This window comes from Paenibacillus guangzhouensis (genome assembly GCF_009363075.1).
In the GTDB taxonomy this organism is placed as follows: domain Bacteria; phylum Bacillota; class Bacilli; order Paenibacillales; family Paenibacillaceae; genus Paenibacillus_K; species Paenibacillus_K guangzhouensis.
Map to the genome: position 1 here is coordinate 115,343 of NZ_CP045293.1, position 57,671 is coordinate 173,013.

57 protein-coding genes and 1 other annotated feature (2 of these 58 running past the window's edge) are annotated in these 57,671 nt (G+C 48.2%); of the genes, 49 read left to right on the forward strand and 8 right to left on the reverse strand.

All coding sequences use genetic code 11. From position 1 onward, the window contains the following. Both GCU39_RS00515 and murC read left to right on the forward strand, forming a co-directional pair. A protein-coding gene (locus GCU39_RS00515; RefSeq protein WP_152391706.1) for a bifunctional folylpolyglutamate synthase/dihydrofolate synthase crosses the window boundary here: on the forward strand, nt 1-1,148 show its 3' portion. The gene continues 232 nt to the left of window position 1, outside the view; the window shows 1,148 of its 1,380 coding nt (coding positions 233-1,380); its start codon lies beyond the left edge, outside the window; the stop codon is at nt 1,146-1,148. Nucleotides 1,149-1,155: 7 nt separating this feature from the next. Further along, on the forward strand, nt 1,156-2,535 hold the full coding sequence (murC, locus tag GCU39_RS00520; RefSeq protein WP_152391707.1) for a UDP-N-acetylmuramate--L-alanine ligase: 1,380 nt from the start codon (nt 1,156-1,158) through the stop codon (nt 2,533-2,535). Nucleotides 2,536-2,611: 76 nt separating this feature from the next. Here murC and GCU39_RS00525 read toward each other — a convergent pair whose 3' ends face one another. The 4 genes from GCU39_RS00525 to GCU39_RS00540 all read right to left on the reverse strand — a co-directional run bounded on the left by GCU39_RS00525 (nt 2,612) and on the right by GCU39_RS00540 (nt 5,853). Further along, nucleotides 2,612-3,232, reverse strand: a complete 621-nt coding sequence (locus GCU39_RS00525; protein ID WP_152397025.1) for a YitT family protein — start codon at nt 3,230-3,232, stop codon at nt 2,612-2,614. Between the two features lie 213 nt (nt 3,233-3,445). Next, entirely contained in the window at nt 3,446-4,465 is a 1,020-nt protein-coding gene (gene spoVAD, locus GCU39_RS00530) for a stage V sporulation protein AD (RefSeq protein ID WP_152391708.1), read from the reverse strand. After that, nucleotides 4,465-4,953 carry a stage V sporulation protein AC gene (gene spoVAC / locus GCU39_RS00535; RefSeq protein WP_227793396.1) on the reverse strand — a complete coding sequence of 163 codons (489 nt, stop codon included), beginning with the start codon at nt 4,951-4,953 and terminating at the stop codon, nt 4,465-4,467. The genes spoVAD and spoVAC overlap by 1 nt, the downstream gene beginning before the upstream one ends. Before the next feature lie 39 nt (nt 4,954-4,992). Further along, nucleotides 4,993-5,853: a DUF421 domain-containing protein gene (locus tag GCU39_RS00540; protein WP_152391710.1), complete on the reverse strand. Its 861-nt coding sequence runs from the start codon at nt 5,851-5,853 to the stop codon at nt 4,993-4,995. A gap of 143 nt (nt 5,854-5,996) precedes the next feature. Between GCU39_RS00540 and GCU39_RS00545 the strand changes: the two genes are divergently transcribed. From GCU39_RS00545 to yajC, 32 genes are all read left to right on the forward strand, one after another. Beyond that, nucleotides 5,997-6,203, forward strand: coding sequence for a DUF1657 domain-containing protein (locus GCU39_RS00545; protein ID WP_152391711.1), 207 nt, complete (start codon nt 5,997-5,999; stop codon nt 6,201-6,203). A 246-nt stretch (nt 6,204-6,449) separates the two neighbouring features. After that, nucleotides 6,450-7,703: an SPOR domain-containing protein gene (locus GCU39_RS00550; RefSeq protein WP_193726712.1), complete on the forward strand. Its 1,254-nt coding sequence runs from the start codon at nt 6,450-6,452 to the stop codon at nt 7,701-7,703. Between the two features lie 122 nt (nt 7,704-7,825). After that, the gene (locus GCU39_RS00555; protein ID WP_152391713.1) at nt 7,826-8,425 is read left to right on the forward strand and encodes a Maf family protein; all 600 of its coding nucleotides are present in this window, start codon (nt 7,826-7,828) and stop codon (nt 8,423-8,425) included. Nucleotides 8,426-8,473: 48 nt separating this feature from the next. Next, entirely contained in the window at nt 8,474-9,163 is a 690-nt protein-coding gene (radC, locus tag GCU39_RS00560) for a RadC family protein (RefSeq protein ID WP_018757030.1), read from the forward strand. Between the two features lie 73 nt (nt 9,164-9,236). After that, nucleotides 9,237-10,271, forward strand: a complete 1,035-nt coding sequence (locus GCU39_RS00565; RefSeq protein ID WP_018757031.1) for a rod shape-determining protein — start codon at nt 9,237-9,239, stop codon at nt 10,269-10,271. Between the two features lie 60 nt (nt 10,272-10,331). Further along, nucleotides 10,332-11,138, forward strand: coding sequence for a rod shape-determining protein MreC (gene mreC / locus GCU39_RS00570; protein ID WP_265333425.1), 807 nt, complete (start codon nt 10,332-10,334; stop codon nt 11,136-11,138). 18 nt (nt 11,139-11,156) lie between these two features. After that, complete coding sequence (mreD, locus tag GCU39_RS00575) at nt 11,157-11,675, forward strand: rod shape-determining protein MreD (RefSeq protein WP_152391715.1); 519 nt, start codon at nt 11,157-11,159, stop codon at nt 11,673-11,675. Nucleotides 11,676-11,736: 61 nt separating this feature from the next. Next, a complete protein-coding gene (gene minC / locus GCU39_RS00580; RefSeq protein ID WP_152391716.1) occupies nt 11,737-12,402 on the forward strand; it encodes a septum site-determining protein MinC in 666 nt (221 codons plus the stop codon). A gap of 5 nt (nt 12,403-12,407) precedes the next feature. Further along, nucleotides 12,408-13,202, forward strand: a complete 795-nt coding sequence (minD, locus tag GCU39_RS00585) for a septum site-determining protein MinD (protein WP_152391717.1) — start codon at nt 12,408-12,410, stop codon at nt 13,200-13,202. 5 nt (nt 13,203-13,207) lie between these two features. After that, nucleotides 13,208-14,356 carry an FtsW/RodA/SpoVE family cell cycle protein gene (locus GCU39_RS00590; protein WP_152391718.1) on the forward strand — a complete coding sequence of 383 codons (1,149 nt, stop codon included), beginning with the start codon at nt 13,208-13,210 and terminating at the stop codon, nt 14,354-14,356. Nucleotides 14,357-14,498: 142 nt separating this feature from the next. Further along, on the forward strand, nt 14,499-15,398 hold the full coding sequence (locus tag GCU39_RS00595) for a M23 family metallopeptidase (protein ID WP_152391719.1): 900 nt from the start codon (nt 14,499-14,501) through the stop codon (nt 15,396-15,398). Beyond that, on the forward strand, nt 15,391-16,245 hold the full coding sequence (locus GCU39_RS00600; protein ID WP_152391720.1) for a M50 family metallopeptidase: 855 nt from the start codon (nt 15,391-15,393) through the stop codon (nt 16,243-16,245). Before GCU39_RS00595 ends, GCU39_RS00600 begins: the two co-directional genes overlap by 8 nt. Before the next feature lie 34 nt (nt 16,246-16,279). Beyond that, on the forward strand, nt 16,280-17,518 hold the full coding sequence (locus tag GCU39_RS00605; protein WP_227793397.1) for an Rne/Rng family ribonuclease: 1,239 nt from the start codon (nt 16,280-16,282) through the stop codon (nt 17,516-17,518). Nucleotides 17,519-17,605: 87 nt separating this feature from the next. Continuing rightward, nucleotides 17,606-17,702: a sequence feature (ribosomal protein L21 leader region), on the forward strand. A 13-nt stretch (nt 17,703-17,715) separates the two neighbouring features. Next, complete coding sequence (gene rplU / locus GCU39_RS00610) at nt 17,716-18,027, forward strand: 50S ribosomal protein L21 (protein ID WP_018757040.1); 312 nt, start codon at nt 17,716-17,718, stop codon at nt 18,025-18,027. Between the two features lie 11 nt (nt 18,028-18,038). Beyond that, a complete protein-coding gene (locus GCU39_RS00615; protein ID WP_152391721.1) occupies nt 18,039-18,368 on the forward strand; it encodes a ribosomal-processing cysteine protease Prp in 330 nt (109 codons plus the stop codon). A 20-nt stretch (nt 18,369-18,388) separates the two neighbouring features. After that, a complete protein-coding gene (gene rpmA / locus GCU39_RS00620) occupies nt 18,389-18,700 on the forward strand; it encodes a 50S ribosomal protein L27 (protein WP_152391722.1) in 312 nt (103 codons plus the stop codon). Between the two features lie 149 nt (nt 18,701-18,849). Further along, complete coding sequence (locus tag GCU39_RS00625; protein ID WP_193726713.1) at nt 18,850-19,575, forward strand: Spo0B domain-containing protein; 726 nt, start codon at nt 18,850-18,852, stop codon at nt 19,573-19,575. A 12-nt stretch (nt 19,576-19,587) separates the two neighbouring features. Further along, a complete protein-coding gene (obgE, locus tag GCU39_RS00630; RefSeq protein WP_152391724.1) occupies nt 19,588-20,901 on the forward strand; it encodes a GTPase ObgE in 1,314 nt (437 codons plus the stop codon). 242 nt (nt 20,902-21,143) lie between these two features. Beyond that, nucleotides 21,144-21,581 carry an ACT domain-containing protein gene (locus GCU39_RS00635; RefSeq protein ID WP_152391725.1) on the forward strand — a complete coding sequence of 146 codons (438 nt, stop codon included), beginning with the start codon at nt 21,144-21,146 and terminating at the stop codon, nt 21,579-21,581. A gap of 27 nt (nt 21,582-21,608) precedes the next feature. Further along, nucleotides 21,609-22,895 (forward strand): homoserine dehydrogenase, encoded by a 1,287-nt coding sequence (locus GCU39_RS00640; RefSeq protein WP_152391726.1) that lies wholly within the window; start codon nt 21,609-21,611, stop codon nt 22,893-22,895. A gap of 36 nt (nt 22,896-22,931) precedes the next feature. Continuing rightward, nucleotides 22,932-23,894: a homoserine kinase gene (gene thrB / locus GCU39_RS00645; RefSeq protein WP_152391727.1), complete on the forward strand. Its 963-nt coding sequence runs from the start codon at nt 22,932-22,934 to the stop codon at nt 23,892-23,894. Between the two features lie 2 nt (nt 23,895-23,896). Then, nucleotides 23,897-24,778 (forward strand): prephenate dehydratase, encoded by an 882-nt coding sequence (gene pheA / locus GCU39_RS00650; protein ID WP_152391728.1) that lies wholly within the window; start codon nt 23,897-23,899, stop codon nt 24,776-24,778. Nucleotides 24,779-25,186: 408 nt separating this feature from the next. Continuing rightward, a complete protein-coding gene (locus GCU39_RS31705) occupies nt 25,187-26,455 on the forward strand; it encodes a LysM peptidoglycan-binding domain-containing protein (RefSeq protein ID WP_227793398.1) in 1,269 nt (422 codons plus the stop codon). A gap of 133 nt (nt 26,456-26,588) precedes the next feature. Beyond that, nucleotides 26,589-27,191 carry a BofC C-terminal domain-containing protein gene (locus GCU39_RS00660; RefSeq protein ID WP_152397027.1) on the forward strand — a complete coding sequence of 201 codons (603 nt, stop codon included), beginning with the start codon at nt 26,589-26,591 and terminating at the stop codon, nt 27,189-27,191. A 110-nt stretch (nt 27,192-27,301) separates the two neighbouring features. Beyond that, nucleotides 27,302-28,441, forward strand: coding sequence for a cation:proton antiporter (locus GCU39_RS00665; protein ID WP_152391729.1), 1,140 nt, complete (start codon nt 27,302-27,304; stop codon nt 28,439-28,441). Between the two features lie 118 nt (nt 28,442-28,559). Continuing rightward, nucleotides 28,560-29,066, forward strand: coding sequence for a crossover junction endodeoxyribonuclease RuvC (gene ruvC, locus GCU39_RS00670; RefSeq protein WP_152391730.1), 507 nt, complete (start codon nt 28,560-28,562; stop codon nt 29,064-29,066). Beyond that, entirely contained in the window at nt 29,059-29,682 is a 624-nt protein-coding gene (ruvA, locus tag GCU39_RS00675) for a Holliday junction branch migration protein RuvA (protein ID WP_152391731.1), read from the forward strand. Before ruvC ends, ruvA begins: the two co-directional genes overlap by 8 nt. Before the next feature lie 77 nt (nt 29,683-29,759). After that, nucleotides 29,760-30,770: a Holliday junction branch migration DNA helicase RuvB gene (gene ruvB / locus GCU39_RS00680; RefSeq protein ID WP_152391732.1), complete on the forward strand. Its 1,011-nt coding sequence runs from the start codon at nt 29,760-29,762 to the stop codon at nt 30,768-30,770. A gap of 54 nt (nt 30,771-30,824) precedes the next feature. Continuing rightward, nucleotides 30,825-32,918 (forward strand): SpoIID/LytB domain-containing protein, encoded by a 2,094-nt coding sequence (locus tag GCU39_RS00685; RefSeq protein ID WP_193726714.1) that lies wholly within the window; start codon nt 30,825-30,827, stop codon nt 32,916-32,918. A gap of 10 nt (nt 32,919-32,928) precedes the next feature. Next, nucleotides 32,929-33,957: a tRNA preQ1(34) S-adenosylmethionine ribosyltransferase-isomerase QueA gene (queA, locus tag GCU39_RS00690; protein WP_152391734.1), complete on the forward strand. Its 1,029-nt coding sequence runs from the start codon at nt 32,929-32,931 to the stop codon at nt 33,955-33,957. Nucleotides 33,958-33,981: 24 nt separating this feature from the next. After that, nucleotides 33,982-35,121 (forward strand): tRNA guanosine(34) transglycosylase Tgt, encoded by a 1,140-nt coding sequence (gene tgt / locus GCU39_RS00695; RefSeq protein ID WP_193726948.1) that lies wholly within the window; start codon nt 33,982-33,984, stop codon nt 35,119-35,121. A gap of 48 nt (nt 35,122-35,169) precedes the next feature. Further along, on the forward strand, nt 35,170-35,487 hold the full coding sequence (gene yajC / locus GCU39_RS00700; protein ID WP_152391736.1) for a preprotein translocase subunit YajC: 318 nt from the start codon (nt 35,170-35,172) through the stop codon (nt 35,485-35,487). A 67-nt stretch (nt 35,488-35,554) separates the two neighbouring features. Here yajC and GCU39_RS00705 read toward each other — a convergent pair whose 3' ends face one another. Further along, nucleotides 35,555-36,394, reverse strand: a complete 840-nt coding sequence (locus GCU39_RS00705) for a phosphatase PAP2 family protein (protein WP_152391737.1) — start codon at nt 36,392-36,394, stop codon at nt 35,555-35,557. 74 nt (nt 36,395-36,468) lie between these two features. Then, nucleotides 36,469-36,861 (reverse strand): TIGR04086 family membrane protein, encoded by a 393-nt coding sequence (locus tag GCU39_RS00710; protein WP_152391738.1) that lies wholly within the window; start codon nt 36,859-36,861, stop codon nt 36,469-36,471. Nucleotides 36,862-37,089: 228 nt separating this feature from the next. On the opposite strand from GCU39_RS00710, the gene GCU39_RS00715 reads away from it, so the two are divergent. Further along, a complete protein-coding gene (locus tag GCU39_RS00715; protein ID WP_152391739.1) occupies nt 37,090-37,824 on the forward strand; it encodes a YetF domain-containing protein in 735 nt (244 codons plus the stop codon). Between the two features lie 10 nt (nt 37,825-37,834). Here GCU39_RS00715 and spoVB read toward each other — a convergent pair whose 3' ends face one another. Further along, nucleotides 37,835-39,421: a stage V sporulation protein B gene (gene spoVB, locus GCU39_RS00720; protein WP_152391740.1), complete on the reverse strand. Its 1,587-nt coding sequence runs from the start codon at nt 39,419-39,421 to the stop codon at nt 37,835-37,837. Between the two features lie 226 nt (nt 39,422-39,647). Here spoVB and GCU39_RS00725 point away from each other — a divergent pair, with 226 nt between their 5' ends. From GCU39_RS00725 to GCU39_RS00750, 6 genes are all read left to right on the forward strand, one after another. Beyond that, entirely contained in the window at nt 39,648-39,905 is a 258-nt protein-coding gene (locus GCU39_RS00725; protein WP_152391741.1) for a post-transcriptional regulator, read from the forward strand. Nucleotides 39,906-40,051: 146 nt separating this feature from the next. Next, nucleotides 40,052-41,317, forward strand: a complete 1,266-nt coding sequence (gene secD, locus GCU39_RS00730; RefSeq protein WP_152391742.1) for a protein translocase subunit SecD — start codon at nt 40,052-40,054, stop codon at nt 41,315-41,317. After that, nucleotides 41,307-42,251, forward strand: a complete 945-nt coding sequence (secF, locus tag GCU39_RS00735; protein ID WP_152391743.1) for a protein translocase subunit SecF — start codon at nt 41,307-41,309, stop codon at nt 42,249-42,251. The genes secD and secF overlap by 11 nt, the downstream gene beginning before the upstream one ends. Nucleotides 42,252-42,345: 94 nt before the next feature. Further along, on the forward strand, nt 42,346-43,299 hold the full coding sequence (locus tag GCU39_RS00740; protein ID WP_152391744.1) for a cation diffusion facilitator family transporter: 954 nt from the start codon (nt 42,346-42,348) through the stop codon (nt 43,297-43,299). 37 nt (nt 43,300-43,336) lie between these two features. Continuing rightward, on the forward strand, nt 43,337-45,772 hold the full coding sequence (gene recJ / locus GCU39_RS00745) for a single-stranded-DNA-specific exonuclease RecJ (protein ID WP_152391745.1): 2,436 nt from the start codon (nt 43,337-43,339) through the stop codon (nt 45,770-45,772). Between the two features lie 27 nt (nt 45,773-45,799). Continuing rightward, nucleotides 45,800-46,312, forward strand: coding sequence for an adenine phosphoribosyltransferase (locus tag GCU39_RS00750; RefSeq protein WP_152391746.1), 513 nt, complete (start codon nt 45,800-45,802; stop codon nt 46,310-46,312). Nucleotides 46,313-46,394: 82 nt separating this feature from the next. Here GCU39_RS00750 and uraA read toward each other — a convergent pair whose 3' ends face one another. Beyond that, nucleotides 46,395-47,666, reverse strand: a complete 1,272-nt coding sequence (gene uraA, locus GCU39_RS00755) for a uracil permease (RefSeq protein ID WP_152391747.1) — start codon at nt 47,664-47,666, stop codon at nt 46,395-46,397. A gap of 313 nt (nt 47,667-47,979) precedes the next feature. Between uraA and GCU39_RS00760 the strand changes: the two genes are divergently transcribed. The 8 genes from GCU39_RS00760 to GCU39_RS00790 all read left to right on the forward strand — a co-directional run. After that, entirely contained in the window at nt 47,980-50,163 is a 2,184-nt protein-coding gene (locus tag GCU39_RS00760) for a RelA/SpoT family protein (protein ID WP_152391748.1), read from the forward strand. 16 nt (nt 50,164-50,179) lie between these two features. Continuing rightward, complete coding sequence (gene dtd / locus GCU39_RS00765) at nt 50,180-50,626, forward strand: D-aminoacyl-tRNA deacylase (protein ID WP_152391749.1); 447 nt, start codon at nt 50,180-50,182, stop codon at nt 50,624-50,626. An 87-nt stretch (nt 50,627-50,713) separates the two neighbouring features. Further along, a complete protein-coding gene (locus GCU39_RS31290) occupies nt 50,714-50,866 on the forward strand; it encodes a hypothetical protein (protein ID WP_193726715.1) in 153 nt (50 codons plus the stop codon). Nucleotides 50,867-51,443: 577 nt separating this feature from the next. After that, nucleotides 51,444-52,688 (forward strand): histidine--tRNA ligase, encoded by a 1,245-nt coding sequence (gene hisS, locus GCU39_RS00770; protein WP_152391750.1) that lies wholly within the window; start codon nt 51,444-51,446, stop codon nt 52,686-52,688. Between the two features lie 64 nt (nt 52,689-52,752). Then, on the forward strand, nt 52,753-54,534 hold the full coding sequence (gene aspS, locus GCU39_RS00775; protein ID WP_152397028.1) for an aspartate--tRNA ligase: 1,782 nt from the start codon (nt 52,753-52,755) through the stop codon (nt 54,532-54,534). Between the two features lie 17 nt (nt 54,535-54,551). Further along, nucleotides 54,552-55,307 (forward strand): tRNA threonylcarbamoyladenosine dehydratase, encoded by a 756-nt coding sequence (locus tag GCU39_RS00780; protein ID WP_152391751.1) that lies wholly within the window; start codon nt 54,552-54,554, stop codon nt 55,305-55,307. A 243-nt stretch (nt 55,308-55,550) separates the two neighbouring features. Beyond that, nucleotides 55,551-56,567: a ketoacyl-ACP synthase III gene (locus tag GCU39_RS00785; protein ID WP_152391752.1), complete on the forward strand. Its 1,017-nt coding sequence runs from the start codon at nt 55,551-55,553 to the stop codon at nt 56,565-56,567. 121 nt (nt 56,568-56,688) lie between these two features. After that, nucleotides 56,689-57,671, forward strand: partial view of a replication-associated recombination protein A gene (locus GCU39_RS00790; protein WP_152397029.1) — the 5' portion only. It continues 331 nt past the right edge of the window; the window shows 983 of its 1,314 coding nt (coding positions 1-983); its start codon is at nt 56,689-56,691; its stop codon lies beyond the right edge, outside the window.

Here is a 57,671-nt window from a genome sequence, read left to right on the forward strand (position 1 = left end):
GTTATGATGTTGGAACGTTCACATCACCGTATATTACGAAGTTCACAGATCGTTTCCAGTATAATGGCACGAACATCCCAGAGGAGACTTTGCTGGCGATCACGAATACGTTGCGGCCTCTCGTGAAAGAGATAGCTGCGTCTGAATTGGGATCACCAACAATGTTCGAGGTCTCGACGACGATTGCGATTATGTATTATGCGAAGTACGTATTCCCTGACTTTGTCGTCTGGGAGACAGGGCTTGGCGGCCGTATGGATGTGACGAATATCGTGACGCCGATCATCTCGATCATTACGAATGTCGGTCACGATCATATGGATATTCTCGGCGATTCGCTCGAAGCTATTGCTCGGGAAAAGGCAGGGATTATTAAACCTGGCGTACCTGTTGTGAGCTCGGTGGAACAACTGGAAGTGATTGAGGTGCTCCGCAATACGGCGAAAGAGCAGAAATCAACCTTGTATTTAATGAATGATCAATATCATTTGACGACGTTATCGAGTGAAGAGAATCAGCAAGTGTTCGCATTCCAAGGACCTTTCCGTACGCTGGATCAGCTGTCGATTCAGCTGAATGGTGCGCATCAGATCAAAAATGCTGGTGTAACCGTGATGGCGCTGGAAGTGCTGAAGCAGTATTATGCCCTCTTGATTGATGACGAGGATTTATTGGAAGGATTGCGCACAGCGGCATGGGCTGGACGGCTTGAGATGATCTCAGAACAGCCGCGCCTACTAATTGATGGAGCCCATAACCCGGAAGGTGCTGCAACCCTTGCAGAAGCATTACGAGAGACTTATACGTACGAGCGTGTACATTTGATGATGGGAATGTTATCAACGAAGAATCATACAGACTATTTACGGCATATACTACCAATAGTGGATACGCTCATTTTGACCGAGCCTGATTTCCGTAAAAAAATGAATGCGGAGGATCTCTACGCCATCGTACAGCATGTATTGGCAGAATCACCGCGTCCTGATCTTCAAATCATCATCGAACCGAACTGGAAGGCGGCGCTTGCGAAGCTAGCGTCAATGGCAGCTCCTGCAGATCTAACCGTTGTCTCCGGTACTTTGTATTTAATCGCAGATGTACGATCTTATATTTTGTATCAAACCGATTCTGAAAAAGGTTGGTGAGGATTTCTTGAATACGACAGAACATGTTCATTTTATCGGTATTGGCGGCTACGGGATGAGCGCGATTGCACGCGTCATGCTAGAGATGGGGTACACCGTAACGGGCTCCGATGTCGCTGCACAGGAATTAACAGAGAAGCTAGCGAAGAAAGGCGCCAAAATATATATTGGCCATACAGCGGATAATGTTGAAGGAGCTGACCTCGTCGTCTATTCAACAGCTTTATCCAGAGACAATGTGGAACGCGTAAGGGCGGAAACGCTCAATATTCCGGTTCTGCATCGCGCACAGATGTTGGCACGCTTACTGAATACCCGTAAAGGGGTAGCTGTAGCGGGTGCGCATGGCAAGACAACAACCTCGTCGATGATTGCGCTCGTAATGGAGCAATGCGGTACAGACCCGACTTATATTATCGGTGGCGAGATTATGAATATGGGGACCAATGCAAAGGCGGGTAAAGGCGATTATGTCGTCGCGGAAGCCGATGAGAGCGATGGCTCCTTCTTGCAGTACCATCCACAGCTTGCGATTGTGACGAATATCGAAGCGGATCATCTGGAGAATTATGACGGGGATTATGCGAAGTTGAAACAAGCTTATGTGCGATTCCTTAACCAAGTGAAGCCAGGTGGCAAAGCCATCGTGAGCGCCGATGATGAGATTCTGCAAGCCATGATTCCAAATCTGCAGTGTGATGTGCTTACATACGGCATCGACTCGCCGGCGGATTATCGTGCGACAGATATCGTCCTGGGTGATCGCAAGAGCTCGTTCACATTTACGTATCAAGATGTTCCGCTCGGCAGAGTTGAAATGTCTGTACCTGGGCGCCATAACATTTCAAATGCAATGGCAACGATTATTACGTGTATGCAAGCGGACATTCCATTCTATGCGATTGCTGAATCGATCAAGGAATTCCGTGGTGCGAAGCGCCGGTTCCAAGTGCTCGGTGAAGTGAATGATATTCTTGTGATTGATGACTATGCGCATCATCCGACTGAGATTCAAGCGACGATCCAAGCGGCAAAGTCCACAGGTAAACGGATTATCGCTGTTTTCCAGCCGCAGCGCTACACGCGGACGTATTTCCTGCTGGAACAGTTCAGTCAAGCGTTTGGTGATGCGGATGAAGTCATTATTACGGATATCTATTCACCTGCAGGTGAGAAGCAGATCGAAGGCATTTCTTCGTCTAGACTTGTTGAGATGATCATACAGAACAGCAATCCGAACACGAAGTATATTCCAACGAAGGAAGAAGTATTAGCACAATTGAGCGATTATGTCAGACCTGGCGATCTCGTCATTACGATGGGTGCAGGCGACATTTGGAAGGCGGCAGACGGACTGGCCAAGACACTGCGTGCCCGTGCCGAATAGATTTTTGATGAATACAGAAACGTCCAACCCTACCGGGTTGGACGTTTTTTGGCTTAGCCATGCTTTTGGCATCACATTATGTCTTCCAGGGGAGAGTAACTTCACGCGGGGGTTTCCGATAACAGCAAATCCCTGTAGAGACGCCTCCGATCGTAATGGTCAGGATGGATAGGAAAAATGTCCGAGGTGAGAATAAGAGACCGCCAAGCGTAATGATGAGCCCGTCGAGAATGAAAATTGTGAATCCGACATTGACGGATAATTTGTCCGCGATATATTTGGCGAGTAAATCGGTTCCGCCCGTGCTAATGTTGTTCCGCAGCATGATGCCGAACCCGACACCCATGAAGATTCCGCCAATGATAGAGCTGATGATCGGATGGATCTGAAGCGGAGCAAAGCTCATGTGACTTATACGTGAGAAGATGTCAATGAAAAAGGAGGAGATGAGCATGCCTGGAAAGCTGCTGAAGAAGAAATGACGATATTTGAACCAGGCGAGCAGAAGGATCGGTAAACTGCACACAATAAAGGTGATGCCCACATTCGCCTCCCACAAGTAATTAAGGATTAAAGCGATGCCGATAACACCCCCATCGAGCACATTGAAGGGAATAAGGAAGAGGTTGATTCCGATCGCGAGCAGCATGCTCCCCGCGATCGTAGCAACGATTCTTTTGAACAACTGCACTTTCATCAGCTCCACTTTTAACAACCGAATAAAATCCTATCTGTGAGAGTTCAAAAGTTGGCATTTCAGCATGGCATCGTGATGTATAAACCTTTATCGAAGTAAATCCTCGATGAGCGACCGCGATCCTGATGTAGGTTTAGACGCCAATCAGAAAGAACATCACTTTCTGATGCGGACAAATGATGATTTTTGAACAACCACTATCTGATGTATATGCTAGTTTGTCCCGTCGTATTCAATGGATACGGCATGGGCAATACAAGGAATGCTCTCTCCTTGTTGATAAGAAATTGGAGATAGAAGCGCACCAGTAGCGACGACGAGGATCCGTCTCCACTTCCCAGCCCGAAGCTGCTTGAGCAGATGCCCATACGTCACGGTTGCAGAGCAACCGCATCCGCTAGCTCCTGCCTGGACCGATTGCTTTTCGTAGTCGTAGATCATCATGCCGCAATCACGGAAATCCGTCTGGTTCATAGGGATGTGATGCTTCTTCAGCAATTCACTTGCAATCTCATATCCGACTTTCGCTAAATCACCTGTAACGATTAGATCATAGTGACCAGGTTCAATACGCAGATCTCGGAAATGCGCTTGAATCGTATCCACAGCTGCAGGGGCCATGGCAGCGCCCATATTGAAAGGGTCTGTAATGCCCATATCTACGACGCGTCCAATGGTTGCAGAGGTGATTAGAGGTCCGTCGCCATGCTTCGAGACGACAGCAGCGCCAGCGCCCGTGACCGTAAATTGAGCGGTTGGCGGTTTCTGAGATCCATATTCCGTCGGATACCGGAATTGCTTCTCGGCCGTAGCATTGTGGCTCCCCGTCACCGCTAAGGCATAGTGAGCGGACCCGGAGTTTACGATCATCGAGGCGAGTGCCAGGCTCTCCATCGACGTGGAGCATGCGCCAAATACCCCTAGATATGGGATACCAAGCGTTCTAGCGGCGAAGCTTGTGCTAATAATTTGATTGAGCAAATCGCCGCCGACATAGAATTGGACTTGCTCTTTCGTTAATCCGGAGCTTTCGATTGCGATTTTGGCTGCTTCCTCAATGAGCTTGTTCTCTGCTTTTTCCCAAGTGCTCTGACCTAACATTAAGTCGCCATGAATGATATCGAAGTCGTTGGCGAGCGGACCTTGTCCTTCAAAAGGACCTACAACCGTTGCACTGCTGAATATGCGAGGTTTGTTCTCGAATATCCAAGATTGATGTCCCCGAAGTGTCATTAGGACGCCCCCGTTCCATTGAACTGAAATATCATATGCACGATCCCGACAATGAAGGCTGCGACCGTACCGAATACGATAACCGGTCCAGCCACTTTGAACATTTGGCCGCCTACACCAAGTACAAGGCCTTCACTGCGATGTTCTATCGCTGCGGATGCCATGGAGTTCGCAAATCCTGTAACGGGAACGGCAGTGCCAGCGCCAGCCCATTGCGCAATTTTATCGTAGACCCCAAAGCTCGTTAAGATCACCGATAAGAGCACCATAATCGCAACAGTAGGGTTTCCGACCGTTTTCTCAGTAAACCCGCCCCATGTAATAAAGGCTTTCGAGACACATTCGCCAATAAGACAAATGAAGCCCCCGGAGAGAAATGCGCACACACAATTTTTAAACGTTGTTCGTTTCGGTTCGATTCGCTTCGCAAGCGCTTGATATTCTTGCTGTACGGGCGTTAATTTCTGTTTCTTCTGTTTTTCTGACAACCCCATAACCTCCTTCAAAATTCATAAATTTCCATGGCTTTAGCGGGTAAGTAACGGCCTCATATCGCTGATGACTTGATCCATCTGGTCGACACACTGGGTATAGACTGCCTTGGCCGTCTCATTTTCTGACGATAATGCGTACATTTCTAAATCTGCCTCGCATTTCTTCAGTGTTGCGAACAATGTTGCTTTCTTCTGCGGTTCGGGTACTTGAATCTGATCGTCATAGAGGTCGACATAGAGCTGCCCATAGGAATCGACTTGTCCCAAGTAGACGTTCTCGATGGCCACGCCGATCGTCTCTAGCTCGCGATTCAGCCAGTTTCGGTTGTAACCGAACGCAGCCAATCCTTCATCGAGCAGTTTCCCATCCATAATGACGGCTTCCGGTGCTTTGTCCGGCGAGACTTTGATGCCAAGATGCTTTGGCGTGAGCGGTTGATTCTCGCGTTTAAGCAGGACATTGAATTCCCCGTTGGATTCCATGATGGCGAATTCCACATCCGCGGCATTGAACACATTTCTTTTGCGCAGCTGGGCTAGCAATTCGTCGGAGGTCACGCGTACCTTTTTTAAGTTATCTTCAAGAATTTTGCCGTCCTTAATGAGGACTTGAGATTTGCTATCAATAAAATCCCGAAGTTTTTTGGTCTTCAACTGCACCATTTCAATGATAAAGGATACACCAACCCACACGGCGAGCGAGATAATACCAAGCCCCCAGTGCTTCTCTAAATCCATGGAGATATATGCAGCAAGGCTGCCGATCGTAATCCCCGTAATGTACTCGAACAAGGATAGCTGCGCGACCTGCCGTTTCCCTAATACTTTGGTGAAAAAAAACAGAACCAAAACAGCCACCAGCGTACGAATGGCAGCTTCCAACCATTCAGGCATCGTTTTTTTCGACTCCTTCCCCTTTAATGTTTTGTCAAAAGTTGTGAACAGGATTCATATGAAATGTTCCCTCAACGCGAGAAGAATATTCTGCTGACATTCGGACACATTAGAGGGGTATTTGTAAAAAGGAGGTGTGAGAAATGACCGTTGGATCCCAAGTGAAAACTACTTTGGCAAGTTTGAAAAGTGCTCAAGCAAGTCTAGAGTCCTTCGCGCTTGAAACACAAAATCAAGAAGCGAAAAAAATGTTCGAGTCTGCTGCGCAGACGACGCAAACCGTTGTACAGCAAGTTGAATCTCGTGTACAGCAGCTCGAAAATGAGGAGCCTCAATTTAAAGGGTTCTAGACATTTCGATAAGATTGACAGGGGTGGGAAATCTCGATTCTTTGCGAGAGCAGAGGATCGGGATTTTTTCAAAATAAGTGTTTATATGATTCACGGAAAAACTGTTCTTATATTTCTCGAAGATACGCTTATCGTCCGATAAAGGGCGACGAAGTGTTTCTTCTTGTTTCATCAATAAGCGGTTATAAATCTCTTAACTCTATCATAGGAATGATAATAGAAGATTGGACAAGGGAGAGGGTAAGCATGAGTAAGGCCAAAATGACGTTTCGATTCGATGATCCGCCGCGTAAATCAACAACTACGGAGATCATTCCTCATAATGAACCTGTTGAAGGGACAATCGAGCCATCTACGATGGGTCAGGTTGTTCCAATCCAGACGTATAGCTCTGATTATGGTGCATGGGACCCATCGTTTGATGAGGAGACGAACCGGATCGAGAAGCTGATTCGTGGTGAAACCTCTTCCCTACAGCCAGAGATCATCCCGCCAAAGCCTCAGCCGAGGATCGTAGATATCATGCAGGATGCAGAGGAACGTGGAGAGCTATCCGACTCTGAATTACAATCGGATCAGGAAGAAGGACATCACATTCAATGGACAGAACTGTCTGCTGGTGGATATTATCGTAAAACAAGAAATCCTTCATGGGTCAAAGTTGTTGCCTCGGTTGCAGGCGCAATTGTGACGGGGGCTGTTTTTGGTTTTGTGGTGTTATCGTTATTCCAAGGGGAAGTGAGTCTACCAGGGGTTAAGTCGAGTGTTCTTAAGGATGATGTGCGTACGAGCGGCAGTGTTCAGACATCGGGGAAAGTCGTGGATTCCAGTACCAATCAAACGAATCTTCCATCAGGTGAGGCCGTTAGCGTGACGATTCAACGCGATGCAAAGACGTATTATATGCTGCAGTATGGTGTCTTTAAAGATCAAGCCGGCGTGAACGCCGCGCAGCAAGAATTGACAGATCGAGGCTTAGCTGCCTTCGGCGACACCTCGGATCAGAATCGGGTGTATGCGGGGATGGCGGCATCGCGGGAAGAGGCTCAGTTGATGAAAGCAGAGCTTGCGCTGCAAGGGATTGAACTCTATATTCGAGATATGCAGATGCCAGAGACAACGCAGCTCATGTATGCGGGTGACGCAGCTCAAATGGAGCAATTCTTCAAGCAGAGTGATCAGGTTGTACAAATTCTATTACAAATGTCTACGGCTCAGCTGGAGCGTAAAGATCCTACTGCCTATACACAGGCAGAGCTGTTGGCAATTAAGGATGCGCATCAGAAATGGACGGAGCTTGGGGCAGCCGCAGCCAAAGGTCTTCCAACATCATCCAAAGAAGCTTGGGGGAAAATGACCCAGTCGATGAACACGGCAATCTTATCGTTAAATGAATACGGCAAACAGTTGTCGACCTCTCATCTCTGGAGCATTCAAGCGGCATTGATGGCTTTCGTGAAGAGCGAACAAAATCTAATCGCATCGATGCAAGCTGCATGAACGACCTATATCTAACCGATAGGACCTCATTTCCAGGTTCCTGTCGGTTTTTGGTTTGTGTTACACCGCAAATATAAGTATAATGTGTAAAGGTGTAAAAAAATGGTGAAGGGGAGTCAAATATGCTGAATAGGGATCAACGTCGCCTCATCTTAGCTTCTGCATCACCACGAAGACAAGAGCTTATTCGCGTTCTGAATATCCCGTTCGAAATTCGTGTGAGTGATGTCGATGAGACAACTCCGACGTATTGGTCGCCAGCGCAGGTCGCAGAGCAATTAGCGCTTCGCAAGGCAGAGGCAGTGCATCAGATGCTGCAGGAGGGCGAACAGGGCATAATCATTGGTGCGGACACCATTGTTGTGCTTGATTATCGCGTTCTTGGCAAGCCAAAGGATGCAGAAGATGCCGTATCCATGTTGAATTTACTGCAAGGCAAGACCCATCAAGTGTATAGCGGTGTCGCCTGCATTGATGCGGAGACAGGGGAGACCCACGTATCGCATCGTGTTACGTATGTCCAAATGAAACATTTAACAGATCAGCAAGTACAGAGGTATGTCGCAAGCGGAGAACCAATGGATAAGGCGGGCTCCTACGCGATCCAAGGATTAGGTTCAACGATTGTGGAGTCGATCGATGGGTGTTATTTCAACGTCGTCGGTTTACCATTATCCTTACTCACCGATATGCTCTCCAAATACGGCATAGAAGTTCTGTAAGGTAATCGACTTATTTAACGCTTATTTATCAATGAAAGAGGGGAATTCATGGATTCGCAAGGGCTTGTTCTGCGCGATATCCCCCATGAAGAACGTCCAAGAGAACGCATGATACAGAATGGGGCAAGCGCACTTAGTCACGCTGAATTGCTAGCAATTCTTCTTCGCACAGGAACACAGCGAGAATCCGCTGTCCGCGTCGCTGAACGGCTGCTTAAGCAAGTAGGCAACATTCGCCATTTGGTTGATATGACCGTCGAGGAAATGACACAAATTAAAGGCATCGGACCTGCGAAGGCCATCCAATTAAAGGCAGGAATTGAACTTGGCCGTCGCTTATCCAGAGCGACAATGAATGAAAAGATTACCATTCGCAAGCCATCCGATGCAGCAGATTTGCTCATGGAACAAATGCGCTATTTGCAGAAGGAACATTTCGTATGTCTGTTCCTCAATACCAAAAATCATGTGCTCCAACAAGAGACACTGTCGATGGGAAGCTTGAACGCTTCAATCGTACATCCCCGAGAAATTTTCAGAGCTGCCATTAAGTGCAGCAGCGCATCGGTAATATGCGCTCACAACCATCCAAGCGGCGATCCAACGCCCAGTCCAGAAGACATTCAGCTTACACAGCGCCTCGTTGAGGCCGGCAATATTATTGGCATTGAGGTGCTTGATCACCTCGTTATTGGTGACCAGCGTTACATAAGTTTGAAGGAACAAGGACTTATGTAATATAATATTTAAATTATAAGCACGATATAAGATAAACGATGAAGAGTTACAGGAAAGAAAGGGAGATTACAGCATGTTTGGAAGCTTCACGAAAGATTTAGGAATTGATTTAGGAACGGCAAATACACTTGTTTATGTTCGAGGAAAAGGGATCGTTGTTCGCGAACCATCCGTTGTGGCGATCCGTACAGATACAAAAAAGATTGAAGCTGTTGGGGAATCCGCAAAGAAGATGATCGGTCGTACGCCAGGGAACATTCGCGCGATCCGTCCAATGAAAGACGGCGTCATCGCGGATTTCGATACAACAGCAACGATGATCAAATATTTTATTAGACAAGCCCAGAAGCAGCGCTCTGTATTTCCGCGCCATCCGAACGTCATGGTATGTGTACCTTCCGGCATTACAGCTGTAGAACAACGTGCTGTTGAAGATGCGACGAAGCAAGCAGGTGCGCGTGAAGCTTATACGATTGAAGAGCCATTTGCTGCGGCAATTGGTGCTGATCTACCGGTTTGGGAGCCGACAGGCAGCATGGTTGTTGATATTGGCGGCGGGACGACAGAAGTTGCGGTTATTTCGCTTGGCGGTATCGTAACAAGCCGTTCAGTGCGCGTGGCAGGCGATGAGATGGATGATGCTGTCATTCAATATATCAAACGCATTTATAATCTTATGATTGGTGAACGTACAGCTGAGCAGATCAAAGTCGATATTGCTTCCGCATTGCCGCTTGATCAAGTTGAGACGGTTGAAATTCGCGGACGTGACCTCGTGTCTGGACTTCCGAAGACGCTCACGATTACATCCGACGAGATTACAGAAGCTTTGCAAGATACAGTGAACTCTATCGTTGATGCGGTGAAGGTAACGCTTGAGAAATGTCCTCCAGAGCTTGCAGCTGACATTATGGACCGCGGTATTGTATTGACAGGTGGCGGCGCGTTGCTGCGCAACCTGGACAAATTGCTAGCGCGTGAGACAGGCATGCCGGTCATCGTTGCGGAAGATCCTCTTGATTGTGTAGCGAAAGGTACCGGCCGAGCGCTAGAGAACATCCACTTATTTAAATCCAAAAGCAGTACGGCGGTTCGCTCGAAACGATAAGAGGTGTTTAAACTGTTTAAATTATTGGGGAATAAACGATTGTTCATATTGTTGCTCGGCATGATTATATTCATCTCGCTGCTCGGCTTTACGCTGAGCAACAAGCGAGAGAACTTAACTTGGCCTGAGAAGATGATTAACGATACGTTTGGGTTCGCTCAAAGTTTATTTTACAAGCCCGCTGGCTTCATAGCGGGCTTGTTTGAAGATATTCGCGACTTAAACCATATCTATGAAGAGAATGAGCAGCTGAAAATCGCAGTCTCGCACTATATTCGTGACAAAGCTAATTATAACTTTATCGCAGCGGAGAATGAGAGATTACAGAAGCAACTGAATTTTACAGAAGCACAAAAGAAATTGTATAAATATGATTACCGCATTGCTCAGGTCGTGTCGGTGAATCAAGATCCGTACAATAAGAACATCACGATCAATATCGGTGAGAAGAACGGTGTGAAGCCGAATATGGCTGTCATTTCCGTCGATGGCATGGTCGGCACAATTAGTCATGTGTCGCCGCTGACCAGTACGGTGAAGCTGCTGACGGATCTGAACGAGAAGAATCCGAATTCCAATGCGATTGCGGCAACGGCCACCGGTAAAGAGAACCAGTCGTTTGGTCTTATTGAGAGCTACGATGCACAGACAGGCACTTATCTGATGACGAAAATCGATGAGAAGGACCCGCTTGCCGTTGGTGACACCATCGTCTCATCGGGGATCGGTGAAGCTTTTCCACGCGGACTCATTATTGGAACAGTTATTTCCAGACAAGTCGGGGACTTCGGCTTAACGCATACAGCGACGATCAAACCAGCAGCGAATTTCGATAATTGGAAAGAACTGTTCGTCGTGGTACCTTAACGTGGAGGAATAGTTCGGATGAATCGTAAATGGATGATTGTCGTTATGATCTTGTTATTAATCATTGAGAGTACGGTAATGCCGTGGATTATCCCCGCCGAATGGAGAATGCGGATTATCCCTCATTTTGTCTTCGTTATTGTGTTATTTTATGCAGTGTATACGACGCGATATCTCGCACTCGTGATGGGCTTAATCTTCGGACTCCTGCATGATGTGATCCATTATGGGAACATGATTGGTGTGTATTCGTTCAGTATGGGGATCTGCGGGTATTTGATTGGTAAAGTGTTCGGAGAGAAGCGGCTTGGCATTGGATGGATGATCGTCGTTACCATCTTAGGCAGCTGGATGTTCGATTCGATCATTTATTTGATTTACACGATGTTTAAGGTGAACCATATGTCCTACGATTGGGCATTAGCTTACCAAATTATTCCAAGCTCTTTCCTGCAACTGTTATTTGCTCTTATCGTATATGTTCCGGTTCGCAAAGTGCTCGACCAAGAATTTCGGCCTAAGCTGGAAGAAGATTAAGGCTTAAGCAGGAACTTTCTTACCCTAGGACGAATTGATTAGGGAGGAGGGACAGGCAAATATGGGAACGACCAAACAACATCATGTTACAATCAAAGGGATGAAAGACGGCCTTGTGTTCCTGCTGGACGATACGTGTGAATTCACAGCATTGATACAAGATTTGCAATATAAATTAGAGCATACGCATCAGAATATTTTGACAGGACCGATTATGCATGTCGATGTGAAGCTCGGCGCTAGAGCAGTATCGGATGCAGAGAAGGAAGAAATCCTGAATATTCTGAAGCAAAAGGGGAATTTGTTGATTCGTTCGATAGAATCGGATGAGCCAGTGACCACATCTGTGAGTGAGAATGATATGAAGATCATGACCGGGGTGGTGCGGTCAGGGCAAGTGCTGCATCATGTCGGCAATCTTCTGTTTCTTGGTGACATAAATCCAGGGGGAACGGTGAATTGTACAGGGGACATCTATGTGATGGGCGCACTGCGGGGAATGGCCCATGCAGGATTTGAAGGGAATGTTGATGCGATCATTGCTGCTTCCTATTTCTCACCAACCCAGCTAAGAATTGCCGATGTGATCAGCAGACCTCCGGATGAATGGGAAATCAAAGAGTCGAATATGGAATTTGCATACCTTCAAGAAGGTCACATGCAAATTGATAAAATACAAAACATTGCGCGGTTGCGCAAAGATACCCATATATTTAAAGGAGTGTAGTCCGCATGGGAGAGGCTATCGTCGTCACATCAGGAAAAGGCGGAGTAGGCAAGACAACAACATCCGCGAATTTAGGTACGGCTCTCGCGTTACTCGGTCGCAAAGTATGTATGGTCGATACCGATATTGGCCTTCGTAACTTGGATGTCGTCATGGGTCTGGAGAATCGGATCATTTATGATCTATGCGACGTAGCAGATGGCCGCTGCCGTCTGAACCAAGCGCTTGTGAAGGACAAGCGATTCGAAGAGCTCTATATGCTCCCGGCTGCACAGACGAAAGATAAGAATGCTGTATCGCCGGAGCAGGTCAGAGATATTGTCTTGGAACTGAAGAAAGAATTCGAATATGTCATTATCGATTGCCCGGCAGGGATTGAACAAGGGTTCAAGAATGCGATTGCCGGGGCAGATCAGGCGATTGTTGTGACAACGCCGGAGAATGCCGCTGTGCGCGACGCGGATCGTATTATCGGTCTGCTCGAGAATTCGCATATCGAATCACCGAAGCTCGTCATTAACCGAATCCGTCAGAACATGGTGAAATCCGGTGAGATGCTCGACATTGATGAGATTATCCAAGTTCTGGCGATTGACTTAATCGGCATTGTGCCGGATGATGAGCATGTCATCAAAGCTGCGAATAGCGGCGAACCAACCGTGATGAATCCGGATTCGAGAGCTGCGATTGCCTACCGGAATATTGCTCGTCGTATTGTTGGGGACACTGTCCCGCTCATGCTGCTTGACGGCAAACCAGGGATGTTCAAGCGTATGAAGAAGTTTTTTGGAATGGGCTGATGTAATTGCTAAATAAATTCAAAAAATTAGACTGGCCGATCATCATCATCTTAGGCATTTTTATGGTCATCAGCATATTCGTCATCAAGAGTGCAACGTTCAGCGATCCTAAATTCGTCGGGTCTCATTTCAAAATGATGTACTTCTACATTGGTGGATTTGCGATTATGCTGGGTGTATCCCTTGTTGATTATCGATTATTGCTCAAAGGCTGGATCTACTTTTACGGTCTAGGGGTTGCCCTTCTGATCGCCGTATTTTTTCTAGGAGCCAAAATTAACGGGGCTGTCGGTTGGTTCAAATTACCAGGCGGTCTACAGTTCCAGCCGGCGGAACTTATGAAGCTCGCGATTATTGTGATGGTCGCTTATCTGATGGGACGCAGAACGGGTGATCCGTTGCGATTCCGGGGCGATGTCATTCCGATCGGCTTCCTAACCTTTATTCCGTTCCTACTTGTATTGATTCAACCGGATTTAGGGAATGCGATTATTTATGTCGTCATCCTGCTCGGTATGTTCTGGATCGGCAACGTCCGCTATACGCATGTTGTCATTGGTCTTGGCGCCGTTCTGGCTGCGATGTTCCTATTCGTCTTCTTGTTTAATACCTTTAATCAAGATATTAAGGATTACCTGCAGGCCAAAGATAAGATTCACTGGTATCAGCGGATTAATACCTTCATGAATCCAGATTCAGCGACAGAAGATGAGAAGCATCAATCCAATAATGCGATGATTGCGATTGGATCAGGCGGATTAACGGGTGAAGGCTACATGCAATCGGAATCGATTAAGAAGAAATTCGTGCCTTATCCTTATTCCGATTCGATCTTCGTCGTTATCGGGGAAGAGTTCGGGTTCCAAGGCGCTTCGGTGCTGCTGCTATTATACTTCTTATTGATCTATAGGATGATCTTGATTGCCTTCCAGTGTTATGACCAGCGAGGAGCATATATCATCATCGGGATCGTCTCGATGTTCGTGTTCCAGATCTTCGAGAACATCGGTATGATGATTGGGATTATGCCGATCACTGGGATCACGCTGCCATTCATAAGTTATGGCGGTACCTCGCTGCTGCTCAACATGCTATGTATTGGTATTGTGCTGAGTGTTAAGATTTATCAAGAAAAATATGCGCTTGAAGATTAAGCTATCGCACCTCGCGATGGCTTTTTTTATGTGATGGAAATATTAAGCGATCGAACGACGAAGTCGGTTCCTGGCATTCATAATCATGAAGTGCTTGTCATATTTATGATACTAAGACAACCTCTAAGAAGGGGGACTAGGAATGGAGATCAAAGATAACGTTCGAAGACGAAGACAAGCCCGGATGAAGGCCTTAATCGATGAGAGCTTACAGCCTATTCAGGCTCAAGAAGCACCGAATTCAATCTTGCCGCATGCACAACAATCTGCCGTTAAGCATCCGACGACGGTGCCTTATATTTCAGCGGATGCCCATGCAGATCCTGAAATCGCATGGAAGGAGCAGCATCGGCTGTGGCGATCGCAACTCGCTGAGGGGACCGCACCCGTGAATGGCTCGGACCCACCGGTGAATCGCCCCACGAGCAACTGGGTACAATCGCTGCAGATCAAATTTATGCTCTCAGCTTTGCTATTTGCTGGGGTATGGACCATGTTCCAGGTCAATCTGCCGTGGACTGCGAAAGCGAAGAGTTTTGTTGTGAACGCACTGAGCGAAGAGATGAATTTTGGGGCGATTGCGGTGTGGTACGAAGAGACATTTCATGGTGCGCCGTCTTTCATTCCAATCTTCGGTACGGTGGAAGATGATGCGACCAAAGTGAACACATCGACTGTCCTATATGCGCCGCTTCAAGGGAAGATTACGAGCTCTTATACCGAAGCTCTAAAAGGTGTTGAAATTGAAGCCACAGCTGTGGAACCTGGAAACCCGATCATTGTAAAATCAATGGATGCAGGTCAGGTGGTTGATGTGACAGCAAATGATAACAATACGTACCGCGTAGTCGTCCAGCATGCGAACGAACTCCGTTCGGTTTACGGCGGCCTGCAGGATGCTGGCGTCCGGGTCAATGATTGGATTCAGGGCGGACAGCCTCTAGGAACGTTATCCGCGGATGAGCAGGGGAATCGATTGTTTTTTGCGGTTGAAAAGAGCGACCGGTTTATCGATCCGACGGATGTGATCTCCTTTGATTAAATGGCGTGGCACCTCATTCTCCGTGCATCCTCTCTTCATCATGATCATGCTCGCCTCAGTGCTGACAGGACATGTCATGGAGATGATGACATTGTTCGGGATCGTCTTGATCCATGAGCTGGGGCATGCAGCGGCAGCAGCTATCTTCGGGTGGAAGGTGCTGGAGATTAAACTCCTGCCGTTCGGCGGTGTAGCCTTAACGGATGAAGGAGGCTCAGCTCCTTGCCACGAGGAGGTTATCGTCGCACTCGCGGGTCCGCTTCAGAACCTGTTGATGATCAGCGCTGCTTATGGATTTCAGGCGATGGGGTTCTGGAGTGAGGCGTGGACAGCCTATTTCGTGCAAGCGAATCTTATGATCGCCTTGTTCAATATGCTGCCGGTGCTTCCACTCGATGGAGGGCGAATTGTACAAGCGCTATGCAGTTTGATCGTGCCCTACCACCGCACGTTGATTTGGTGCGGGCGGATTAGTATTCTTTTTAGTCTATGCATGATTGGTTTTGCGCTGATGCCCTTGTATCACGCCGAACCGATTCAATTGAATTTGCTCATGATTGGCGTTTTCCTGATCTATGCAAATTGGACGGACTATCGAAATGTTCCGTATCGCTTCGTCCGATTTATGACCCATCGGGACCGATTATCGCTCCTGCGCGTGCAACAGGGAACAATTGCATATCCAATTGTCGTCGGTTCAGAGCAACCTTTGGGCGGTGTTGTGCGTCTATTTATGAAGAGTAAATACCATCTGATTTACGTGTTGAATGATCGGGGGAAGATCGTCGCTGTCTTGCCGGAACAACGGCTTGTTGATTCTTATTTCGCGAATTTCATGGTAAAATAGATGGAAAAAAGGTCTAAAGTCAGGGGTGATCCATGTGAAAAGGATCATTGTTCATTGCGAACAAGAGATCACACAAATGGCATTGATGGAACATGGACAACTCGTTGAGTTTACAATTGAGAATTCGCAAGGCAGGCAATTGGTGGGGAATTTGTATAAAGGCCGTGTGGTAAATGTGCTTCCAGGCATGCAGGCGGCTTTTGTAGATATCGGATTAAAGAAAAATGCATTCTTGTACATTGATGATGTGCTGCATCCGCACCTGGAGAAGCAGCCGAAAGTTAAGCCATCCATCTCACAATTGTTGCAGGCCGGGCAGGAGATCGTTGTCCAAGTCATGAAAGAGCCGCTAGGCGGCAAAGGAGCACGAGTTACCACGCATTATTCGCTGCCAGGCAGGTGGCTCGTCTATATGCCGCATGCGGACTATATTGGTGTGTCGAAGAAAATTGAACTTGATGCCGAGCGGAATCGTCTGAAGCAGATCGGCGATCACGTACGTCTGTCAGGCGAAGGATTGATCTTACGTACGGTTGCAGAAGGGGAGAGCAAGGAAGCGATTGAGTCGGACATTCAGCTTCTGCGTGCGCTCTGGATTCAGATTGAGGAACGTGCGGCTGCGGTGTCAGCGCCGGCGCAGCTTCACCAAGATTTGAGCATTATTGAGCGGTTGGTTCGGGATATGTTCACACCGCAGACCGAACGGGTTATTATTGATGACCTGGTGCAGAAGGAAGAGATCGCTTCCTTCCTCTCGCGCGTTCTGCCGGACTGGGCCAACCGAGTCGAGGTCTACAAAGGCAGTGAGCCCATACTAACGCATTATGGCGTAAAGGAGCAGCTCGATCGGGCTTTCGAACATAAAGTATGGCTCCGCAATGGCGGTTACCTCGTCGTCGACTATACCGAAGCCTTGACCGTCATTGATGTCAATACCGGCAAGTTTATCGGATCGAATACGCTGGAAGATACCGTCTATGAGACGAATATGCAAGCGGCTGAAGAGATTGCTAGATTGCTGCGCCTTCGCGATATTGGCGGCATTATACTTATTGATTTTATTGATATGGATATGGAACGGCATCGGCAGGATATTTGGGACAAGCTGGAACTACTCATGCGCAGTGATCGAACGAAGCATTTAATTCTGGGCTGGACGAAGCTCGGACTGCTCGAGATGACCCGCAAGAAAGTTCGCGATCATGCGTTGAACCCATTTACGGAACCCTGTTCCGTATGTAAGGGGACGGGGAGAACTAACAGCACTCTCTAAAAATATGATGATCTGCTAGGGATAACCGTTGATTTATGCTGACGAGTATGGTAATATGCTTAGGTATGTGTTTCGTAATTATTGCGACACATGCTGTAACCGCACTGGATGGGTTCACAAGTACTGTTCATGGATCTTCGGATGCATGGCGGTCACCCTAGATCGGGCGAGTCTGAGACATGAGGAGGTGCACGAATATGTACGCAATTATCGAAACAGGTGGTAAACAATACAAAGTGCAAGAAGGCGATGTATTGTTCATTGAGAAATTGAATGCCGGTGAAGGTGAGAACGTAACTTTTGACCGCGTGTTGGCCGTATCGAAAGGTGAGGGCTTGGTAACAGGAGCTCCTGTCGTTGCTGGTGCAACTGTAACTGCGAAAGTAGAATCGCACGTTAAAGGTAAAAAGATCACTGTTTTCAAATACAAACCGAAAAAGAACTACCACAAAAAACAAGGTCATCGTCAACCTTACACGAAAGTAACAATCGAAAAAATCCAAGCATAAGAAGGTGCGTTATGATACGCGTCAAGATTATGCGCAAGGCGGACCGCTCCATTGAGAGTTTCTCGATTAGCGGACACGCGAACTACGCGAAACATGGCGAAGATATTGTCTGTGCAGGCGTATCGGCCGTGACCGTAGGGACGGTCAATTCGATTGAAGCTTTGACGGGCGTTGTGCTCGATAGCAAGATGAAGGACGGTTTTCTTAGCGGGAGATTAGCTTCTGTTGATTCCGAAGAAACATCTGCGAAGGTGCAATTGCTGTTAGAGTCGATGGTGGTCATGTTGAATACGATCGCAGGATCATACGGAACGTATATTGAAATACAGGACAAAAAATAACGAAGAAGGAGGTAGACAACATGTTACAGTTGAATCTTCAATTATTCGCATCGAAGAAGGGTGTAGGTTCCACAAAGAACGGACGTGATTCCGAATCCAAACGCCTTGGCACAAAACGTGCTGACGGTCAATTCGTTACTGGAGGAAGCATCTTGGTTCGCCAACGCGGAACAAAAATTCACCCAGGCAACAACGTTGGTATTGGTAAAGACGATACGCTTTTCGCGAAAGTGGAAGGTGTCGTGAAATTCGAACGTTGGGGTCGCGATCGCAAAAAAGTGAGCGTCTACCCAGTTGACGCAGCTCCAGTAGCAGCAGCACTTGAAGTATAATTCGGTATAAGAGCCCTCGGCGCAAGCCGGGGGCTTTTTTGAGTAAATCGAAGTGATTCGCCACGATGTGGGGTTACTTTAGGTATGATGAACATGCTATACTGTATAGGATTTCGTTTGTCAATTCATGGAAGAGGAATGTGGAGACGGTGAATTATTGGAGAACGATGCGAATGACGGCGATGGTGTCTTTAGTCATCCCTTTATTCATCGTAGTCATCATCCAGCAATGGCTTGTATGGAGCGTCTTGTTATTGATCTTATGGCTGATCATCACAGGCTTCATCATCGAATGGTCCGTACGTAAGGAGCATGCAGATCGCATACGTGCTGAACAAGTGAAATCGATCCGTACGATGAATCATCATCGTCACGATTGGATGAATGATTTGCAGATTATTTCGGGGTATATCCAGCTGAAGAAGCATGATAAATTAGTTCGAAGCGTGGAAAGAATAAGAGACCGGATGCACGCGGAGAGTAAAGTCGCGAAGCTTGGCATACCGACCTTGGTATTGTTCTTTCAATCCTTTCGGACGGTATGCAATGAAATTCAGCTTGAGATAGATATTGTGGACGAGCTCAATTTGGCGGACATCCCTCTGAACGTGCCTCAGGAGACGTTGTCGAGAACGGTGCAAGAAATTGTATGGGCCGTGCAGCATTGCGCTGTACCGACGATCGGGGAGCCTCAAATTTTATATATCCTTTTTGAGAAGAATAACAATGAATGTTGCATCAGTTTCCGATATCATGGTGAGTTAAGGCAAGATCGCGACTGGGGCAGCAAAGTGAAATTGGTTATTCAAGGCAGCACGATGCGAGTGGAGCAAGATCAGGCGACCTTGCATTTATTTGTGCCTTGTGAATCCTAATGAGGTGAAACGATGTTTGTAGATAAAGCAAGAATTTTCGTTAAGGGCGGCGACGGTGGCGATGGGATCGTCTCATTTCGCCGGGAGAAGTATGTTCCAGAGGGTGGACCGGCAGGCGGTGACGGCGGACGCGGCGGCGACGTTATTTTCCGTGTCGATGAAGGTCTGCGTACATTGATGGATTTCCGTTATCAGCGTCATTTCAAGGGCGAGCGCGGTGTAAAAGGACGCAACAAGAGCATGCACGGTGCTAATGCTGAGCATACGATTGTTCGAATCCCGCCAGGGACCGTTATTATTGATGAAGACACCGAGGAAGTTATCGGCGATATGACGCGTCACGGGCAGCAGGTTGTCGTTGCGCGTGGTGGACGCGGTGGGCGAGGGAATACACGGTTCGCGACCGTGAATAACCCGGCCCCGGAAATTGCGGAGAATGGCGAAGAGGGTCAAGAGCGTTACATCGTGCTTGAGCTGAAGGTTATGGCGGATGTAGGGCTTGTTGGATTCCCGAGCGTTGGCAAATCGACGCTGCTATCGGTCGTATCCGGTGCGAAGCCTAAAATCGGCGCTTACCACTTCACGACGATTACACCGAACCTCGGCGTGGTGGATGTCGGTGACGGACGCAGCTTTGTGATGGCCGATTTGCCTGGACTGATTGAAGGTGCGCATGAAGGTGTGGGTCTTGGTCACGAATTCTTACGTCACGTGGAGCGGACACGAGTCATTATCCACGTGGTGGATATGGCGGGCTCAGAAGGCCGTGATCCATTCGAGGATTGGGTTAAGATTAATGAAGAGCTGGATCTTTATAATGCGAAGCTGTCAGAGCGTCCACAGATTGTGGCTGCGAACAAGATGGATATGCCGGAATCAGCGGATAACTTGGAAGAATTCCGAAAGAAGGTCGCAGAGGTGCGTCCGGATATCGAGATTCTGCCGATCTCTTCGCTAACCCGTCAAGGGATACAGGAACTCTTGTACCGCGCAGCAGCGATTCTGGATGAGATTCCAGAGGCGCCGCTCGTAGAAGAAGTTGCCGAGGTGGAAGAACGTAAAGTATACCGCTACGAGAAGAAAGAAGAAGCACAGTTTACGATTCGCCGTGAGAATGAGATCTTCGTGGTGGAGAGCGAAGCTGTGGAACGGATGATGAAACGAATGCAGATGAACTCGCATGATGCGATTCTCCGATTCGCGCGGACCCTGCGGAAGATGGGCATTGATGATGAACTCCGTAAACGCGGTGCTGTGGATGGTACGATTATCCGCATTGGTGATTTTGAGTTCGAGTTTGTTGAAGGCAGTAGTTACTATTATTAAGATCGAAGCCTCTTCGGTGATGAGCCGAAGGGGCTTTTTTGTTGTTTTTATCGCAGGTATGATTTTCGGGTCCTGTTACGTGCCTGAGTTAGCTCCGAAGCCTTGTCCCATTTTGTGGGACTATTTCGTGTACGAGCTGAGTTGTTTTTTTGTATAATGGATTTAACTATTGCTCGGATCATCGTAATTCGTTATAATGTCCACTATATATGAACAAAAGTCTTCGATAGGAGGACATTGTAGTGAGCGAACGCTTTTTTTTGGTCCGTGAAGATATATTACCTGATGCACTTGTCAAAACCGTGCTGGCCAAACAGCTGTTGGCCGAAGGGTCTGCCCATACGGTGAATGAAGCAGCGGAGCAAGTGGGTCTGAGCCGCAGTGCTTTTTACAAGTATAAAGATGGAATATTCATGATGAATCAGTTGGATCGCGAGCGGATTGTGACGATATCGGTTGATCTAGAGCATCGTTCTGGCGTTTTGTCCAAAGTGCTCGGACTTGTGGCTGGATTCGAAGGGAACGTACTAACCATTCACCAGACGATTCCGCTGCAAGGGATGGCGAATGTTGTGATCTCTGTGGAGACATCGCGCATGGGAGATCATTTAACGGCACTGCTCGAATCATTTCGATCACAAGAAGGTGTGAAGCGAGCCACGATCATAGGGCAAGGGTAATCGAACGAATAGACAGGAGGAATAGACATGAAACCAATCAGAGTAGGATTATTGGGGCTAGGAACTGTTGGAACAGGTGTAGTTCGTATTGTAGAAGGGCATCAGAGCGATTTGCAAAGTCAAGTTGGATCTGAGGTTGTTATTGAGAAAGTATTGGTTAAGAACGTAGATAAATCCCGCAGCATCTCGATTCCTCATCATAAAATTACAGATAATGCATGGGACATTATTCGCGATCCGGATATTGATATCATTGTTGAAGTGATGGGCGGCATCGATACGACAAAAGAATATCTATTAGAGGCTCTCGAACGCGGCAAGCATGTCGTCACAGCGAACAAAGACCTCATGGCATTGCATGGACCAGAGATCTTAGCAAAGGCCAAGGAACATCAATGCGATGTGTTCTATGAAGCAAGCGTCGCGGGCGGCATTCCGATTATCCGGACATTATCGGAAGGCTTCTCTTCGGATCGTATTCTCAAAATTATGGGGATTGTGAATGGAACAACGAACTATATCCTTACGAAAATGAGTCAAGAAGGCGCATCGTATGCAGATGTGTTAAAAGAAGCGCAAGATCTTGGGTATGCGGAAGCGGATCCGACTTCGGATGTCGAAGGTCTGGACGCGGCGCGTAAAATGGCGATCTTAGGAACGCTGGGCTTCCGTGCCGATGTTGCGCTAGAAGATGTGTCCGTACGCGGTATTTCGAGCGTCTCCAAAGAGGACATCCTTTACGCGAAACGGTTAGGATATGAAGTGAAGCTGCTCGGAATTGCTGAGCGCCAAGATGAGCATATCAGCTTAAGCGTTCAACCGACGATGATTCGTAAATCGCATCCAATCGCGTCCGTGAACGGTGTCTTCAATGCGGTCTATGTGCATGGTGAAGCTGTAGGCGAGACGATGTTCTATGGTGCTGGGGCAGGGGAAATGCCGACCGCTACATCCGTCGTGGCAGATCTTGTCGCGGTCATCAAGAACTTGAAGCTCGGCGTGAATGGGCAGCAAGGTATGGTTACGTACAAAGAGAAGAAGCTCAAGACGGATGAGCAGATCGCATACAAGAACTTCATTCTATTGCATGTACAGGACAAAGCAGGCGTTCTCGCACGCATTACGCAAGTATTCGCGGAATATGAAGTTAGCCTGGCTTCGGTATTGCAGCAGCCAAACCCTGAGAATCCGGAAGCGGAGATCATCATCATTACCCATGATGCGAGCAAGGCAAGCATGGACAAAGTATTGAAGCACTTCGAGGAGCTTGAAGTGATCCGCAAAATTAAGAGTGTATACCGCGTTGAAGGATAATGAAGAAATTGCAAGCATGCTAGAAGGAGAAAGAACATGAACGTTGTCGAACGTGTAATTGTCAAAGTGCCAGCCAGCACAGCGAACTTGGGACCCGGGTTCGACACACTGGGGATGGCGTTACAGCTATATGCCTATATCGAAATGTCTGCAGCTGAAGAGACTTCGGTTTCCTTATATGGCGAAGAGCTCGGAGGGATTCCGACAGACAAACGAAATCTAATCTATAAAGTCGCTCAAATGGTATTCGAAGATGCGGGGGTCTCCGTTCCTGAGCTGCGGATCTCCATGTACAGCGATATTCCGTTAACGCGGGGACTCGGAAGCAGCGCGTCCGCCATTATCGGCGGCATGTATGCTGCGAATGCGTTGATCGGGTACGCGCTGCCGCAGGAGAGAATCTTCGCGCTCGCTACGGCGCTGGAGAAGCATCCGGATAATGTCGGAGCATCATTGTACGGTGGGATTATTGCAGCAACTTGGGACGGTACGCGGGCACATCATATTCGTCTTGCGCCAAGTCCGCATCTCACGACACTTGTTGCCATTCCTCACTTCCAACTGGCGACGGAGAAAGCCCGGAACATTCTCCCGCAGCAGTTCTCGATGAGCGATGCGATCTTTAATGTGAGTCATTCATCGCTGCTTGTCGCTGCACTCGCGACGGAGAACTTCGAAATGATCCGCCATGCGATGAAGGACCGGATACACCAGCCGTACCGTGCATCGCTCATTCCAGGTATGACCGAGATCCTGGATAAGGCTGCTGACTATGGCGCGCTTGGTGTAGCGCTTAGCGGCGCTGGACCGACATTGATTGCGCTCGTGGATGAACGCGAGGCTCGGGGGGAACAATTGGAGCAATTTTTGAAGGATACATTGCATCGTGAACAGATTACCGCTTCGACCATGTGGTTGAAACCCTGTGCTGAAGGCGCTGTTGCGCTAGCAAATATCGAGGGACGAACATTCATGGATGTTGTCAAAGGAGAAATGTAAGTATGGTTCGTATTGCACTGTTACCCCAGGGATCTGTCTCTCATGAAGCTGCGGCTTACATCTTTCGGGGAGAGCCTGTGGAGATGCAACATCACCGATTGATCTCGGATGTATTCCTATCGACGGTGGAAGGTAAAACCGATTATAGCGTCATTCCGATTGAGAATACGATAGAGGGTTCCGTGAGTCTACACATGGACTGGCTCGTACACGAAGTCGATCTGCCGATTCAAGCGGAATGGGTCTATCCTTCGATTCAGAATTTGATCGGAAGACAAGATGAACTGGAGCGTCATGCAGATGGATCGCTGAACTTCAGTCGCATCCGCAAAGTGATGTCACATCCGGTAGCCATCGCACAGTGCCGGAACTTCCTGCGTGAACATCTGCCTCATGCAGAGCTTGAGCATTTGAGCAGCACGGCGGAAGCTGTCAAGCAGGTGAAGGAACATCCGGGCGAAGGCTTGGCGGCCATCGGTACAACGCTCGGCGCGGCTAGCCAAGGTCTCGATATATTGGCTCCGCAGGTGACGGATCATCAGAATAATTTTACCCGTTTCGTGCTTGTAGGTCCGAAGGCAGCACCGATCGCACCTTCCGATCAGGTGAAGACCAGTATTCAGATTACCCCGCCGCAAGACTATTCCGGTGCGCTGCATCAGATCTTATCTGCATTTGCATGGCGTCGAATTAACTTATCGCGTATCGAATCGCGACCAACGAAGAAGCAGTTAGGCAATTATTATTTCTATATTGATGTGCTGGCGTCGATGGATTCGGTTCTGCTGCCTGCAGCAATTGCTGAGATCGAGGCGATTGGATCGCAAGTTCGGGTGCTTGGCTGTTATCCGAGTTATTCTTTTGACTCCGCGCATACATCATAATTAGACACTTTTCACCCATACAAGAACGTGTTCAAAAAGTCAGCTTTTCAGCACCGAGAAGGTTGCGAGAACCTGAAGAAGGAGGAACGGAGTTTAGGCAAAACCTAAATGAGTACCGGACTTCGAGGGTGAGCGCAAGATTCGATGTCGATTCCGCTAATTGAAACACTTCGTGATCAAAAGATGACTTTTTGAACAACCTCTATAAGAACTCTGATATTCCTCGAATCTTCGCGAGCAGCGAAGGATCGGGGAATTTTTTTGTGCGAAGGGATGTCAAATGCCCATATATTGCATAGGATGTATTAACTGGTTCCGGGCTCTTGTACTGTGTTAGGAACTTTTGTAGTGAAGTGCAGACGGTGGGGGCTCATTTTTCCGCTAAAAAAATGTAGGAGGTTCTTACGCGTGAAAATTCACATTGTAAAAAAAGGGGATACGCTCTACACCATTGCAACCAAGTATGAAGTACCCCTTCAAAAATTGATTGATGCAAACCCCAATTTGAAAGATCCGAATAAGCTTGAAGTAGGGATGAAGATTAAAATCCCTGTGGAAGCCAAACCGGTGAAGCCTGAATATGAAATGATGCATAAACATGATGTGAAGAAAGGCGATACATTATGGAAGTTAGCCAAGGCCTGGGGGATTCCGCTGCAGGATATGCTGAAGGCAAATCCGCAACTGAAAGATCCTAATATCCTATCGGTTGGAGAGGTTGTCTATATCCCGAAGGTGACTGGAACTATGCCGATGGAGCCGCAAGTGATGCCGCCGCATGATGGAGGCATGAACGTCTCTCCTCCGATGAGCAATACCTATCCAGGTGTCTCTCCGATGCATGAGGCTCATCATCACCACCATCACCATCATGATGGTAAGCATATGGGTGGTCACCATCATCATGATGGCGGCGATAATTATCCACATCACCATCATGAAGGTATGCATATGGGTGGCCACCACCATGATGGTATGCATATGGGTGGCGATAATTATCCGTATCATCATGGCCATCAGCCGGTATATACGATGCCGACGAATAATTGCGGGTGTAATACGTTATCTACACATATGCCTTATGATATGTACAAAGGGCATCCAGGTGATAGCATGTCCCAGGACTTATTTGCGCAATTCCAAGTTCCCGCGACAGAAGCGTTATCGCTCTATGATCTGCCGCAAGTGCCACAGGTGAATACCTCCGCGAACTGGGGCGGTATGCCGCAAGGCGGCTACGACGGCTATCCAATGCCATACGGCATGAATCCATATGGGATGATGGATCCTTATGGCATGCAAATGCATCCTTACGGCTATCCGAGTGGCGGGTATGGCATGCCGAGTATGCCGTTCAACCCTTACGGTATGGCGTACGCTCATGACATGTACGCTCCGCAAGTTCAACCGTCAGGCGTGATGGATCACACGACAGGATCCTGTGGATGTCATCCTCGGGAGAATGAGGGGACGCCAGTCCCTGTTCCAGCTTCATCTTCAGCTTCAGCCTCTGCAGTCGCTCCAGCTCCAGCTAAGTCGGAGCCAGCGAAGAAGAGTAATTCGAAATCTTCTTCGTTCAAAGCGAAGGCGCGTACTTCTGCGAAGAAATCAAGCAGCAGCACTCGCCGGCAAACAAAGCCGCGGAAATCGCGCAGTATGCCATGGATTAATGGCTAATCGACGGCAATCCAGAGTCACCCTTAGAGGAATAAGGGTGACTTTTCTATATTTACCGCAGTAATCGTATAAATCGATGATTCCATGGCTACACTAGGGGAAAATTAGGATAGAAGGGATTATCGTGAATTTGATGAATAGCTGGAAACAAATCAAAAAACGTCTGCGTCGAATCAAACGTCCCTTATTATCACTCGGTGTGCTCCTATTGCTGATTATGCTGCTGGCTGTTGGTTATCATACATCTGCTACGGGGTCGTCAGATCCTGTTATCGCCAAACTGCGGGAAGAGGGGCAGGACCGGGAAGTTCATTTGACACGTACCTATGTATGCGGTCAAGAAGAGCTATCCCTTGGGACGATGAGTGCAAACGCGATTATTGAACTGATGCTGCGGCACCCGGAATGGAGCGGGAAGACGGATGAGGCAGGAAATGTTTGGATCGTGGAAGAGATTGAGGATTTATCGGCAACCTGCAAGAAAAATGGGTATATTAGTGTTGATAAGGATGGAAACTTGACCCTATATGACGGACCTCCGAAAGAGGAAAAGGTCATGAGAACTTTTTTCCAAGTCGATATTGAATCGATGGAGAGCTCGTTGCCTAGATCTGTTCTAGATCAGCTGCACCAAGGGATTCGTGTGAGTGATGTGGACGAGTATCATAGTGTGTTGTCTACGTTCAGCGACTATGCGATGGAGCAATCTGAGAAAGTTATGAAACGAAAATCATAGTTGTACGTATTACTCATAAGATGGGCGTGAATAACGTCCTTCTTTTTTTTGGAATGATAACAGGTAAGCAGTTTGTTCTGTCAGCTAGATTGTGAATGGAGGATGATCGGATGGAATTGGTGTTACAATTGGTAATAATTCTTGTATGCACAAAGTTAGCGGGGGATTTAACGGTAAAACTGGGCCAGCCAGCAGTACTGGGGAAGTTGATTATTGGGATTATTATTGGCCCTGCCATGCTTGGTTGGGTACAAAATGGTGATTTGCTTAAAGAGCTGTCACAGATCGGTGTACTCTTATTAATGTTTATTGCAGGGCTGGAGACAGATCTCGAGCAGCTGCGCAAAAATTGGAAGTCAGCCTTCGCTGTAGCGATCGGTGGTATTATTCTACCTTTTATCGGGGGGTACGGTGCGAGTCTGTTTTTCGGACTCAGCAACAACTATGCCTTGTTCATGGGGTTATTGCTCTGTGCGACATCGGTGAGCATCTCGGTTCAGACTTTGAAAGATATGAATCAATTGAGTACGCGCGAAGGGACGACGATTCTCGGGGCAGCCGTTGTTGACGACGTATTGGTTGTTATCCTGCTTGCCTTCATGATGAGCTTGCTCGGCGGTGGAGATGTCAGTCTAGGGCTAGTCATTGGTAAAAAAGTATTGTTCTTTGCCGGTGCCGCTGTGCTCGGGATTTTTGCAGTACCTTGGATTATGAAATTGTTCGCACCGCTTCGCGTGACGGAAGCATTGATTAGTGGTGCGTTGATTATATGTTTTGGCTTCTCCTACTTGGCGGAGTGGCTTGGTGTCGCTGGGATTATCGGTGCGTTTGCAGCGGGGATAGCGATCTCTCAGACCCCGTACAAACATGATGTTGAACATCGACTTGAGCCGATTGCTTATGCGATTTTTGTACCGATTTTCTTCGTTAGTGTCGGGCTTGATGTCACATTTGAGGGCGTCGGCAGCCAAATTTGGTTCATTGTCGTCTTTACGATTGTAGCGATTATTACCAAATTGATTGGTTCAGGTGTTGGAGCAAGGCTGACTGGATTTGATCTTCGATCATCGATTGGCATTGGATCCGGGATGGTCTCTCGCGGTGAGGTCGCACTGATCATTGCCACAACTGGATTATCTTCAGGTTTGCTCGCGCAAGAGTACTTCACACCACTCGTCATCGTCGTGATTCTAACAACACTCGTGACGCCGCCGATGCTGAAGATGTCGTTCCAGTCAAAGTCGAAATAGGGCTTAGCATGGATCTGATTCGATAACGTCTAAATATTAAAGTTCTCTTCCTCATCAACATTTGATATAATGAAGTGGATACATATGTTCGCTTCATTGGGTGAGGGAGAGATTTTTTTTGCGTATTTTGGGAATTGACCCGGGGATTGCGATCGTCGGTTTTGGTTTTATTGATAAAGAGGGGAGCAAGTTGACTCCCGTTCAGTACGGTTGTATACAGACAGAGGCGCATACCCCCACGGAGGAGCGTCTATTGCAGGTCTATGAAGCAACATTGCAATTGATTGATAAATATAAACCGGATGCGATGGCACTGGAGAAGCTGTTCTTCAATCGGAACGTTACGACAGCCTTCACGGTAGGGCAAGCTCGCGGGGTTCAGATCTTGGCTGCTGTACAGCGCGGCATTCCGGTGGCGGAGTATACGCCGCTGCAAGTGAAGCAAGCCGTCGTTGGTTATGGTAAGGCGGAGAAGAAGCAGGTGCAGGAAATGGTTCGGATGTTCCTCAAGCTGAAGGCCATTCCGAAGCCCGATGATGTGGCGGATGCGCTTGCGATCGCGGTATGCCACGCCCATTCGAGTACTTTAAATCAAAAAATAGCCGAGGTAATGCGAAATGATTGATTATTTACATGGCAAAGTTGCTCATTTAGAGACAGAATATATTGTGCTGGATGTCCAAGGGGTAGGCTATCGGGTGTTCTGCCCGAATCCGTATTTTTTTGCGAAAAGCGATCAGTCGGTGACGGTCTACATTCACCATCATGTGCGTGAAGACGCGATTCTATTGTTCGGGTTCGCCTCCCGTGAGGAGCAGAAGCTCTTCCGCCGTCTGCTGGACGTGTCTGGGATTGGGCCAAAGGTAGCTTTAGGGGTGCTTGCAGGAGGACGTCCTGAGACGCTCGTAGCCGCAATTCAGCAGGAAAATTTGTCGTTCTTGACGAAGCTGCCGGGCATCGGCAAGAAGACGGCGCAGCGGATGGTGCTTGATCTGAAGGACAAGCTGGACCATATTGGACTTGGGCTCGATGTATCAGCGGGCGGTCTATTGATGGGTACGGCATCGGATACGGCGCTGGGTGGCGGTGCTTGGCCTGAAGCCAAAGAAGCGCTAAAGGCGCTAGGTTATACGGAAGCCGAGCTGGATCGTGTATGGCATACGATGAAAGATAATGCGAGCGACAAGGATGGCGTCGATACGCTCATGAAGCGAGCGCTTCAATTGTTGTTCAAAGGTTAATAGGACGTGAGGTGCAACGTTTGGGATGCTGCTAACGTCAGAATGAATAGTGATCGAGAGGAGCGAATGGAACTGTAATGGATGATCGAATCATATCGGCCAATTTAATGATGGAAGATCAAGCGGTGGAGCTGAGCCTTCGCCCTCGTTATTTATCCGAGTATATCGGACAGAACCAAGTGAAAGAGAATTTGAAAGTATTCATCGAAGCCGCGAAGATGCGGAAGGAAGCACTGGACCATGTACTATTGTACGGCCCTCCGGGGCTTGGCAAGACGACATTGTCGAATATTATTGCCAATGAGCTGGGCGTCAACCTACGCACGACGTCAGGTCCCGCGATCGAACGTCCCGGTGATCTCGCAGCGTTATTAACGAATTTGCAGGAGAATGATGTGTTGTTCATCGATGAAATTCATCGCCTGCATCGTACGGTCGAAGAAGTCCTCTATCCTGCGATGGAGGATTTCGCGCTTGATATTATGATTGGGAAAGGGCCAAGCGCTCGTTCCGTACGGTTGGATCTACCGCCGTTCACCTTAATTGGCGCGACGACACGTGCAGGGCTCTTGTCCGCCCCGTTGCGGGATCGCTTCGGTGTGGTTAGCCGTCTGGAATTCTACACCGTGGATGAATTGACCTTCATCGTCTCGCGTGCTTCCGATATACTCGGCGTACAAATTGTGGGGAATGCGGCAGAAGAGATTGCGCTGCGGTCCCGTGGGACGCCGCGGATTGCGAACCGATTGCTGAAGCGGGTGCGAGACTTCGCACAAGTGCGAGGGGACGGCATTATTACAGCGGCGATCGCGAATGAAGCTTTGCGTATGATTCAAGTCGATGAAGCAGGGCTCGATCAGATCGACCATAAAATGTTGACGGCGATGATTCGCCATTTCCGAGGAGGGCCTGTAGGACTCGATACGATCGCAGCTACCATTGGGGAAGAGAGTCAGACGATCGAAGATGTCTATGAACCATATCTGCTGCAGATTGGATTCTTGCAGCGCTCACCGCGCGGTCGAATTGTTACAGAACTAGGGTACAGGCACCTTGGCATTCCGATGCCGACAGATCACAACAAGTAAATCGCTAAGGAGGTACTTATGTACTTACGAGGGAGAGGTAGAGCACGTTCTTTCATGGGGAAAGTAGGCTTAGCGGCCATGCTCACACTATCTGTTGCTGCAACACCAATGATGATGAATTCAATATCGGCGAAGGAAGCTACTGTATCGGATCAAGGAGATTCGATCCGCGTTGTCCTCTTCGCCGATCTAGGCAGTCAGTACAAAGCTATTCAATCCACGGTGACACTCGCATCTGCAAGCGGGTTTCAGATCGGGACGCAAGGCGACCCTTGGCTGAATGCCAGTAGTAATCAATCGGTGAAATTCAGTCTGGACGCGTTTGCGGTGAAGGTGCTCGAGACGACGGACACACGGGAAGTCAGCGGAGTCGTGAACCGACTCCAAGCGATGAAGGAAGCGCCAGCGGTTATGATGGTTCGGCGCCAAGGTGTAACGACGTATCAGATCGTCCTAGGGGACTATGTCAGCGCCGCGGAGGCAGGCAAAGTTCGTGATCGTGTCACGACTGACGGTAATTTAGCAGCTTATTATAAGAACAGTAAACCCGTTGTTACTGGGAATCTACACCTATCAGCCGGCAGTTATGGTTCAGAACAGCAAGCGGCAGCCGTTCAGCAGAAAATTCTAGATGCAGGAATGGATGCCTATATTGCTATTACCAAGAACGGTGGAGGCTTGCAGTTCGGGGTATGGGTCGGACAAGCAGCAGATCAAGCTGAACTGAATACCCTACGGAATCAGGCTGCACAGAAGCTGCCAGGGATGTCACTACAGCCTGTTGATGCTTCGCAAATGGGGCTGCTCGCACGTGATAATGTAACGGTCGGTTATGCGAGTGGCAGTGAACCTATTCCGCAGTATGCGATGAGTGGATCCGCAGGATCGAAATTGTGGATTAGCGGTTCATCTTCAGGGATCAAACTATCAGAGCGCAGCAATCGGACTTATCGTGGAAGCTTCGAGATCAGTGCCTACAGCAATCGTCTTGCGCTCGTAAATGAATTGCCGCTAGAACAATATTTATATTCCGTCGTTGCGATGGAAGTCTCGCCTTCTTGGCCAGCGGAATCGCTCAAGGCCCAAGCCGTCGCCGCTCGTACATATGCGCTCTTCCAAGGCGATAAATTCAAGATTGGCCAAGTGGTTGATACGACACTGAGCCAGGCATATTATGGCATGGAAAAGGAGCATCCGAACACAAACTCCGCCGTTGATGCGACTTCCGGCATTGTCATGAAGGTAGGCGGCAAATTGATTGAGCCAGTCTATTCCTCGAATAGCGGGGGAAAGACGGCGGACAGCTCGGAAATTTGGGGCAATAAGACGTCTTATCTTGTAAGTGTAGATAGTGCAGATGATGTCGCAGAGAAGGGATTGCCTTTCTGGTATCGGGTGATGCTCAGTGATAACACAACAGGTTATGTACGGGAAGACCTTGTTAAGGATTCTGGAAGGAAGACCGAGGCGGGCTTACCGATTTATACGATTACAACCGATGGGACGAATATTCGAGAGATTCCGCTTATTCAAGCCGATGCGAAACCGGTGGCAATCGTAAATCTCGGTACAGAAGTCGTGATCTTGGATAAGACGATTCAGTCGAATACGATGCATTGGATTCGCGGGCCCTTTACGTCGGATGAGCTAATCAAATCCATGACAGGCAAATCGAAGACACCCGTCAGCGGTGCGATTACAAGACTTGAAGTATCGGGACGCGGTCCATCGGATCGGGTAACGGAGATCAAGGTTAATGGTCAAGTCTTCGATGTGAAAACCCCGGACACCTTGCGCAGCGCATTGAATGGCTTGCCAAGTACGCGATTTGATATTGAAGAAACAGGCAGTTATACTATATTAGGTGCGAACGGGACAACGCGGACGTTGACAAGCAGCAATGGTAAGGTTCAAGCTGTGACGGGAAAAGGCAGCGCTGCGCTGAATCCAGGATCGAATCTCATTATGGGTGGGCATGGACAAGTTCATGTAATTACCGGAGAAGCACTGTACCGGTTCATCGGAACTGGGAATGGCCACGGGGTTGGCATGTCCCAGTGGGGCGCGAAAGGCCTAGCTGATCAAGGGTATGATTACAAGTCAATATTGCAATACTATTATAAAGATATTAATTTGGTTAAGGAATGAATTAGCGATCATGAATGTGGACTTATATGATTTTCATCTACCAGAGCATCTGATAGCCCAGACACCGCTCTTGGATCGTACGGGATCTAAGCTGCTTACTGTACATAAAGAAACAGGCCATATCGAACATCATGTTTTTACGGAACTCATCGATTATTTGAAGCCGGGTGACACGTTGGTTCTGAACGATACTCGCGTCATCCCGGCTCGAATCTTCGGAGAGAAGCAAGAAACCGGTGCGAAGATGGAAGTGCTCTTGCTCAAGAATCTTGGAGAAGACCGATGGGAAGGGCTTGTCAAGCCGGCGAAACGGGCTAAGGTTGGAACGGTCATTCAATTCAGTGAAGAGTTGTCTGCAACGGTTGAATCTGAGGGTGAGATGGGCGCGCGCGTGATGCGTTTTCATTACAACGGCATCTTTAATGAAATCTTGGATCGACTCGGCCAAATGCCATTGCCACCCTACATTAAGGAGCAATTGGATGACCGGGAGCGTTATCAGACCGTCTATGCGAAGCACGAGGGGTCTGCGGCAGCGCCAACAGCGGGGTTACACTTCACGGAGGAACTGCTGAAGCGGATTGAAGAGAAGGGAATTCAAATTGCTTATATTACACTTCATGTGGGTCTTGGGACCTTCCGTCCGATGTCTGCGGAACGGGTGGAAGACCATGTCATGCACGAAGAATTTTATTCAATTAATTCCGAGACAGCTGCGCTCATTCAAGCAGCGCGGGATCGTGGGGGACGGATTGTCGCGGTAGGAACAACCTCAGCACGTACGCTCGAGACGATTGGTACACGATTTGGCGATCAGCCGATTGAAGCTTGCAGCGGTTGGACATCGATTTTTATTTACCCAGGGTACACGTTCACGCTCGTTAACGCGCTTGTTACGAATTTTCATTTACCCAAATCTACTCTCGTTATGCTCGTGAGCGCATTAGCAGGGCGAGAGACCATTTTGAAAGCATACGAAGAAGCCATTGAACATGATTATCGGTTCTTTAGCTTTGGGGATGCAATGTTTATCTACTAGACGGTACAAGAGGAAGCGAGCGATATCATGGCAGCAATAACTTATGAACATATTAAAACCTGTAAACAATCGGGTGCACGTCTGGGGCGCGTACATACACCGCACGGGGTCATCGAGACCCCGACCTTTATGCCTGTAGGTACCCAGGCTACGGTGAAGACGATGAGCCCTGAAGAACTGAAAGTCATGGATGCCCAGATTATTCTGAGCAACACTTATCATCTATTCTTGCGTCCAGGCCACGACATCGTTCGTGAAGCGGGAGGCCTGCATAAGTTCATGAACTGGGATCGTCCGATTCTTACTGACAGCGGCGGGTTCCAAGTGTTCAGCTTAGCAGAAATGCGGAAGATTACGGAAGAAGGTGTTCATTTCCGTTCCCACTTGAGCGGAGATAAGCTATTCTTGTCGCCGGAAGTTGCGATGGAGATCCAGAATGCGCTTGGCTCGGACATTATGATGGCATTCGATGAATGCGCACCGTTCCCAGCGGAACATTCCTACGTGAAGCATTCCTTGGAGCGTACGACACGTTGGGCGGAACGCTGCTTGAAGAGTCATGCACGCCCGCATGACCAAGGGTTGTTCGCGATTGTGCAAGGGGGCATGTTCGAGGATCTGCGCAGAAAGAGCGCGGCTGATTTGACTTCGATGGATTTTCCGGGTTATGCTATTGGTGGACTGAGTGTTGGTGAGCCGAAGCATCTGATGTATGAAGTGCTGGATTATACAACACCACTGCTTCCAGCGAACAAACCGCGTTATTTGATGGGGGTTGGATCGCCGGATGCCTTGATCGAAGGTTCCATTCGAGGTGTCGATATGTTCGACTGCGTGCTGCCGACTCGGATCGCACGGAACGGAACGACGATGACGAGCCAAGGCCGACTTGTTGTACGTAATGCGAAGTTTGCCCGTGATTTTGGTCCGCTTGATCCAAATTGCGATTGCTACACATGTAAGAATTACTCTCGTGCTTACCTTAGACATTTGATCAAGGCTGACGAGACTTTCGGATTGCGTCTGACGACGTACCATAATCTACATTTCTTGATTAACTTGATGAAGAATGTAAGACAAGCGATCCGCGAAGATCGATTACTTGATTTCAGAGATGAATTCTTCGAACAATATGGCATGCATGAGAATGAAAGCGGGTTCTAAGAATCCGCTTATACATATCATTGATAGTCTTTGAAAGGGGGGATAACGATGCAATATTTAGATTATGTAGCAGCAGATCCAGCAACTGGCGGCGGTAGTATTTGGGGAATGATTTTACCATTCGTATTAATGTTCGCTGTGTTCTATTTCTTATTGATTCGTCCACAGCAGAAGAAACAGAAGACTCGCAATTCGATGCTCAGCGCACTTAAGAAAGGCGACAAAATCGTCACAATCGGTGGCCTACACGGAACGATTCTAGAAATTACGGATGATGTTGTTGTTCTTCTTGTGAACGACGCGACGAAGCTTACTTTCGATCGCAGCGCGATCAGCACCATTACGAAATCTTCCGACGCATCCTAGTACATAGGCATGACGCACGAAAGAGCCCTCTTCCTAAGAAGAGGGCTCTTTTTCATGAACAACGCTATTACTGTCCAATATCACGATTCGGCACTCGCAGTGTTGTTGGTAATTGCTGCGTACCACGATGAGCGAACCAATAGCCGACCGAGGATGCGGTTACTGCTAGCACAACACCGCCGATCATATCTGTCAACCAATGGATGCCAAGATAGAAAATTGAGAATACGATGATGGCTGCACTGACTGTTGAGAAGATAGCCCATCGTCTGTTCCCTGATCGGATGGCCAGAATGGCTAGTGTCACAGAAATTGATGTGTGAAGACTCGGAAAGCAATTATTAAGGCCGGAGAGTGCCCGGTATTGCTCTTCGAATTTCGGATAGACATCTAGCATTAAGAATTGTACCTGCGCCGGAGCGTAGGACCATACTTCATTGACAGGGAAGAAGAGATAGAATGGGATGGCGATGACATAGTTGATGATGACCGCATAAATCGTTGCATAGACCATTTCATCTTTTTTCTCCGCTGTATATATCCCTAAGGAAGAGAGCAGCAACGCTTGGAAAATAACGACATAAAAAAAGCCGACAACGGTCGTAATCCATGGATTTGCGAAGAAATTCTGAACGGTCTGAACGAAATCCCCTTCAAGCTGATGAATCATTGGCGTGAAATCCCAGGACAGATTCATCGCATTCTCGATTCTCAATTCGACGTTATTGAGCAATAGAATCGCTATGAGTGCAATAATATGAAATAAATATTTACGAGATGTGAAAAGTTGACGGACGAATATTCCGGCAATCTTGATCGGATTTTTCATTGCTCCGAACCATAACAGCAGAATAAAAGCAACAGCAGTTAGCACGCTTACCATCTGCATGGAATGAAATAGAACCAACGTAATTAGCCTCCCTATCCAACTGCGATTGTGAACCCTGCAACATTATATCACATATCGGACAGGAAGAAACATTACGATCTTTTCATATTGACGCCGAGCATGCCGCCAATGGCTGCAACAGAGAACGATGCGATGAGCATGACGAGCACGGAGACGCTAAATCCTGCATCGTAAGCGAGGAAGCTGACCAGCATAATAATAAGGCAGTACAGAATGCCGAGCAGTCCGCCGTAGTACCAACCACGCTTCTCTGCCCGGCGACCAGATGTCATCCCACCGATAAATAGTGCGAAACCATGGAGTATATAGCTGTATTTTGGGAGATTCTCCTCTTGCATTCCACTAAGCCAGAGCAGCATAGATAGAGCAAGTGCGCCTAACATCATCCAGATAAATGCATACGTTAATCCCGATAGAATCGGACTAGAAATATGGAATTTCGAGACGCGGTTAATCGGACTCATGCGTTCACAACCTCCTTTAGATTGATATGACTTTAAAATAGATGTTCAAAAAGTTGACTTATTATCACCAGTGTATGGTTGGGTTGTACAAATTAGTACAAGGATGCAGAGCATTTCCATTTATTTTAATCGGCCATTGAAGTATGAGTCAGGCGGGCGGCGGTCAGAATACCAGATACATGAAGCCAGCGCATTCACAACAATTCACCTTAGGGGGTATAGGGCGGAATGGAAAATCTGGTCGTAATTTTTCGTACAGTGCTCGTATACTTCATTGTATTTCTGGTGCTGCGTCTGATGGGCAAACGCGAAATCGGTAAGCTCTCGGTATTTGATCTGGTGATCTCGATTATGATCGCGGAGAGCGCCGTCTTCGTCTTGGATGATGTGAAGCGTCCGCTGTGGGATGGGATCCTGCCTATTCTTACGTTACTGGTAATTCAAGTGAGCATTGCTTATATTTCGCTCAAGAATCGTACGGTTCGGCTGCTCTTTGACGGTAGGCCAAGTATGATTGTGAATAATGGGAAGCTCGATAGCGATGAAATGAGCAGACAACGATATACACTCGATGATCTGATGCAGCAGCTTCGAGAGCAGCAGGTCGAGAATTTGAATGATGTACAGTTTGCGATGCTCGAGACAACAGGGAAGCTGAGTGTGATTTTGAAGGATGAACAGGAGTCGTCCGATGTTGATTCAACCAAATCAGCCAGCTCAGCCAATTCGCAGAAACCATCGAATCTGATTCCGAATGCGGATCAAATTCGTTACGCGTCTTTACCGCTCCCCCTTATTATGGATGGGAAGGTACAAGATGACAATTTATTGAAAATTGAGAAGACACGGTTCTGGTTAAAGAATAAAATTCAAGAAAAAGGCGTGCAAGATTTCAAAGATGTCTTCTTCTGTACGATTGATCATAAAGGTCAATTATTTATTGATATGAAGCAAAAAGTATAATCTTTGTTGTTCATGTTCGTTGTTGAAAGAACTTCCCGATAATCGGAATCCGGATGATATCATGCCGGTCCACCAGCTTGACTAGAATGATCATGATCAAATAGACGATCAGGCCAGCGGTACAAGCAATAAGCATTCGAGCCCACTGATCCATGGAAAGGCTTGGCTGCCGGAAAATAAATTGTACGACCGCGCCCATAATGATCATAGATGAGGCCACTTTGATCAGGTCGAGCCATGACATCCGGAAGTGAAGAACACGGATGACACTCTGTAGATGCAAGATGGTTACGACAAGAATGTTAACCATGATCGCGATAAGGGCGCCATAGATTCCAAGGTCAGGATTGGATGCCAGCTGCACAATCAGAATTAATTTAATGGCTGCGCCGATAAATGTATTAAGCAGGGCTTTGCCGGGTTCGTTCAAGGCCTGAAGCGCTGCCTGTAATGGCGCCTGCATATAAATGAACAACGCAACAGGCGCCATCCATTTCAGCATGGCAGCAACTTCGCTGTTATTGTAGAGCAAGAGGCAGAGCGGTTCGGCTAAGACGAACATGATGATCGCGAAGGGTGCACCAGACACAAGCGAGAGTCGAATCGATTGATGGAGACGTTTGTGAATCGTCTTCGTGTCATTCCTTGCAGCGGCCTCAGACAGGGAAGGAACGAGGGATACGGCAAGCGAATATGTCAGTGCGCCTGGCAGCATGACGATCGGGATAATCATTCCCTGCAATGCGCCGTATTGCGCCGTTGCGATACCTGTCGCGATGCCTGCAATGGCAAGACTCTGCATCGTTAAGATGGATTCGAAGAGATAAGACAAGGATCCGACAAGTCGCCCCGCAGTGACAGGGATCGAAATCCCCATAATCCTTTTCAGGACACCTGTTGGCTTATTCTCATCCGGTACTGATGGGGGAGGATTCGATGTATCGTCCTTGCTAACAGTGATTGAATTTCTATTCGTCCAGTAGTGCCAGAACAGCGTGAGGAATCCACAGAACTCCCCTGCTACAACCCCAAGCATGGCGCCTGCTGCTGCGTATTCGATCCCCATCGGGAGGAATAGGTAAGCGAGTACTAGCATAGCTGCGATCCGTACCAGCGTCTCGACAATCCCTGAGGCAGCGGTAGGGATCATGTTCTGTTTGCCTTGGAAATAACCACGGAAGACAGAGGAAATAGCAATCACCGGTATCATCGGCGCCATGCTAAGGAAGGTAAGATAGACGCGTGAATCGGTGAGCACATGGGTCGTTATCCAAGGGGCAAAACCAATACATAATAAGGTGAACAACAAACTAAGCCCAATCGTAAGGGAGAGGGAGACCGTCAGAATCTTGCGAACCTTGGCATGATTGTCTTGCGAGTCCGCTTCCGCGACGAGTTTGGCAATCGCCAGCGGAATGCCACCCGTGATGATGGTTACAATGACAATGAGAAAAGGGTAGCTTAACTGATACAGACCGACGCCTTCTGCTCCAATGACACGAGGAAGCGTAATGCGAGGGATAAACCCAAGTATTCGATTAATAATACCGGCTGCGAGTAAGATCATGGTTCCTTTAATAAACGATTGCTTGCGCAATAGGGATCCCTCTTCCTTCTACAATTTTGTGAGCTGGAGTCAAGCTCTAGGCTGTCCATTCATATCTATGCGCGAAAGATGCTTGACATGCAGAGGGGGATGGAACTATATTTTTCACAGACTTCAATTGTGAGCAGGATAACCGTGATGTTGGATCGAATACTACATAACATCACAAGGGTTGATTGGACAAGCTTGTTCCCGAAAGGTTAGGAGGGACACATCAATGAACAATGAATGGCATTCAGACCAAGAATTAGATGAAGTGTTTGCACAGCTATGTCAGAGCAAAGCCGAAGAGTTTCATTTAATCGGATACGAACATGTCACGGCGGAAGAAATCTGGGATTGCGTGAGTAATAAATATGCCAAAAAAGGCATGCCACAGCTGCATCAAGTGGTGAATGATATTCTATCGTTAAAAGCGACTAGCTTTATGAACTATATGACGATGGCTGCATTTAAGGGCTCTCCTTTTGGATAAAAGGAGGGCTTTTCTGGCATTCTAAGGAAATGCGGAAGGCATCCATGTAGATTGGCAAATGTGCCATATTACGTCATAAATTGACTCGTTTTTAGCACGTCGCTATAATAGGAATATTGAGTATTGAAAGGGGAACAGGGGACGGTATGAAAAGAGTTGTAGCTTTTTGGCTTATCGTGGTAGTGTCCGCTGGTGTTATGGCATGGACTACCCCGGGATTGTTGAAAGACATCCGGCTGGGATTAGACCTCAAGGGAGGATTTGAAATTCTCTATCAGGCCCAGCCACTAGATGCGAACGGGAAAGTAACGAAAGAAACGCTTCTCCAGACAGCGAAAAGTCTAGAGAAACGTGCGAACGCACTCGGAACGAGTGAACCGGAGATCTATCCAGAAGGAACAGATCGTATCCGTGTCAAAATTGCAGGGATCAAGAACGAAGAAGAAGTTCGTGAAATTATGAAGAAGCCTGCAGACCTTACCTTCCGCAGTGCGGAGGGTGCGAAAGCGGACGCGAAGACGGATTTGGAGAAATATCCGAAAATCGAGCTTCGTGGGGATGATTTCGTAGAGAATGGGGCGGAACTGACATACAGCCAGCTTCGCGAACCACAAATCGCGATCAAGATTAAAGATAAGAAGAAATTCCAAGAGATTTCGCAGCGTTTGTTAGGTAAGAATCTAGCGATTTTCCTCGATGAGCGTCTGTTGTCTGATCCGGTCGTTAATGGCGTCTTCACAGACGGTACAGCAGTAATTTCTGGTAACTATACGATTGAAGAAGCAAAAGAAATGCGTGACACCATCAACCTCGGTGCACTTCCACTCAAATTGGTGGAGAAATATTCGAACAGCGTAGAAGCGACGCTCGGACAGAAATCGCTTAATGCGACCATGATCGCAAGTCTTATCGGTTGCGGCATTATTCTGTTATTCATGCTCGTATTCTATCGCCTTCCTGGCGCGATCGCTTGCTTTACACTCATTTCGTTTACTTGGTTGCTATTGCTCGTGTTCAAGCTCGCGGATATTACGTTAACGCTGCCGGGAATTGCAGCCTTCGTGCTCGGGATCGGGATGGCCGTGGATGCCAACATCATTACCTATGAGCGGGTGAAGGAAGAATTGCGGAGCGGGAAGAGTATCTTGTCCTCGTTCAAAGCAGGTTCCAAGACATCGTTACGTACGATCATTGACTCTCACGTAACGACATTGATCGCAGCTGCGGTATTGTTCGCACTCGGTACAGGTACAGTTAAAGGGTTCGCGTTAATTCTGATCTTGACGATTATTACAAGTTTGCTCACGAACGTTGTCTTCTCACGTTTCTTGATGGATCTCTTGCTGAAAGATCGTGTTGGACACAAACTTGGATATTTCGGTGTGAAGGAGAGTGAAGTACGTGAGCTCTAAGAATAAGAATGCGAATAGGCATTATCTAGATACTGACAAATACAAAGTAGATTTCGTGAAATTGAGTAAGTACTTCTTCACGTTCTCCATTATTATTACATTGATCGGCGTAGTTGTGCTCTCGATCTTCGGATTGAATTACGGGGTAGACTTCCGTGAAGGTTCTAGCATCGATGTGACGGTTAACAAGGAATTAACCAAAGCAGAGGTTGATGCGTTCGTTGTGGGACAAGGCTTCACTAAAGATCATACGATCCAAGTAGGTGCCGATCGCGTCACGGTTCGTCTTGGTGACGTGTTGACCCATGATCAAGAAATTAAGTTCAAGAAGGAATTCCAAGAAAAATTTGATCCAAAAGCTTCCTTCGAAATTAATACCGTTGACGTAGAGATCGCTCGCGAGCTGCAGACAAATGCCCTTCTATCCGTTGCCATTGCGAGTATCGGGATTATTATCTATGTTAGTATTCGCTTCGAATGGCGATTCGCGATTGCGGCCATTATCGCTTTGCTTCATACGTCATTCATCGTAATCAGCGTATTCTCGATCTTCCGTCTGGAAGTTAACTTAACGTTCATTCTAGCCATTCTGACAATCATCGGTTATTCGATCAACGATACCGTCGTTATCTTCGACCGGATTCGTGAGAACTTGCGCTTTGCGAAGATCAAGAACACGGATGATTTGATTACCCTTGTCAATCACAGTATTTCGCAGACGATGACGCGTTCTATCAATACCGTATTTACGGTATTCATCGCTGCATTCTCTCTACTGCTCTTCGGTAGCGAATCGATCCGTATGTTCTCGCTTGCGATGACGATCGGTCTAGTATGCGGTGCATACACGTCCATCTTTATTGCCAGCCCATTATGGTTAGTGCTGAAGAATAAGGCTAAGAAGCAGAATACCGCTTCGAAGGCGACAACTTAATTGACGGCGTGAACGAAAAGATTTACGGAAAGCCGCGTCCTCGCGACGCGGCTTTTGTGCGTGAGTGCATCCGTTTCAACTTGGAGGGGGACATATGAGAAATGAGCGTTCCGCTAAGGCGGAAGCGGGAGCATGGGTAGGAATCATTGGCAATTTATTGTTAGCCGTCATGAAAGGAATCGTCGGATGGTATTCAGGCAGTAAGGCCTTACTCGCCGATGCATTTCATTCGGCTTCCGATATTGCAGGATCGCTTGCGGTCCTCGTAGGCATTCGAGCTGCACGCATTCCACCGGATAAAGATCATCCTTATGGTCATGGCAAAGCGGAATCCATTGCAGCCATTGTTGTATCGATTCTGCTCGTATTCGTTGGGTTCGAGATTGCACGCAGTTCGATTCTTGCCATCTTCTCAGGCGTACATGAAGCACCCAAAGGGTATGCGGTTCTCGCGATTATCATCTCGATTATCGTGAAAGAAGCCATGTTCCAATATAAATATCGACTTGGTCGCAAATTAGGAAGCCAGGCGCTAATCGCCAATGCTTGGGAGCATCGATCGGATGTCTATTCATCGTTAGCAGCACTCGTTGGTGTTGGCGGAGCACTGGTAGGGGAATGGCAGCATGTGCCTTGGCTATACTATCTGGATCCGCTGGCAGGTCTAGCTGTCGCGGTCTTAGTGCTGCGAATGGGTTATCGTCTTGTCGTTGAAGCCATTCATAACACAATGGATCATGTATTGCACGACGAAGATTCGAAGGAATTGATTGATGCGGTCTTGTCTGTCAATGGGGTCATTGAGGTAGATGAGCTTCGTGCGAGAGAACATGGACATTATGTGATCGTCGATGTGAAGCTAAGTGTAAATCCACGGATTTCCGTGTTGGAGGGCCACCGGATTGGCAAGCGAGTGAAGCAGCATCTCATGAATCAATTCACCCATGTATCGGATGTGTTCATTCATGTGAACCCGTTCGATCCAGGATTTCCATATAAGAGTAACCATCACATGCTTGATGATGATCATCCGACGTTGCTTCAATAAATGAGCGTGATGGCTGGATAACGAAGGAGGGGGAACAATGCTTCATTCCAAAATGAAGTGGTTGCTCAAAGAAAATCCACAGCCGGAACAGGTGCAACGATTGGCGGAAGAGACAGGTGTGTCTTCGTTCATCGCGCAGCTGCTCATTGTTCGAGGAATCGATACCGTCGAACAAGTGGAAATGTTCCTGCGTGGATCATTGACAGATTTGCACGACCCGTTCTTATTAAAAGGAATGACTGCTGCTGTCGAACGAATCGAGCGAGCGCTCGAGCAAGGAGAGAAGATTCGCATTTATGGGGACTATGATGCAGATGGGGTATCGAGTACATCCTTAATGATTGAATTGTTCCGTGCGCTTGGTGCAAATTTCGATACGTATATCCCGCATCGAATGACGGAAGGATACGGTATGAATATCCCTGCCATGGATCATGCAGCGGAGCATGGTGTCCAGTTGATTGTGACGGTGGATACGGGGATTAGTGCCGTCGATCAAATTGCGTATGCGAATCAATTGGGAATTGATGTGGTTGTTACAGATCATCATGAGCCGCCGGAAATATTGCCGAATGCGGTCGCGCTTGTCAATCCCAAAATACATGATTGCCCCTATCCGTTCAAAGGATTAGCGGGCGTTGGCGTTGCCTTCAAGTTGGCACATGCACTACTCGGTAGAGTTCCAGAAGAATTATTGGAATTCGTTACGCTGGGGACGATCGCAGATTTAATGCCATTAAACGGGGAGAATCGGATTCTTGTACGCTACGGCCTTGAACGTATGCGTCGTTCGACCAATTTAGGCGTGCGCGCATTATTCGAGACAGCTGACATGAAGCTGCCTCAGATCGGTTCAACGCAAGTCGCGTTTGCGATGGCACCTCGGATCAATGCGAGTGGTCGATTGGAGCATGCCATGCAGGCAGTAGAGCTCCTGACGACCCGAGATCCTGGACAAGCCAAGCAGTTAGCGGTGCATCTCGATGCATTGAACCGAGCAAGGCAGGATTTAGTGGAGGAAATTACTGTCGAAGCGGTCCAGCAGCTGGAACTGAAGATGGCGAGCTCCCAGGATGGCGCATTGCCTAAAGTCATCGTCCTTGCAGGAGAAGGCTGGAACGTTGGCGTTATCGGGATTGTTGCTTCCAAAATTCTCGAACGTTATTACCGTCCGACGTTGATTCTGGGGATAGATGCTGAGACGGGGATGTGCAAAGGATCCGCTCGTTCAATCGAAGGATTTAATTTGTATGAAGCGTTAACAGAATGTTCTGAATTATTAGATCATTATGGTGGACACGAAGCCGCTGCAGGCCTTACAATGGAGCGGGATCATCTTGCTGCATTCGAAGCGCGGATGATCTCGCTTGCTGAACGCTGTATCACGGCGGAACATGAAATGGCTTCTATTGAGATAGATCTTGAATGCAAATTGTCTGAAGCGACCGTTGCATTCATTGAATCACTGGAGGAGCTCGCTCCGTTCGGTATGGCGAATCCAGCGCCTCGCGTGAAGATGCGTGGGCTTCGGCTGAAGGAGTCAAGACAAATCGGCCAGGAGAAGCAGCATCTCAAATTGACGCTTGCGGAGGGTCGGTTGGAGCTTGATGCGATTTCCTTCCGGAATGGTCCGCTCGCGGGTCTCATGAATGATGAAGCTGTACTTGATCTCGTGGGAGAACTTCAGATCAATGAATGGAACGGCCGCAGGAAAGCGCAGCTGCTTGTACAAGATTTAGCGGTTCCGCATGTGCAATGTTATGATGGTCGCGGGACACGTAATCCGCAGCAATATATTGAGAAGACGCATGTGGCGTGGGAACAAGCGGGTCGATTCTCAATCTACGGACCGAAGCAACATGGTATTGTTGCAAGCGACGCTTACTGGAGACAATGGGATGAGCCTCCGTTTGATACGGATACATTTACGTGTCTGGTATATGATCAAGAGGTTGGATTAAGACCAATTTCGAGCATATCGAAGCAGCAGCATTTCGAGGTGGCGGATCTACAATCGTTGTACCTCATCGAATTGCCTGAGGAAGTGACTGTCGTCGACGCGATCCTTCAGTATGCTGCCAGGCTGGAACGCATTTATGTCCTCTACGATAACCTGCCAGCGGAAGATTGCTTGCGTGTTCCTTCAAGAGAGGAATTTAAACGTGTCTATGTGGATATGATGAGAGAACGGTCATGGTCTGCTAGTGAATCGGGAAATGCCTTTATTCGAGGGATGAAGCAGCGAACAGGACTCTCGGATCGAACGCTGCAGCATGTGATGGAGGTATTCACGGAGCTTGGTTTCATTCAAGAAGTGTCGGGACGCGTCGTCATTGTCGAGCAGCCGCAAAAAGCTGACTTGACCACGGCACAAGCTTATCGCGATCTTGAACGTAAGTCTGCTGTAGAAGAGCAATTATTAGCCGTATCGGCCTCGCAGCTCGCTAGACGATTCGGGCGCCAATACTTGTAAGTAGTGAACTAGAGGAGAGATAGATAAATGGATTTCAAACAACAGATTCGTGTTATTGAGGATTTTCCGCAACCAGGGATTAGCTTTAAGGATATTACGACCCTTCTTAAGAACGGTGAAGCATACCGCGAAGCGATCAATGCCATGAAAGAATTGATCAAGGATAAAGAAATCGATCTTATCGCAGGACCAGAAGCACGCGGATTTGTCGTAGGTGCTCCGCTTGCTTATGCGTTTGGAGTAGGGTTCGTGCCGATTCGTAAGAGCGGCAAATTACCGGGAGAGACAATTGAAGTCGGTTATGACCTTGAGTATGGTTCAGATAAATTAGCGATGCACAAAGATGCCATTAAGCCGGGTCAGAAGGTTCTTATCGCGGATGACCTGCTTGCAACAGGCGGTACAATCTGCACGTCCGTGAATCTCGTTCAACAACTGGGTGGCGAAGTTGTAGGAGCTGCATTCTTGATTGAGCTGGCGGAATTGAACGGTCGGGATAGACTTGAGAACATTGACGTCATTTCATTGCTGACTTACTAATCATCGAAACACATCGTATAAGAAAGAGCTGGTGTAACGTACGCGTTACGACCAGCTCTTTTTATGTTAGGTGGCTATGGATTTATTTTTCGTTCGACCAGCCGATTTTCTCGATGATCGTGAAGAACAAGCTGAGGAAGATCGCCACGATCGTCGCAAGCGCCATCCCTTTGAGTTCAACATGACCGATCGTCAATTTCGCGCCGCTGATTCCGATGACGATAACAAGTGTCGTAAGCAATAAGTTCGTCGGTTTGCCGAAGTCGACTTTGGATTCGACCAAGATACGCAGACCCGATGCTGCGATGACACCGAAGAGCATAAGTGAAACGCCGCCCATAACCGGTACAGGAATACTCGAGATCAGCGCAGAGAATTTACCGAAGAAGGACATGAGAATCGCGAAAATCGCTGCACCTGCAATGACGAAGGTGGAATATACTTTGGTTAACGCCATAACGCCGATATTTTCGCCGTATGTTGTATTTGGTGTAGATCCTACGAACCCGGAGATAATGGTGGAAATCCCGTTACCAAGCAGGGAGCGGTGAAGCCCTGGGTCTTTCGATAGGTCCTTGCCGACAATGTTGCTGGTTACCATCAAGTGTCCGACGTGCTCCACGATAACGACGAGGGCCGCAGGGATGATTGTGATGATCGCTGTCCAGTTGAATGTCGGTGTTGTAATGTGCGGGAAGGAGAAGATACTTGCCTCCGTAACGGTATCCCAGTTCACAATGCCTACCATCGCTGCAACTGCATATCCTACGATAATCCCGATCAGAATCGGAATGATTTTGAAGAAACCGCGGAACATCACATTCCCAATAATCGTTACGCCAAGCGTGACAAGGGATACCGTAATAACCTTGGAATCGGGTGTCCATTCTGCACCAGAACCGATAAGGCCAGACATACTCGCTGCAACTGGAACAAGTTCAAGACCGATAACCGCTACGATCGCCCCCATCGCTGCTGGAGGGAAGAGCACATGAATCCAATTTGTCCCTGCAACCTTGATGAGTAGAGCGACGAGACAGAAGATAACCCCCGTGATAATGAATCCGCCTAGCGCATCGGCATAGCCGTTGCCGCCTTTCATCGCGAGCACAACACCGATCGGAGAAATAAATGCAAAGCTGGAGCCGAGGTACGCGGGGATTTGCATTTTACATAAGAATAAATAGAGCAGTGTCCCGATCCCGTTCATCAGCAGAACAATACCTGGATCAATACCGAACAAGTTCGGAACGAGAACGGTCGACCCGAACATGGCGAACAAATGCTGAATACTCAGGATTGCGCCTTTGCCGAGCGGAGGTCTTTCATGGACTTGAATTTCTCTTTGTGACAACAAAATCACTCCTCTATAAATGTGTGTTCAAAAAGTCAGCTTTTCACACCGAGAAGATGGTAATCTTCGATGTTGATTTCGCTCTATGTAACACTTCGTGATCAAAAGATGATCTAGTTGAACGACCCCTATAAATATAAAACCTGTACTATCTTACTTAGATTTCCCGAGAATTTCAACAAAAATGTGCACAAATAGACAAACCAAATGGAGAATAGTTGACGAAGCTAGCCTAGAAGGGCATAATGATAAAAACACAGTTAATGGTCGGATTGAACCGCATTCTATGTAGAGAGGAATTGGAACGGAGCAGATGGGCATTGAAAAGTTACTTGAGAAGGCATCCGCATATATCAAACCACAGGACTTGCAGCGTATACAGGAAGCCTACGATTTTGCTGAGAAGGCCCATATTAATCAGGTGCGCAAATCGGGAGAACCTTATATTCTTCACCCCCTTGCGGTTGCTGATATTGTGGTTAATATGCAGATGGATACGACATCCATTATTGCAGCGCTATTGCATGATGTAGTTGAAGACACATCGGTCTCCTTGGATACCATTCGAGAGAAGTTCGGCAATACTTGCGCTTTGCTCGTGGATGGCCTAACCAAACTCGAGAAGATTCAGTTCCGATCCAAAGAGGAACAACAGAACGAGAATTATCGAAAAATGTTCGTAGCGATGGCGCAGGATATTCGCGTTATCGTTATTAAGCTTGCAGACCGACTGCATAACATGCGAACGTTGAAATACCAATCGGAAGAAAGCCAACGACGTATCGCCTATGAAACGCTGGAGATTTTCTGTCCCATCGCACACCGGCTTGGTATTTCCGCTATCAAATGGGAGATGGAGGACATTGCCCTCAGGTACTTGAACCCACAGCAATACTACCGGATTGCGAATCTCGTACAGAAGAAGCGTGTTGAGCGGGAACAGTATATTGATAATGTCATTGGACGAATTAAAGAGAAGCTGGATGAGATGGGGATCGAAGCGGATTTGTCCGGACGCCCTAAGCATATTTACAGTGTGTACAAGAAAATGACGACGAAGAACAAGCAGTTCAATGAGATCTATGATCTGCTCGCGATTCGGATCATTGTCGATAATATTAAAGATTGTTATGCGACACTTGGGATCATCCATACGCTGTGGAAGCCGATGCCTGGCAGATTCAAAGATTATATCGCCATGCCCAAAGCAAACATGTATCAATCTTTGCATACCACGGTGATCGGGCCGAACGGTGAACCAACAGAGGTGCAGATCCGTACATGGGAGATGCATCGTACGTCTGAGTTCGGTATCGCAGCCCACTGGGCATACAAAGAGGGAAGTGTCGTGCCTGCTGGGAATTTCGAGGACAAAATGAATTGGTTCCGCGAAATACTAGAGCTCCAGCAAGAGACCAAAGATGCGTCAGAGTTCATGGAATCACTCAAAATGGACTTCTTTTCGGATCTTGTGTTTGTTTTTACGCCAAAAGGCGAAGTGATCGAATTGCCTGCAGGATCCGTTCCACTGGATTTTGCTTATCGCATTCATACTGAAGTCGGGAATCGGACGATCGGTGCGAAGGTCAATGGTCGGATCGTGCCGCTTGAGCACAAATTGAAGACGGGCGATATCGTCGAAATTCTGACATCGAAGCATTCCTACGGTCCGAGTCAGGACTGGGTCAAAATTGCGCAATCCTCGCATGCACGCAGCAAAATTAAGCAATGGTTCAAAAAAGAGCGTCGTGAAGAGAATGTGGAGAAAGGCCGCGAATTGCTCGAGCGCGAGCTTAAGCGCCTTGCGCTAGAGCCTTCCGCTTGGTTGACGGACGATAAATTGCTCGAAGTCGCGAAGAAATTCACCTTCAACGATGTAGAAGATATGTTATCGGCTATTGGGTTCAGCGGCATAACGGCGGCTCAAATCTGCACAAGACTGACGGAGAAAATGCGTAAGGAAGCAGAAGAAGCTAGCTTGATCGAACTAACGAACGAAGTGCGGGAAGTGAAGACGGCGGCGCCGGAGCGGAAATCGCGTCCGACGAACGGCGTACGGGTCAAAGGGATCGATAATCTGCTCGTACGGTTCGCACGCTGCTGCAATCCGATTCCTGGTGATGACATTATCGGTTATATTACGCGTGGACGCGGGGTGTCTGTTCACCGGACGGATTGTACGAACATTCCGAAGGATGATGACGCTGATGAAGCAGCGCGTGTCATTGAGGTCGAGTGGGAACAGACGGTTGAAGCGAACTATAGTGTGGATATCGAGATTACAGGACTGGATCGCCGCGGCATGTTGAATGAGGTGCTTCAGGCTGTATCGGAGAGCAAGACAAATATCTCGGCGGTGTCTGGCCGTTCAGATAAGAATAAGATGTCGCTCATTCATATGACGATCCTCATTCGGAACAATGATCACTTGCAATCGGTGGTCGACAAAATTAAGCGTGTCAGAGATGTGTATTCCGTTCATCGGATGATGCAATAAAGGGGCAATACGAACCATGAAAGTCGTCGTACAACGATGTAAAGCAGCGAGCGTTATCGTCTCGGGCGAGACCATCGGTCAGATTGAGCACGGATTAATGCTGCTTGTCGGCATTACCCATGAAGATACAGAGCAAGATGTTCGGTATGCAGCTGATAAAATTGCCGGATTGCGTATCTTCGAAGATGAGCAGGAGAAAATGAACTTCTCGGTCGTCGATGTAGGCGGACAAATTCTATCCGTCTCCCAGTTCACTTTATACGGTGATGTTCGTAAAGGAAAACGCCCGAACTTCATGGCCGCGGCGCGGCCGGAACAGGCAGAACAATTATATGAGCTTTTCAATGCGAGATTACGCGAGTTAGGCTTGGTCGTTGAGACGGGGCGATTCGGGGCGATGATGGACGTCGTCTTTACGAATTCGGGCCCGGTAACCTTGATCGTGGATTCGAAGCAAGCGTGAGGCATGATTAACGCAGAAGGATTAATACAGCTCCGATCGGGAAGACTAGGGTTAAGAACTGAGTCTACGTGAAGGAGCGATTCAACCTTGCGGTTATCGAAGAAAGAATTAGCCATGCGACGAGCAGATGCTCGAATCCTTGGCAATGATATGCATGAGACGATGCGAATGGGTGTGAGTCGTAGCGGGAACGAATTCGCTTCCGAGATGATGAGTCCTACCAAACGGAATCGCGATTAGAATGGAAACGGGGAAATGAAGCGCTTTATTTTTTGTAATATAACTGTAATATAATTTAAACACTCCGATAATATTGCCAGTCTATACTACAAACATGACCCCCTTTTTAATATAACTTTTGGACCTACAATCGATTTTGTAGGTTTTTTTCTGTCTTCATACAGAATTTAAGCCTAAGATCACAACCAATTCTTGACTTTCCCCTGTTAACTCGCTACAATCATATAATAAGTTTATGAATCTTTGATTCGTTGAAGGGATAAAGTACTTCACCCCACATAGTCAGAGAGGGATCCCCAGGCTGGAAGGGTCCTTATGATGGATGAACGAATAGACCTCCCTGAGAACAAACGGTGAACCGATCCTGCTTCATGTAAGAAGCTGTCACAGTAATCGATTTGCGTGTCACGGGCGTTAACCGTAAAGCGAGCATTATTCATTCTGTACGCCATCGTACGATGAAGGCTCGAAATGTGGGTGGTACCACGGGTGAATGTGAACACAATCTCTCGTCCCTGTTCTGATAACAGGGGTGGGGGATTTTTTTATTGAAGTTATATAGTCGGAGGGAATGGACATGGCATTTCAGAAGCCTACAGGCACACAGGATATTCTGCCAGGGAATGTAGAGAACTGGCATTTTATTGAGGAGACGGCACGTGATATGAGCCGCAGATTCAACTACAAGGAGATCCGTACACCGATCTTTGAACAGACCGAACTGTTCGAACGTGGTGTAGGGGAGACGACGGATGTCGTTGAGAAAGAAATGTATACGTTCCGAGACAAAGGCGACCGCAGCATGACGCTTCGTCCGGAAGGTACAGCAGGCGTAGTGCGCTCCTATGTAGAGAATAAGCTCTATGGGGAGCCGGATACATGCAAATTGTATTATATCGGACCCATGTTCCGTTATGAGCGTCCGCAAGCAGGTCGTCAACGCCAATTCCACCAGTTCGGGATCGAAGCCTTCGGTGCAGTTGATCCGAGCATTGATGCGGAAGTCGTGGCTTTCGGCTATCAGTTCTGCCGTGAAATTGGACTTCAAGGCGTGAAGGTTGAGATCAATTCGATCGGGAATCCGGCTGTTCGCGCAGCTTATCGCGATACATTGCTTCAATTCTTGAATCCGCTTCGGGACAAACTCTGTAAGGATTGTCAGTCCCGCATCGATCGTAATCCGCTCCGCGTGCTCGACTGCAAAGTGGATCAGCAGTACTTCACAGATGCACCTTCGATTCTAGACAGCTTAGACGAAGAATGTGCGACACACTTCGAGAAAGTGAAGCAGCATTTAACGGCGATGGGCGTAGAGTACACTATTAATCACCGTCTTGTACGGGGGCTTGACTATTATACGCATACTGCGTTTGAGTATAAAGCACAAGGCATCGGCGCGATCGATACGATCGGCGGCGGTGGGCGTTACAATGGCTTGGTAGCAGGTATTGGCGGTCCGGATCAACCTGGTGTTGGATTTGGTATCGGGCTCGAGCGTATCGCATTGATTTTGGAGAAGCAGGGCATTGCCATTCCGCAGCCGAAGCCACTCGACGTGTATCTCATTGCACTTGGCGAGCAAGCAGAGGATGAAGTGACCAAGCAGCTGCATCTTCTACGGACACAAGGTATTTCAGCAGAAAAAGACTACCAAGGTCGTAAAATGAAGGCGCAAATGAAATCAGCCGACCGCATGCAGGCGCGTTATACCGCGATCTTGGGAGAGGACGAATTGTCCCGCGGGGAAATTGCACTGAAGTCGATGGCTACAGGGGAGCAGAAGATGGTGCCACTCGCGAACCTTGCCCAAGAAATTATCTAAAGTTAACTTTTCACGAAATGGAATCCATGCAAGTTAATATAACCAAAGGGGTAGAACGAAAATGATGCTAAAAACGCATAACTGTGGAACATTGACCAAAGCCAACGTCGGCGAGACGGTAACGCTCAACGGCTGGGTACAGCGCCGCCGCGACCTTGGAGGCGTACTCTTTATTGATCTTCGCGATCGGAGCGGGATCGTACAAATCGTATTTAACCCAGACTTCTCCGGCGACGCGCTGAAAGTCGGCGACCGTGCGCGTAACGAGTTCGTACTTGCCGTATCCGGTAAAGTCGTGGAACGTGACGCGGAGACGGTGAACCCGAACTTGCCAACAGGTGAAGTCGAAGTGCAAATCACGGAAATCGAAATTCTAAACGCAGCGAAGAACCCACCGTTCTTCATCGAAGACGGCATCGAAATCGATGAGTCCCTTCGCTTGAAATATCGTTACCTCGACCTTCGTCGTCCAGAAATGCAAAGAACGTTATTGCTTCGTTCGAAGGCAGCGAAAATTTTCCGCGACTTCTTAGATGAGCAAGGCTTTATCGACGTGGAGACGCCGATCTTGACGAAGAGCTCGCCAGAAGGCGCGCGTGACTATCTCGTACCAAGCCGCGTTCACCCAGGCGAATTCTTCGCATTACCGCAATCGCCGCAAATTTTCAAGCAGTTGCTTATGGTCAGCGGCATCGAGCGTTACTATCAAATCGCACGGTGCTTCCGCGACGAGGATCTGCGTGCAGACCGTCAGCCGGAATTTACGCAAGTCGACATTGAGACTTCTTTCATGTCCCGCGATCAATTGCTCGGCATGATGGAACAGCTTATGGTGCGCTTGTTCAAGGAAACAATCAACGTGGATATCCCAACGCCATTCCAGCGTATTACGTATGCGGATGCGATGGGTAAATACGGTTCGGACAAACCGGATCTTCGTTTTGGCATGGAATTGATTGAGATGAACGATATCGTCGCGAACTGCGGCGTTAAAGTATTCGCTTCCGTTATTGAGAAGGGTGGCGAAGTAAAATGCTTGAACGCGAAAGGTTGCGGAACTTGGAGCCGTAAAGAAATCGACGACCTTGGACCTTATGCAGCGCGTTATGGCGCGAAGGGTCTGGCTTGGATTCAAGTGAAAGACGGCGAGTTCAAAGGACCTATCGTCAAGTTCTTCACGGAAGATGAAATTGCAGCGATCAAAGAACGTACAGGCGCAGAGGAAGGCGACTTGCTCTTGTTCTCCGCAGACAACAAAAAAGTGGTTGCGGACGTTCTTGGTAACCTTCGTCTCAAAATCGGCCGCCAGCTCGGCTTGATTAACGATAATGAGTACAAATTCGCATGGGTTGTTGATTTCCCACTTCTCGGATACGACGAAGAAGCGAAACGTTATGTTGCTGAACACCATCCGTTCACGCGTCCGAACGATGATGACTTGCATTACTTTGATACAGACCCAGGCCAAATTCGCGCGCAAGCTTACGATATCGTCTTGAACGGTTATGAAGTCGGTGGCGGTTCGATGCGTATCTTCAAACGTGATGTGCAGGAGAAAATGTTCAAAGCCCTTGGCTTCACGCCAGAATTGGCGAAAGAGCAATTTGGCTACCTGCTGGATGCATTCGAATACGGAACGCCTCCACACGGCGGTATTGCATTCGGCTTTGACCGTTTGGTGATGCTGCTCACAGGCCGCACGAACCTGCGTGAGACGATCGCATTCCCGAAAACGGCTAGTGCAACAGATTTGCTCAACAATGCGCCATCACCGGTTGATATTGCACAACTTGATCAATTGCACATTAAGCTGTCCCAAAAAGCAGCTGAAGCAGTGATCGGCTAGGGGAGGCAATCAGTATTATGCTTCATCAGTTTTCGAGAACGGAACTGGCGATTGGTCCGGATGGTCTGGACAAAATGAAGAGAAGTACCGTCGCTGTCCTCGGGATCGGCGGCGTCGGCTCGATCGCAGCAGAGGCGCTCGCGCGCACAGGGGTTGGCCGGATCATTCTCATCGATAAAGATGTCGTCGACATTACGAACATTAATCGCCAGATTCATGCATTAACAACGACGGTTGGACAGAAGAAGGCCGATCTGATGCGCGACCGGATTAAGCTCATTAATCCGGATTGCGATGTCATCGCGTTGAACATGTTCTACACGGAAGAGACTTATGAGCAGCTGTTCCAATATCCGCTCGATTATGTACTAGATGCATCGGATACGATTATCTATAAGATTCATCTGATCAAACAGTGTCTTACGCGCGGGATTCCAGTTATTTCGAGTATGGGCGCAGCGAATAAGATGGATCCGACGAAATTCCAAGTCGCGGATATTTCGAAGACGTCGATGGACCCGATCGCACGTGTGATTCGTCAGAAGCTTCGCAAAGAAGGTATTAAGAAAGGCGTTCAAGTGGTCTTCTCGACGGAAGAGCCGCTGAAGCCACGCGAAGATGTTACTCAGCGAATCGTACCGGAGAATGCGCCTGATATTCGCAAAGCGCAAATGCCGCCAGCGAGCAACGCTTTTGTGCCGCCAACGGTGGGGCTCATCATGACAAGTGTAGCCGTTCGCGACTTGCTTGCTACGTTGAATACAGAAGAATAAAAAATGACAAATAACCTGTTCTTGGCCAAGTTGGCTGAGACAGGTTATTTTTTTATGTTCGATGGATGCCGTGACATTATTTCAGTCGAAGATAGGTACAGCTTACGGGTGGGTGCGTACGGTAACAATACTCATAATAGATAATCCCCTCTAGCCTTCCATAAGGAGTTATGTTATGATATCTATTAATTTAGTACCAGATACTAATATCTAGTGCTAAAACGACTGAAGGAGGACTTGAACATGACAGCTTCAAACGTATTGAACGATAGCCATATCGAATTAACTTCGCATGCACGAATTACAGCGATTGGTGCTTATGTGCCTGAGCGTCAGATTACAAATGCAGATATGGAGCGGATGGTGGATACCAGCGATGAGTGGATTGTGCAGCGTACAGGAATTCGTGAGCGACGTGCCGTCAGCGAAGGCGAATTCACGAGCGATATGTGCATACGGGCTGTCGAGGATATGCTTGCGAATTATCCGGTTGACGTAGCCGATGTCGATATGATTCTGGTAGCGACGAATACGCCGGATGTTCCTTTTCCTTCGGTAGCAGCAATCATTCAAGCGCGATTCGGGATTGAGAGTACGGGATCGCTTGACATCAATGCGACCTGCGCAGGGTTCGCCTATGGTCTGCATCTCGCGAATGGCTTGATTAGCGCTGGCTTGCATCGGAAGATTCTCGTATTTGGCGCAGATGCATTAACGCGTGTGACGGATTACACGGATCGTACGACTTGCATTCTTTTCGGCGATGGCGCGGGTGTGGTCATGGTGGAGCAAGATATGGGGAACGGCGCATTTCAAGCGGTCACGATGGGGACAGACGGGACAGGCGGGAAGCATGTCTATCGTTCCGGAACGCGTACAGAGCTGCACGGCACTGAGCTTGTCGGAGACGGGAAAATCGTACAGAACGGTCGGGAGGTCTACCGCTTCGCCGTTAGTACGGTACCGAAAGGGATTGCAGCCCTGTTGGAGCAAACGGGCGGAACCACGGACCAGATCGATTGGTTCGTACCGCATAGCGCGAATCTGCGAATTATCGAATCCATCTGCGAGAAGACCGGCATTCCGATCGAGAAGGCGCTCTACAGCTTAGAATACTATGGCAATACATCGGCGGCATCGATTCCGCTAGCCATTCATTTGGGAGTTCAACAAGGCATAGTGAAGCCTGGCGATAATATGTTATTGTTCGGCTTCGGCGGCGGTCTCACGTATACTGGATTAATGCTACGGTGGATGTAAGTTTGCCGCCGTACCCCAAAGCCAACCTCACCGATTTTAACGTGTGGGGTTGTTTTGTGTTATGATATAAGAACAAATGTTAGCATCAGAATGCAGAACAAGTAAGGGTTGGGATGAGGCGATGGATTTATTCTCTTATCAAGAACAATCAGAACCACAACAGCGTCTGCTCGCGGATCGTTTGCGGCCGCAGTCGCTAGATGAATACATCGGGCAAGAACATATTGTTGGACCTGGCAAATTGCTCAGAAGGGCGATTGAGGCTGACCAAGTCAGCTCAATTCTGCTCTATGGGCCGCCTGGATGCGGGAAGACGACGCTCGCGCATATTATTTCGCAGCAGACCAAAGGTTCGTTCGTGCGTCTGAACGCAGTCGATGCGTCTGTAAAGGATGTACGGGAAGTCATAGAACAAGCCAAGCAGAATAAAATGATGTATGGGACCAAGACGATTCTATTCTTGGACGAGGTGCACCGATTCAACAGCTCGCGACAGGATGCGTTGCTGCCAGCGGTAGAGCAGGGCATCATCGTGTTCATCGGAGCGACGACGGAGAACCCGTTCCACTATGTGAACGGGGCACTGCTCAGTCGCTCGACGCTGTTCCAGCTGCAGCCGCTGACGCAGGTGCACTCGCTGCACGCGATGCGCCGTGCCCTGTCCGACCCGGACAAGGGCCTCGGCTTCATGCAGCTCAGCGCCGACGAAGAGGCGCTGGCGCATATCGCCAGCATGGCGAATGGGGACATTCGCCGTGCGCTGAATGCGCTGGAGCTGGCGGCTCTGACGACGCCGCCGGATGCGGACGGCAGCGTCCGCATCACGCTCGAGGTGGCGGAGGAGTCCATCCGCCGCCCGACGGTTCGCGCAGACGAGTCGACGCAGTACGACGTCTTGTCGGCGTTCCACAAGAGCATTCGCGGATCGAGCGATGCCGCGTTGTTCTGGTTCCTCTATGCCGTCGAGAAGCTCGGCATGGATCCGATGACGTTCATCCGGCGTCTGACCGTCGCGTGCAGCGAAGACATTGGCCTCGCCAATCCGCAAGCGCTCGTTCAAGCGACGAGCGCACTGGATGCGTATCATAAGATCGGCTGGCCGGA

What these genes read in the sequence shown, in the direction of transcription:
- GCU39_RS00595 (WP_152391719.1), top strand. Translation starts at nt 14,499, where the DNA reads ATGGAGATCAAAGATAACGTTCGAAGACGAAGACAAGCCCGGATGAAG.
- spoVAD (WP_152391708.1), bottom strand. Translation starts at nt 4,465, where the DNA reads ATGACACTTCGGGGACATCAATCTTGGATATTCGAGAACAAACCTCGC.
- GCU39_RS00685 (WP_193726714.1), top strand. Translation starts at nt 30,825, where the DNA reads ATGGGGAAAGTAGGCTTAGCGGCCATGCTCACACTATCTGTTGCTGCA.
- GCU39_RS00525 (WP_152397025.1), bottom strand. Translation starts at nt 3,232, where the DNA reads ATGAAAGTGCAGTTGTTCAAAAGAATCGTTGCTACGATCGCGGGGAGC.
- ruvB (WP_152391732.1), top strand. Translation starts at nt 29,760, where the DNA reads ATGGATGATCGAATCATATCGGCCAATTTAATGATGGAAGATCAAGCG.
- minC (WP_152391716.1), top strand. Translation starts at nt 11,737, where the DNA reads ATGGGAACGACCAAACAACATCATGTTACAATCAAAGGGATGAAAGAC.
- GCU39_RS00725 (WP_152391741.1), top strand. Translation starts at nt 39,648, where the DNA reads ATGAACAATGAATGGCATTCAGACCAAGAATTAGATGAAGTGTTTGCA.
- rplU (WP_018757040.1), top strand. Translation starts at nt 17,716, where the DNA reads ATGTACGCAATTATCGAAACAGGTGGTAAACAATACAAAGTGCAAGAA.
- recJ (WP_152391745.1), top strand. Translation starts at nt 43,337, where the DNA reads ATGCTTCATTCCAAAATGAAGTGGTTGCTCAAAGAAAATCCACAGCCG.
- GCU39_RS00540 (WP_152391710.1), bottom strand. Translation starts at nt 5,853, where the DNA reads ATGCCTGAATGGTTGGAAGCTGCCATTCGTACGCTGGTGGCTGTTTTG.
- GCU39_RS00640 (WP_152391726.1), top strand. Translation starts at nt 21,609, where the DNA reads ATGAAACCAATCAGAGTAGGATTATTGGGGCTAGGAACTGTTGGAACA.
- GCU39_RS00545 (WP_152391711.1), top strand. Translation starts at nt 5,997, where the DNA reads ATGACCGTTGGATCCCAAGTGAAAACTACTTTGGCAAGTTTGAAAAGT.
- mreD (WP_152391715.1), top strand. Translation starts at nt 11,157, where the DNA reads ATGAATCGTAAATGGATGATTGTCGTTATGATCTTGTTATTAATCATT.
- dtd (WP_152391749.1), top strand. Translation starts at nt 50,180, where the DNA reads ATGAAAGTCGTCGTACAACGATGTAAAGCAGCGAGCGTTATCGTCTCG.
- mreC (WP_265333425.1), top strand. Translation starts at nt 10,332, where the DNA reads ATGATTATATTCATCTCGCTGCTCGGCTTTACGCTGAGCAACAAGCGA.
- GCU39_RS00750 (WP_152391746.1), top strand. Translation starts at nt 45,800, where the DNA reads ATGGATTTCAAACAACAGATTCGTGTTATTGAGGATTTTCCGCAACCA.
- GCU39_RS00615 (WP_152391721.1), top strand. Translation starts at nt 18,039, where the DNA reads ATGATACGCGTCAAGATTATGCGCAAGGCGGACCGCTCCATTGAGAGT.
- GCU39_RS00715 (WP_152391739.1), top strand. Translation starts at nt 37,090, where the DNA reads ATGGAAAATCTGGTCGTAATTTTTCGTACAGTGCTCGTATACTTCATT.
- pheA (WP_152391728.1), top strand. Translation starts at nt 23,897, where the DNA reads ATGGTTCGTATTGCACTGTTACCCCAGGGATCTGTCTCTCATGAAGCT.
- radC (WP_018757030.1), top strand. Translation starts at nt 8,474, where the DNA reads ATGGATTCGCAAGGGCTTGTTCTGCGCGATATCCCCCATGAAGAACGT.
- GCU39_RS00760 (WP_152391748.1), top strand. Translation starts at nt 47,980, where the DNA reads ATGGGCATTGAAAAGTTACTTGAGAAGGCATCCGCATATATCAAACCA.
- ruvA (WP_152391731.1), top strand. Translation starts at nt 29,059, where the DNA reads ATGATTGATTATTTACATGGCAAAGTTGCTCATTTAGAGACAGAATAT.
- yajC (WP_152391736.1), top strand. Translation starts at nt 35,170, where the DNA reads ATGCAATATTTAGATTATGTAGCAGCAGATCCAGCAACTGGCGGCGGT.
- GCU39_RS00710 (WP_152391738.1), bottom strand. Translation starts at nt 36,861, where the DNA reads ATGAGTCCGATTAACCGCGTCTCGAAATTCCATATTTCTAGTCCGATT.
- GCU39_RS00550 (WP_193726712.1), top strand. Translation starts at nt 6,450, where the DNA reads ATGAGTAAGGCCAAAATGACGTTTCGATTCGATGATCCGCCGCGTAAA.
- GCU39_RS00780 (WP_152391751.1), top strand. Translation starts at nt 54,552, where the DNA reads ATGCTTCATCAGTTTTCGAGAACGGAACTGGCGATTGGTCCGGATGGT.
- GCU39_RS00740 (WP_152391744.1), top strand. Translation starts at nt 42,346, where the DNA reads ATGAGAAATGAGCGTTCCGCTAAGGCGGAAGCGGGAGCATGGGTAGGA.
- hisS (WP_152391750.1), top strand. Translation starts at nt 51,444, where the DNA reads ATGGCATTTCAGAAGCCTACAGGCACACAGGATATTCTGCCAGGGAAT.
- thrB (WP_152391727.1), top strand. Translation starts at nt 22,932, where the DNA reads ATGAACGTTGTCGAACGTGTAATTGTCAAAGTGCCAGCCAGCACAGCG.
- GCU39_RS00660 (WP_152397027.1), top strand. Translation starts at nt 26,589, where the DNA reads ATGAATAGCTGGAAACAAATCAAAAAACGTCTGCGTCGAATCAAACGT.
- GCU39_RS00565 (WP_018757031.1), top strand. Translation starts at nt 9,237, where the DNA reads ATGTTTGGAAGCTTCACGAAAGATTTAGGAATTGATTTAGGAACGGCA.
- obgE (WP_152391724.1), top strand. Translation starts at nt 19,588, where the DNA reads ATGTTTGTAGATAAAGCAAGAATTTTCGTTAAGGGCGGCGACGGTGGC.
- rpmA (WP_152391722.1), top strand. Translation starts at nt 18,389, where the DNA reads ATGTTACAGTTGAATCTTCAATTATTCGCATCGAAGAAGGGTGTAGGT.
- queA (WP_152391734.1), top strand. Translation starts at nt 32,929, where the DNA reads ATGAATGTGGACTTATATGATTTTCATCTACCAGAGCATCTGATAGCC.
- GCU39_RS00665 (WP_152391729.1), top strand. Translation starts at nt 27,302, where the DNA reads ATGGAATTGGTGTTACAATTGGTAATAATTCTTGTATGCACAAAGTTA.
- secD (WP_152391742.1), top strand. Translation starts at nt 40,052, where the DNA reads ATGAAAAGAGTTGTAGCTTTTTGGCTTATCGTGGTAGTGTCCGCTGGT.
- GCU39_RS00785 (WP_152391752.1), top strand. Translation starts at nt 55,551, where the DNA reads ATGACAGCTTCAAACGTATTGAACGATAGCCATATCGAATTAACTTCG.
- GCU39_RS00555 (WP_152391713.1), top strand. Translation starts at nt 7,826, where the DNA reads ATGCTGAATAGGGATCAACGTCGCCTCATCTTAGCTTCTGCATCACCA.
- aspS (WP_152397028.1), top strand. Translation starts at nt 52,753, where the DNA reads ATGCTAAAAACGCATAACTGTGGAACATTGACCAAAGCCAACGTCGGC.
- minD (WP_152391717.1), top strand. Translation starts at nt 12,408, where the DNA reads ATGGGAGAGGCTATCGTCGTCACATCAGGAAAAGGCGGAGTAGGCAAG.